This window comes from Mesorhizobium sp. WSM4820, from assembly GCF_055811075.1.
In genome coordinates this window covers 1-57,342 of sequence record NZ_JBVVQN010000002.1, presented here as the reverse complement: position 1 = coordinate 57,342, position 57,342 = coordinate 1, and the positions used below count along the sequence as shown (strand labels likewise).

General features: G+C 62.2%; 51 protein-coding genes and 1 pseudogene (1 of these 52 only partly in view). 24 read left to right on the top strand and 28 right to left on the bottom strand.

Annotated features, from left to right (window positions below; translation table 11 throughout):
- Positions 1–1,375, top strand: a pseudogene (locus AC0L2R_RS03645) (nitrate reductase); it begins 1,216 nt to the left of the window's first position.
- Positions 1,376–1,466: 91 nt separating this feature from the next.
- A complete protein-coding gene (locus tag AC0L2R_RS03640) occupies positions 1,467–1,952 on the top strand; it encodes a hypothetical protein (RefSeq protein WP_023796760.1) in 486 nt (161 codons plus the stop codon).
- 29 nt (positions 1,953–1,981) lie between these two features.
- Here AC0L2R_RS03640 and AC0L2R_RS03635 read toward each other — a convergent pair whose 3' ends face one another.
- The gene (locus tag AC0L2R_RS03635; protein WP_473507765.1) at positions 1,982–3,013 is read right to left on the bottom strand and encodes a hydroxyacid dehydrogenase; all 1,032 of its coding nucleotides are present in this window, start codon (positions 3,011–3,013) and stop codon (positions 1,982–1,984) included.
- 261 nt (positions 3,014–3,274) lie between these two features.
- Here AC0L2R_RS03635 and AC0L2R_RS03630 point away from each other — a divergent pair, with 261 nt between their 5' ends.
- On the top strand, positions 3,275–4,711 hold the full coding sequence (locus tag AC0L2R_RS03630; protein WP_473508058.1) for an aldehyde dehydrogenase family protein: 1,437 nt from the start codon (positions 3,275–3,277) through the stop codon (positions 4,709–4,711).
- Positions 4,712–4,896: 185 nt separating this feature from the next.
- Here AC0L2R_RS03630 and AC0L2R_RS03625 read toward each other — a convergent pair whose 3' ends face one another.
- The 3 genes from AC0L2R_RS03625 to AC0L2R_RS03615 form a co-directional block, all read right to left on the bottom strand.
- Positions 4,897–6,237 (bottom strand): glucoamylase family protein, encoded by a 1,341-nt coding sequence (locus AC0L2R_RS03625; RefSeq protein WP_473507764.1) that lies wholly within the window; start codon positions 6,235–6,237, stop codon positions 4,897–4,899.
- Positions 6,238–6,288: 51 nt separating this feature from the next.
- Complete coding sequence (locus AC0L2R_RS03620) at positions 6,289–7,041, bottom strand: SDR family NAD(P)-dependent oxidoreductase (RefSeq protein ID WP_091592787.1); 753 nt, start codon at positions 7,039–7,041, stop codon at positions 6,289–6,291.
- A 213-nt stretch (positions 7,042–7,254) separates the two neighbouring features.
- Complete coding sequence (locus AC0L2R_RS03615; RefSeq protein WP_473476336.1) at positions 7,255–8,184, bottom strand: TIR domain-containing protein; 930 nt, start codon at positions 8,182–8,184, stop codon at positions 7,255–7,257.
- 457 nt (positions 8,185–8,641) lie between these two features.
- Here AC0L2R_RS03615 and AC0L2R_RS03610 point away from each other — a divergent pair, with 457 nt between their 5' ends.
- A complete protein-coding gene (locus AC0L2R_RS03610; protein WP_091593000.1) occupies positions 8,642–9,904 on the top strand; it encodes an O-antigen ligase family protein in 1,263 nt (420 codons plus the stop codon).
- Between the two features lie 133 nt (positions 9,905–10,037).
- Here AC0L2R_RS03610 and AC0L2R_RS03605 read toward each other — a convergent pair whose 3' ends face one another.
- The 3 genes from AC0L2R_RS03605 to AC0L2R_RS03595 form a co-directional block, all read right to left on the bottom strand.
- Positions 10,038–10,826: a class I SAM-dependent methyltransferase gene (locus AC0L2R_RS03605; RefSeq protein ID WP_473507763.1), complete on the bottom strand. Its 789-nt coding sequence runs from the start codon at positions 10,824–10,826 to the stop codon at positions 10,038–10,040.
- A 174-nt stretch (positions 10,827–11,000) separates the two neighbouring features.
- Complete coding sequence (locus tag AC0L2R_RS03600; RefSeq protein ID WP_091593002.1) at positions 11,001–12,209, bottom strand: polysaccharide biosynthesis/export family protein; 1,209 nt, start codon at positions 12,207–12,209, stop codon at positions 11,001–11,003.
- Positions 12,210–12,378: 169 nt separating this feature from the next.
- On the bottom strand, positions 12,379–13,053 hold the full coding sequence (locus tag AC0L2R_RS03595) for a sugar transferase (protein ID WP_091592795.1): 675 nt from the start codon (positions 13,051–13,053) through the stop codon (positions 12,379–12,381).
- Between the two features lie 555 nt (positions 13,054–13,608).
- On the opposite strand from AC0L2R_RS03595, the gene AC0L2R_RS03590 reads away from it, so the two are divergent.
- The 8 genes from AC0L2R_RS03590 to AC0L2R_RS03555 all read left to right on the top strand — a co-directional run bounded on the left by AC0L2R_RS03590 (position 13,609) and on the right by AC0L2R_RS03555 (position 21,585).
- Positions 13,609–13,929, top strand: a complete 321-nt coding sequence (locus tag AC0L2R_RS03590; protein WP_473507762.1) for an exopolysaccharide production repressor exox — start codon at positions 13,609–13,611, stop codon at positions 13,927–13,929.
- Between the two features lie 412 nt (positions 13,930–14,341).
- A complete protein-coding gene (locus AC0L2R_RS03585) occupies positions 14,342–15,355 on the top strand; it encodes a glycosyltransferase family 2 protein (protein WP_473507761.1) in 1,014 nt (337 codons plus the stop codon).
- 266 nt (positions 15,356–15,621) lie between these two features.
- Entirely contained in the window at positions 15,622–16,020 is a 399-nt protein-coding gene (locus AC0L2R_RS03580) for a hypothetical protein (protein WP_091592800.1), read from the top strand.
- A 145-nt stretch (positions 16,021–16,165) separates the two neighbouring features.
- Positions 16,166–17,035 (top strand): endo-1,3-1,4-beta-glycanase ExoK, encoded by an 870-nt coding sequence (gene exoK, locus AC0L2R_RS03575; RefSeq protein ID WP_473508057.1) that lies wholly within the window; start codon positions 16,166–16,168, stop codon positions 17,033–17,035.
- Positions 17,036–17,096: 61 nt separating this feature from the next.
- Positions 17,097–18,428 (top strand): UDP-glucose dehydrogenase family protein, encoded by a 1,332-nt coding sequence (locus AC0L2R_RS03570; RefSeq protein WP_473507760.1) that lies wholly within the window; start codon positions 17,097–17,099, stop codon positions 18,426–18,428.
- A gap of 90 nt (positions 18,429–18,518) precedes the next feature.
- Entirely contained in the window at positions 18,519–19,979 is a 1,461-nt protein-coding gene (locus tag AC0L2R_RS03565; protein WP_473507759.1) for a GMC oxidoreductase, read from the top strand.
- Positions 19,976–20,425: a hypothetical protein gene (locus tag AC0L2R_RS03560; protein WP_091592804.1), complete on the top strand. Its 450-nt coding sequence runs from the start codon at positions 19,976–19,978 to the stop codon at positions 20,423–20,425. The genes AC0L2R_RS03565 and AC0L2R_RS03560 overlap by 4 nt, the downstream gene beginning before the upstream one ends.
- A gap of 80 nt (positions 20,426–20,505) precedes the next feature.
- Entirely contained in the window at positions 20,506–21,585 is a 1,080-nt protein-coding gene (locus AC0L2R_RS03555; protein WP_473507758.1) for a glycosyltransferase, read from the top strand.
- Between the two features lie 140 nt (positions 21,586–21,725).
- Here the strand turns inward: AC0L2R_RS03555 and AC0L2R_RS03550 are convergent, their stop codons facing one another.
- The gene (locus AC0L2R_RS03550) at positions 21,726–22,748 is read right to left on the bottom strand and encodes a phosphoribosyltransferase family protein (RefSeq protein ID WP_128172940.1); all 1,023 of its coding nucleotides are present in this window, start codon (positions 22,746–22,748) and stop codon (positions 21,726–21,728) included.
- A gap of 38 nt (positions 22,749–22,786) precedes the next feature.
- Entirely contained in the window at positions 22,787–24,283 is a 1,497-nt protein-coding gene (locus tag AC0L2R_RS03545; protein WP_473507757.1) for a lipopolysaccharide biosynthesis protein, read from the bottom strand.
- 191 nt (positions 24,284–24,474) lie between these two features.
- On the opposite strand from AC0L2R_RS03545, the gene AC0L2R_RS03540 reads away from it, so the two are divergent.
- The 6 genes from AC0L2R_RS03540 (at position 24,475) to AC0L2R_RS03515 (ending at position 32,166) form a co-directional block, all read left to right on the top strand.
- Positions 24,475–25,644 carry a glycosyltransferase family protein gene (locus AC0L2R_RS03540; protein ID WP_473507756.1) on the top strand — a complete coding sequence of 390 codons (1,170 nt, stop codon included), beginning with the start codon at positions 24,475–24,477 and terminating at the stop codon, positions 25,642–25,644.
- Between the two features lie 28 nt (positions 25,645–25,672).
- The gene (locus tag AC0L2R_RS03535; RefSeq protein ID WP_473508056.1) at positions 25,673–26,665 is read left to right on the top strand and encodes a glycosyltransferase family 2 protein; all 993 of its coding nucleotides are present in this window, start codon (positions 25,673–25,675) and stop codon (positions 26,663–26,665) included.
- Complete coding sequence (locus AC0L2R_RS03530) at positions 26,665–27,615, top strand: glycosyltransferase family 2 protein (protein ID WP_023796736.1); 951 nt, start codon at positions 26,665–26,667, stop codon at positions 27,613–27,615. The genes AC0L2R_RS03535 and AC0L2R_RS03530 overlap by 1 nt, the downstream gene beginning before the upstream one ends.
- Positions 27,605–28,573: a glycosyltransferase family 2 protein gene (locus AC0L2R_RS03525; protein WP_473507755.1), complete on the top strand. Its 969-nt coding sequence runs from the start codon at positions 27,605–27,607 to the stop codon at positions 28,571–28,573. The genes AC0L2R_RS03530 and AC0L2R_RS03525 overlap by 11 nt, the downstream gene beginning before the upstream one ends.
- A gap of 58 nt (positions 28,574–28,631) precedes the next feature.
- The gene (locus AC0L2R_RS03520) at positions 28,632–29,528 is read left to right on the top strand and encodes a UTP--glucose-1-phosphate uridylyltransferase (RefSeq protein WP_023796734.1); all 897 of its coding nucleotides are present in this window, start codon (positions 28,632–28,634) and stop codon (positions 29,526–29,528) included.
- A 256-nt stretch (positions 29,529–29,784) separates the two neighbouring features.
- Complete coding sequence (locus AC0L2R_RS03515) at positions 29,785–32,166, top strand: polysaccharide biosynthesis tyrosine autokinase (RefSeq protein ID WP_473507754.1); 2,382 nt, start codon at positions 29,785–29,787, stop codon at positions 32,164–32,166.
- Positions 32,167–32,457: 291 nt separating this feature from the next.
- Here the strand turns inward: AC0L2R_RS03515 and AC0L2R_RS03510 are convergent, their stop codons facing one another.
- The 14 genes from AC0L2R_RS03510 to AC0L2R_RS03445 all read right to left on the bottom strand — a co-directional run bounded on the left by AC0L2R_RS03510 (position 32,458) and on the right by AC0L2R_RS03445 (position 45,852).
- Positions 32,458–33,540, bottom strand: a complete 1,083-nt coding sequence (locus AC0L2R_RS03510; protein WP_473507753.1) for an acyltransferase family protein — start codon at positions 33,538–33,540, stop codon at positions 32,458–32,460.
- Between the two features lie 131 nt (positions 33,541–33,671).
- Positions 33,672–35,579, bottom strand: coding sequence for a propionyl-CoA synthetase (locus AC0L2R_RS03505; RefSeq protein WP_473507752.1), 1,908 nt, complete (start codon positions 35,577–35,579; stop codon positions 33,672–33,674).
- A gap of 197 nt (positions 35,580–35,776) precedes the next feature.
- Positions 35,777–36,763 (bottom strand): dihydroxyacetone kinase subunit DhaK, encoded by a 987-nt coding sequence (dhaK, locus tag AC0L2R_RS03500; RefSeq protein ID WP_473507751.1) that lies wholly within the window; start codon positions 36,761–36,763, stop codon positions 35,777–35,779.
- A 35-nt stretch (positions 36,764–36,798) separates the two neighbouring features.
- Complete coding sequence (locus tag AC0L2R_RS03495) at positions 36,799–37,230, bottom strand: hypothetical protein (RefSeq protein ID WP_023796729.1); 432 nt, start codon at positions 37,228–37,230, stop codon at positions 36,799–36,801.
- Between the two features lie 8 nt (positions 37,231–37,238).
- A complete protein-coding gene (gene ptsP, locus AC0L2R_RS03490; RefSeq protein ID WP_473507750.1) occupies positions 37,239–38,825 on the bottom strand; it encodes a phosphoenolpyruvate--protein phosphotransferase in 1,587 nt (528 codons plus the stop codon).
- Positions 38,809–39,111 (bottom strand): HPr family phosphocarrier protein, encoded by a 303-nt coding sequence (locus AC0L2R_RS03485; RefSeq protein WP_023796727.1) that lies wholly within the window; start codon positions 39,109–39,111, stop codon positions 38,809–38,811. Before AC0L2R_RS03485 ends, ptsP begins: the two co-directional genes overlap by 17 nt.
- Positions 39,112–39,132: 21 nt before the next feature.
- Positions 39,133–39,522, bottom strand: coding sequence for a dihydroxyacetone kinase phosphoryl donor subunit DhaM (gene dhaM / locus AC0L2R_RS03480; protein WP_027151568.1), 390 nt, complete (start codon positions 39,520–39,522; stop codon positions 39,133–39,135).
- The gene (dhaL, locus tag AC0L2R_RS03475; protein WP_473508055.1) at positions 39,519–40,121 is read right to left on the bottom strand and encodes a dihydroxyacetone kinase subunit DhaL; all 603 of its coding nucleotides are present in this window, start codon (positions 40,119–40,121) and stop codon (positions 39,519–39,521) included. The genes dhaM and dhaL overlap by 4 nt, the downstream gene beginning before the upstream one ends.
- Positions 40,122–40,168: 47 nt before the next feature.
- Complete coding sequence (locus tag AC0L2R_RS03470) at positions 40,169–41,188, bottom strand: ABC transporter ATP-binding protein (RefSeq protein ID WP_473507749.1); 1,020 nt, start codon at positions 41,186–41,188, stop codon at positions 40,169–40,171.
- A complete protein-coding gene (locus AC0L2R_RS03465) occupies positions 41,181–42,293 on the bottom strand; it encodes an ABC transporter ATP-binding protein (protein WP_473507748.1) in 1,113 nt (370 codons plus the stop codon). The genes AC0L2R_RS03470 and AC0L2R_RS03465 overlap by 8 nt, the downstream gene beginning before the upstream one ends.
- A 3-nt stretch (positions 42,294–42,296) precedes the next feature.
- The gene (locus tag AC0L2R_RS03460) at positions 42,297–42,503 is read right to left on the bottom strand and encodes a hypothetical protein (protein WP_091592832.1); all 207 of its coding nucleotides are present in this window, start codon (positions 42,501–42,503) and stop codon (positions 42,297–42,299) included.
- A complete protein-coding gene (locus tag AC0L2R_RS03455) occupies positions 42,500–43,450 on the bottom strand; it encodes a carbohydrate ABC transporter permease (RefSeq protein WP_128183364.1) in 951 nt (316 codons plus the stop codon). The genes AC0L2R_RS03460 and AC0L2R_RS03455 overlap by 4 nt, the downstream gene beginning before the upstream one ends.
- A complete protein-coding gene (locus AC0L2R_RS03450; RefSeq protein WP_128183436.1) occupies positions 43,447–44,394 on the bottom strand; it encodes a carbohydrate ABC transporter permease in 948 nt (315 codons plus the stop codon). The genes AC0L2R_RS03455 and AC0L2R_RS03450 overlap by 4 nt, the downstream gene beginning before the upstream one ends.
- 126 nt (positions 44,395–44,520) lie before the next feature.
- Complete coding sequence (locus AC0L2R_RS03445) at positions 44,521–45,852, bottom strand: ABC transporter substrate-binding protein (RefSeq protein WP_473507747.1); 1,332 nt, start codon at positions 45,850–45,852, stop codon at positions 44,521–44,523.
- 404 nt (positions 45,853–46,256) lie between these two features.
- On the opposite strand from AC0L2R_RS03445, the gene hrpB reads away from it, so the two are divergent.
- The 4 genes from hrpB to nhaA all read left to right on the top strand — a co-directional run bounded on the left by hrpB (position 46,257) and on the right by nhaA (position 52,149).
- The gene (hrpB, locus tag AC0L2R_RS03440; protein WP_473507746.1) at positions 46,257–48,872 is read left to right on the top strand and encodes an ATP-dependent helicase HrpB; all 2,616 of its coding nucleotides are present in this window, start codon (positions 46,257–46,259) and stop codon (positions 48,870–48,872) included.
- Between the two features lie 32 nt (positions 48,873–48,904).
- Positions 48,905–50,230 (top strand): ActS/PrrB/RegB family redox-sensitive histidine kinase, encoded by a 1,326-nt coding sequence (locus AC0L2R_RS03435; RefSeq protein WP_473508054.1) that lies wholly within the window; start codon positions 48,905–48,907, stop codon positions 50,228–50,230.
- Positions 50,231–50,293: 63 nt separating this feature from the next.
- The gene (locus AC0L2R_RS03430) at positions 50,294–50,857 is read left to right on the top strand and encodes an ActR/PrrA/RegA family redox response regulator transcription factor (RefSeq protein WP_023796717.1); all 564 of its coding nucleotides are present in this window, start codon (positions 50,294–50,296) and stop codon (positions 50,855–50,857) included.
- 98 nt (positions 50,858–50,955) lie between these two features.
- Positions 50,956–52,149, top strand: a complete 1,194-nt coding sequence (gene nhaA, locus AC0L2R_RS03425) for a Na+/H+ antiporter NhaA (RefSeq protein WP_473507745.1) — start codon at positions 50,956–50,958, stop codon at positions 52,147–52,149.
- Positions 52,150–52,366: 217 nt separating this feature from the next.
- Here the strand turns inward: nhaA and AC0L2R_RS03420 are convergent, their stop codons facing one another.
- Positions 52,367–52,867: an MmcB family DNA repair protein gene (locus AC0L2R_RS03420; RefSeq protein ID WP_473507744.1), complete on the bottom strand. Its 501-nt coding sequence runs from the start codon at positions 52,865–52,867 to the stop codon at positions 52,367–52,369.
- Positions 52,868–53,041: 174 nt separating this feature from the next.
- On the opposite strand from AC0L2R_RS03420, the gene AC0L2R_RS03415 reads away from it, so the two are divergent.
- Positions 53,042–53,275, top strand: a complete 234-nt coding sequence (locus AC0L2R_RS03415; RefSeq protein WP_077377488.1) for a hypothetical protein — start codon at positions 53,042–53,044, stop codon at positions 53,273–53,275.
- Between the two features lie 48 nt (positions 53,276–53,323).
- Here the strand turns inward: AC0L2R_RS03415 and cueR are convergent, their stop codons facing one another.
- A complete protein-coding gene (gene cueR / locus AC0L2R_RS03410; protein WP_036261399.1) occupies positions 53,324–53,746 on the bottom strand; it encodes a Cu(I)-responsive transcriptional regulator in 423 nt (140 codons plus the stop codon).
- 226 nt (positions 53,747–53,972) lie between these two features.
- Here cueR and AC0L2R_RS03405 point away from each other — a divergent pair, with 226 nt between their 5' ends.
- The gene (locus tag AC0L2R_RS03405) at positions 53,973–54,590 is read left to right on the top strand and encodes a L,D-transpeptidase (RefSeq protein WP_287239227.1); all 618 of its coding nucleotides are present in this window, start codon (positions 53,973–53,975) and stop codon (positions 54,588–54,590) included.
- A 110-nt stretch (positions 54,591–54,700) separates the two neighbouring features.
- On the opposite strand, the gene AC0L2R_RS03400 is transcribed toward AC0L2R_RS03405, so the two are convergent.
- From AC0L2R_RS03400 to trpS, 3 genes are all read right to left on the bottom strand, one after another.
- Entirely contained in the window at positions 54,701–55,270 is a 570-nt protein-coding gene (locus AC0L2R_RS03400; RefSeq protein ID WP_473507743.1) for a NifU family protein, read from the bottom strand.
- Between the two features lie 134 nt (positions 55,271–55,404).
- Positions 55,405–55,896 carry a universal stress protein gene (locus AC0L2R_RS03395; RefSeq protein ID WP_023796709.1) on the bottom strand — a complete coding sequence of 164 codons (492 nt, stop codon included), beginning with the start codon at positions 55,894–55,896 and terminating at the stop codon, positions 55,405–55,407.
- An 88-nt stretch (positions 55,897–55,984) separates the two neighbouring features.
- The gene (gene trpS / locus AC0L2R_RS03390) at positions 55,985–57,052 is read right to left on the bottom strand and encodes a tryptophan--tRNA ligase (RefSeq protein ID WP_027151584.1); all 1,068 of its coding nucleotides are present in this window, start codon (positions 57,050–57,052) and stop codon (positions 55,985–55,987) included.
- Between the last annotated feature and the right edge of the window lie 290 nt (positions 57,053–57,342).

Genomic DNA, 57,342 nt, shown 5'->3' with positions numbered 1-57,342 from the left:
CTCGGTCACCAATTCGGAGCGCCGCATCTCGCGCCAGCGCGCCTTTTTGGCCACGCCCGGAGAGGCAAGGGCCGACTGGTGGATCGTCGCCGAAGTCGCCAAGCGGATGGGTTTTGACGAAGCGTTTTCGCATCCGTCGCCAGCCGATATCTTCGCCGAGCATGCCGCGCTGTCGGCGTTCGAGAATGACGGCGCCCGCGATTTCGACATCGGTGCGTATGCCGGGGTCGATGCAGAGACCTATGAGGAGTTGGCGCCATTCCAATGGCCGGCGCCGAGCCAAGGCACCCCCCTCTGGCCTGCCGGCCATCCCGGCAGGCCAGAGGGCGGTGTTCAAGCTGGACATAGCTCAGCCAGCACCCGCTTCTTCGCCAACGGCAACTTCTACACACCCGACGGCAAGGCGCGCTTCATCCCAATCCGTCCAGTTCCGCAAACCCGCACGAACGAAAAATTCCCGCTGGTGCTCAACACCGGGCGGGTTCGCGACCACTGGCACACCATGACGCGGACGGGAAAAAGCCAGCGGCTGTCGCAGCACCTGGCCGAGCCGTTCGCCGAAATCCACCCGGCGGACGCGCAGCACTTCGGCATCGGCGATGCCGACATCGTCCGCGTCTCAACCGAGCATGGCGAGGTGCTGCTTCGTGCGCTGGTGACGGCGCGGCAGCGGCCAGGCTCGGTCTTCGTGCCGATGCATTGGACGGACCAGTTTTCCGCGCGGGCTCGCGTCGATGCGCTGGTGGCGCCCATCACCGATCCGATTTCAGGACAGCCGGCCTCGAAGAATGTTGCCGCCCGGGTGGGACGCTTCGCTGCCTTCGCGTTCGGCTTCGCGGTGCTTGCCGAACGGCCAGCCTCGATCGACGCCGACTATTGGAGCCTCGCCCGCTGCGCCGCCGGCTGGCGTCTCGAGCTTGCGCTGGAAGCCGACCGGGACTGGCCGGGTTTCGCGGCCTCGCTTTTCGGGGCGGACGCGCCAGGCGAGACGCTCGCCTATCATGATGTCGCCGGCGGGCACTATCGCTTCGCCCGCTTTGCCGGCAGCCGGCTGACTGGCGCGCTCTATCTTGCGCCCAGGCCGGTCGCGGTGTCGCGCGGCTGGGCGGTCGAGCAGTTGAGCGCGGACCATGCCGATCGGCGCGGACGACTGGCGATCGTGGCGGGGCGGCCGGGCGGCAACAGCGTCGATCGCGGCGCCATCGTCTGCTCCTGTTTCGGGGTCGGCGCCAATCAGATCGCCGAAGCGGTGCGCGGAGGCTGCGTAAGCGTCGAAGCGATCGGCGCCAGCTTGCATGCCGGCACCAATTGCGGCTCCTGCCGCGCCGAGATCAGGACCATCATCGAGGCGCGGCGCCTTCACGCGGCGGAGTGAGGGCGTCCAAAGCGCGTCGCGACGCTTACCAGCAATTTACAAACCGTGGGCTACCAACGTCCTTATCCGATTCGTTCCGAGCGGGACCATTATGAGCAAAGCCCTCACTTCATTCGCATTGGTGGCCATATTGACGGCTTTGCTGATGGCTCTCAGCCTGGCGGTGGCCAGGCATGGCTATCCCTTTGGTGCGATTGGCGCAGAACGCCTGGACGACGTCGCCGATGCCGGGACGTTTATCCCGCTCGCGGGCGTGTACTTCTTCAGCGCGCTGCTGATGATGATCCTGCCGATCAGGGTCGCCGGCATCGTCCTGACACATGCTGCGGATGCGATCTTCTGGACAGTCATCGTGTTGTTCGCGGCCATCATTGGCGGCCTTGCCGCCAGATGGGCTTTCGATCGAAGCAATGTCCTGCCGGCACTGCTGAATTGGCGGTTCCTGTTTGTCGTGGCCGTCGTCGGCTGCCATCTCTTCATGAACGAGCTGCGCCGCAATATCCTGCTGAGAAGCCTGTTCTTTGTCGTCTTCGCCGCAGCGACGCTCGCCTGCCTGTTCTGGTCGTTCACCATCTGAGAAACCTCGCAGCCGCTGGGCCTGACGGCTCAGTTCTTGTCGACCGGCTTCGAGCGCATGCGCGAAACGGTCTCGCGTTCGGCCCGCTTCGAACGCATTGGCGGCAGGCCGCGGTCGATCAGGTCCATGTCTTCCAGCACCATGTCGCCCATGCGCTTGAAAGCGATGTCGAGCGCGCCGGCCCGGTGGGCGGAGCGCAGGAAGCCGGGCAGCGTGCGGACAGGATGGTCCTGCGCCAGCGGCTCTTGCGGAAACACATCGCTGGCGGCGACGATGTGGCCGCTGCGAACTGCATCCATCAGCGCCGGAAAATCGACCACGCCGGCACGGCTGAGCAGGATGAAGGCGGCTCCTTTGCGCATCCTGGCAAAGGCCTCAGTGCCGAGAAAACCCTGGTTTTCGCTGGTCACTGAAGCGACGACGAAGACGAAATCGCTACTCGACAAAACCGTGTCGAGGGAAGCCGGCTCGACGCCGTTCTCGATCAGGATCGAGGGCGGCAGCCACGGATCGAAGACCTTGGTCCGCGTGCGAAAGCCCGACAGCAGCCGGTTGAGCGCACGGCCGAGATCGCCGAAGCCGATGATACCGACATCCGCGCCGGAGAGAAGCCGCGCCGCCCGGTTGCCCTCGCCGCCCCACACCTCCTTGCCCTGACGAAACGCAAGATCGGCGTCGACGATGTCGCGGGCGAGGTTGAGCGCCATGGCAAGACCGAGCTCGGCCACCGGCTCGGCAAACACCATGCCGGTGGTGACGACATGGATGCCGCGCGAAAACAGCGTTTCATACGGCATGTTGTTGATGAGGTTGCTCTCGACATTGAAGACACAGCGCAGCGCCGTCATCCTTTCCAGCGTCTCCGGCGCGATCGGCGGCTGGCCGACGATGTAGCGCGCTTCGGCGAGCACATCGTGTGGCAGGGCCGCGACGCCTTCTGGCGACGTTTCGACGATACGGTATCTGGCGCGGAATCTCGCCAGTGCCTCGGGCGTGAAAATCAGGTCGAGCGTGCGTGGCTCGGGCGCACTGATCACCAGCGGCAACGCGCTGTCGGACATGGCAGCCTCCTCCTGGCGCGATCCGCGTCGCGCCGCACTAGAATCATGGTTTACCACCTTGACACCCAAGCAGGCTTGCCGGGCTTCGCCTGCCGGGTTTGTGTTTGTCGCAGGTTTTTATCGGAAAACATCGAACACTTTTCCGAAACCTGCTTAGCACATGCCTGTCGAGGAGCAGAACTTTGCCGCTGGCGGCCTTGCGGTGTGGCGGCTGGTGGTCCAGATAGACGGCAATCGAAGGACAAGGAAGACAGCGACATGATCCCGTTTCGAAAGAACCTCATCGATGGCGAGTGGGTGGGCGATGCCGGCTCCCGCAACATCAACCCTTCCAATCTCGACGACGTGGTCGGCGAATATGCGTCGGGCGACGCCGAGCAGGCGCGGCAGGCCATTGCGGCGGCGAAAGCGGCATTTCCTGCGTGGTCCCGATCGGGCTTGCTGGCACGCCATGCGGTGCTGAGGAAGGCGTCGGACGAGATCACCGCGCGCAAAGATGAAATCGGCCGGGCGTTGGCGCGCGAGGAGGGCAAGACGCTGGTCGAGGGAATTGGCGAAACCGTGCGGGCCGCCCAGATCTTCGATTTCTTTGCTGGTGAGACGCTGCGCCTGTCAGGCGAGCTGGTTCCAAGCGTGCGGCCCGGCGTCGGTGTCGAGATCACACGCGAAGCGGTCGGCGTCGTCGGCATCATCACACCGTGGAATTTCCCGATCGCCATCCCGGCGTGGAAGATCGCTCCTGCCCTGGCCTACGGCAACACCATCGTCTTCAAGCCGGCCGAGCTGGTTCCGGAGAGCGCCTGGACCATTGTCGACATATTGCACCGCGCCGGCCTGCCTAAGGGTGTGCTCAATCTCGTCATGGGCAAGGGTTCGGTAGTCGGCCAGGCCATGCTCGACAGCCCTGACCTCAATGCCATCACCTTCACCGGCTCGGTCGGCACCGGCAAGCGCGTGGCTGCCGCCAGCATCGAGCACATGCGCAAGTACCAGCTCGAAATGGGCGGCAAGAACCCGCTCGTCGTGCTCGACGATGCAGACCTTGCCGTCGCCGTCGACTGCGCGATCAATGGCGCATATTTCTCGACCGGCCAGCGCTGTACGGCGTCGTCCCGCCTGGTCGTGACGGACGGCATCCATGACCGCTTCGTCGATGCGATGAAAGATCGCCTCGCCAAGCTGGTCGTCGGCGACGCCCTCGATGCGAAAACCCAGATCGGACCCGTCGTCGACCAGAGCCAGTTGAAACAGGACGAAGACTATATCGCCATCGGCCGCCAGGAAGGCGCCGATCTCGCCTTCGGCGGCGAGCGGCTCGATCGCGAAACCCGCGGCTTCTACCTGCAACCGGCGCTGTTCACGCAAGCCACCAACGCCATGCGCATTTCACGCGAGGAGATTTTTGGTCCGGTCGCCAACGTCATCCGCGTCAAGGACTATGACGAGGCCTTGGCGGTAGCCAACGACACGCCGTTCGGGCTGACGTCGGGCATCTGCACCTCGAGCCTCAAGCACGCCACGCATTTCAAGCGCAACTCGGAGGCCGGTATGGTGATGGTCAATCTGCCGACGGCGGGCGTTGACTTCCACGTGCCTTTCGGCGGACGCAAGGGATCGAGCTACGGCCCGCGCGAGCAAGGCCGCTACGCAGCGGAATTCTACACTACGGTAAAGACCGCCTACACGTTCGCCGGCTAAGTAAATCAAGCCAGACGAAATCGAACGGCCTTCCCAGCGAGCGCGAGTTGCCGGGAAGGCGAGCGTCTTCGTGGCCGAAACGACAGCGACCACTGGGCGCTAATGCATGTCGCGCACATGCATGGAACAGCAACCTAAAGCGCGTCGCAGGAGGCCGGTAAAACGCGGCGCGTTTTAGCCGTCATTCAGCAGGGGTCCTTGCGAGGAGGGCTCGCCGGCTGCGACAGCCAGCCGCCGGAGAACCCGGCCTTGCACAGGCCGCGACGGATATGCGGGCTCGACCGCATCAGCTCCCAGATCAGCCGCGAGCGGTGGTTTTCAATCATCAGCACGACGATGCCTTGGTCCAGTCCATAGTGCGCATCCGATATCCAGCCGCTCGGCCCGAACTTCCGCCGGTTCGCCAGCGTCGGGTTGAAGCCGCTCGGCATCCTGAAACCGTCGACCACCTCAGGGTGGCGTTCTCTGAGGTGGCGCAGCGCAGGCAGGCAGATTTCCGGCGCGAAGGGCAGCGATGCGAGATACGACCACGGCGCAATCGTTCCGTCATCGGGGCCGAACGGTGCGCCACGCGCTGCATAGCCGGAAAATTTGCGCGGCCGCCGCTCGATCCGCGCGCGGAATTTGCCGGGTCCGTCACCCGCCGAAAGGCCCCAAAGTGCTTCGCCGTAGCCGTCATAGCCAGAGGGGTTGTGCCGCGCATAGTCCCGGTGAAGGTAGGTCGCGCGGCGGCTGTTTTCGAAATAGTCCGAGTTCTTGTCCCGCATGAACGCATCCCGGATGCCATCGAAGTCAATCCAGGCATGCGAGAACTGGTGCATGAACAGCGGGCCGCCATAGAGCACGTCGTAGCCGTAGATGTTTTCCCACTGATATGTCGCCGTCCAGCCGGCATAGCTGTCGTCCGAGGCGGGTTTGTCGGGGGCGGCCATTGCCAGGACGTAAAGGATCGTCGCTTCGTTGTAGCCTTCCCAGCCATAACGCAGAAAGCCGCTCTTCGGCTTCCAGCCCTGTCGCAAGATCGGTCTGCTGCCTTGAATCCATCGCCAATCGACGCGTCGGTAGAGCATTTCCGCCAGCTCGCGGATTTCGGTTTCGTCGTCAGTGTCGCCTGTGAAATAGGCGCCAGCCGTGAGCACGCCGGCCATCAGCAGCGCCGTGTCAACCACCGACAACTCGCATCGCCAGGCGCGCAGGCCGGTCCGCATGTCGAGGAAATGGTAGTAAAAGCCTTTGTGGCCGGTGACGTCGTCGCCATCGCCTTGCCGGCTGTTCCAGAAGAAACGCAGTGCGGCAAGCGTCAGCCTCACGGCTGCGTCTCGTGCTATCCAGCCGCGCTCGACCCCGACCGGATAGCAGGACAGGGCGAAGCCGACGACCGCGATGCTTGCCGGCCAATTTGGCCGCGACGTATCGGCAACCAGTCCGTTTTCCGCATTCACGGTTTCCAGAAAATAGCCGAAGGCGGCGCGCTGGAAGCGGTCGAGCAGTTCTTCGTCGGACTGTGGAGGTTCGATCCTAAGCAAACGACGGGAACTCCAGTCTGGCGTCCGGGGTTGCAAATCGTTCCAGTTGCTTCAATAGGTCGCCCGGCCGCCGGAAACGTCGAAAACGGCAGCCGTCGTAAAGGAACATTCCTCGGAAGCGATCCACGAGATCAGCGCCGCCACCTCCTCGACCTCGCCAAACCGCGCCATTGGTATTTTCGACAGCATGAAATCGATGTGCTGCTGGCTCATCTGCTGGAAGATCGCGGTGCGCACCGCTGCCGGCGTGACGCAGTTCACCGTCACCTTGGTCTTCGCCAGTTCCTTGCCCAGCGACTTGGTCAGGCCGATCACCGCCGCCTTGGAGGTGCTGTAGGCAGAGGCATTCGGGTTTCCCTCCTTGCCGGCGATCGAAGCGATGTTGACGATCCTGCCGTAATTGCGCTCGAGCATGTGCGGAACCAGCGCCTTGTTGCAGTAGAAGACGCCGTTGATGTTGATGTCGATGACCCGGTGCCAATCCTCCACCGAATAGTCCCAGGTCGTCATGTTCGGTCCGGTGATGGCCGCGCTGGTGACCAGGATATCAACCGCGCCAAGGGCTTCGATCGTCTGCCGGGCGGCCTGTGCGACCGCTACAGGATCGGCGACGTCGACGGTCACGCCGTGCAAGTCGGCGATGACAGCCTTGGCCTGCTCGATCTGGGTGGAGTTGCGATCCCAGACGCAAACGCGCCCGCCCTCTTCAACGATTCGTTGCGCGACGGCCAGGCCGATGCCTGAGGCGCCACCGGTGACCACGGCCGATCGTCCGGCAAACCGTCCCGCAAAACTCATTGGCATATGGTCTCCCTCATTTGCCCGCCCCGACGGGCGCTGGCGACACCGCCGGCGGCGAATGTGAAGTCAACAGCGGAGAAGTTCAAGCCGGGGACTGGAGCCTCGAACAGGTTCATGGCGGGCCAGGAGCAGGCGGTTGAGAGCCGCTCTTGGCTACGACCTGACCATTCGATGCTGGGGCTGCCGTCTCTGCAAGCCGACTTCCACGCGCACAGTTCAAACGTTCTTGATCGACTTCCAATGGCTCAGCCGCTCCGCAATCAACTCCACTCGTCGCTGGTTGTCGCGCCCGTCCAGGATGCTCAAGTCCTCCGGTTCGGCGCGCAAGTAGACGCCTGAGGTGCGCGCGTTCAGTTTTGGCTGCGTGTCGGCGCGTGTGGTAAAGTACCCGGACGCGCGATCGGCGGACTCCAGCCGGATCTCCCCCGTCCCGTACAACTGCGACGCGTTAGCATCCAAGGGCCGTTCTCCATTCCAAAAGTAGAAGATGCCGGCAGGCTCCTTTCTCTCCTTTACCGCCTCGCTCCAGTATCTGGCTGACAGACTGCCATTCTCTTGCCATGAGCGGCCGGCCAACTCCAACGCGCCATCGCGGTCTCGCGAGATACGCAGGAGGCTCACGGCGGACGGTTCCTTTACGGTCCGCTCCGACAGGGAAAACTGCCACCAAAGGCCCTCTATTCGGGCGACGCGGCCTTCATTTTCAACAGCTTTTCGCAGCTTTTGGTTGACCGCTCTCATCTCCGCGGCGGTCGTGGCTTCGCCATACCTCACGGACGTCAGGCCCAGGAGATCGCTTGGAAGCTTGGAACCGTTGGCATGAAGGATAAACGTTCGGCGCATTCCAAGGACTCCGCCGAAAAGGCCGGCTTCGAAGACGACATTGTCTCGCGGAGAAGCCTGAGCGGATACAGGAGCAGATGATGCTGGCAGGCTTACACTGGTCCAGTCGTCCTGGGCGAAGACGAAAGCGGCGAAGTCGACTTCACGCGTAAGCTCGAGCAGGCGCCCCAGGGTGGTTGTCCCCGGATTGAAGGACGTCGTCCAGGGTTCCACATGCGCGATGTCTTCAAGCCCGCGTGTCAGCGCCTGCAGCAGTTTTTTCTGCTTCCCCGACGAGCCCAGGAAGATTCGAGGTTTGTCCATCCGTTTGCTCCAACCCAGCAGATCGGGGACGACCAGCGTCTGCCAATTGTTGGTGTGGCCATCGTCTGGTTGTCCCCGAGATAGCGTACGCGGAGGGCCTCATTCATTGCAACGGATGCAACGAATGCCGGCTGCTATTTTTCGGTCCGGTGCTGAAAGCAACTGCAAAAACAGTTCGGCGCGGCGGTCATGCCGACCCTCTCGTTAGATGCGGCGGCGATGGCTTTTGACGGCGCCGAGAGCGATGCCCCAGCCCTGCGCCGGGATGCTCGGGTTCTTGCCGCACGGCCTGTCGTGGCCTTTTACCGCCGTCTCGGGGCGCCTTATGGCTGTTTTTGCCTCATTTGGGTGACAGGCTGTGGGGGATGGGTTATATTGGACTGCACAATGAGAGCGTTCGCGCATGGCGCGGCGACGAATCGGCATTGAACTGCATGGACGGGAATTCGCTACCGAGATGAAGATTCCAAAATCTCTGTTGGTCGACCCGGAGAAGAGCACCGTCTACGGCGCATTTGCTGTTGCCATCTCCATTTGGGCGTTCTCCTACTCCTCGGTTTTCGGCCCGATCCTGATCCTGGCCTATTATGCGGTCTGGCTTCCCCTGATTCTGGTAGACTACCGGCGGCTGTTGCGGCATGCCTCCAGCGCGTGGCTGCCGCTGGCGTTTGCATTCTATGTCTGCCTCTCGGTGTTCTGGTCGGATGCCCCCGGCATCACGTTGAGGACGTCAATCCAGTATTGCTCCCATATCGCCTGCGCCTACATCGCCGCGCGCACCGTCAGCGTCCGGACGTTGACGATAGGCTCACTGATCGGGATTTTTGTCGTCCTGCTCTATTCGCTCAAGGTCGGGGGTTATTCCTATGATATGCTCGACGGGACGTACAATTTCGTCGGCGCATTCAGCTCCAAGAACCAGATCGGCTTTGTCGCCTCCCTTGGCATCTATTTTTGCATTGTCTTCCTGGTTTTTCTCAGGCGCGGCCGGATAAGCTTCATCCTGACGGCGCCCATCCTCGTCCTATCGGCCTATCTTCTGATCATGGCGCATTCCGCCACCTCGACGGCTTCGATACCGGCAGTTCTCGCTCTGGTGGCTCTGCTTGCCATGGCCAAAAAGCTTCCACTCCGCTACCGACGGGTGATTTTCGTGGTCGGCGCATGCGGGCTGGTCGTGGTCACCGCAGTTGCCTTTGCAGGACTTCTGGATTTCGTCCTTGGCGCCTTCGGAAAGGATTCCACGCTCACCGGACGGACCTATCTTTGGGAGCAGGGCTGGGAAGCGGCGCAGCAGGCGCCAGTCCTCGGCGTCGGCTACGCGGCCTATTGGGTGCAGGGGTTCGCCGAGGCCGAGCGGCTCTGGAACGAATTCTACATCACAACCCGAAGCGGCTTCCACTTCCACAACACCTATATCGAAGCCCTCGTCGAGCTCGGTTATGTCGGGGCGACGCTGATTTCGCTGATCATCCTGCGCACGCTATGGGGCCATATATCGGCCCTGATATTCAGGGCATGGCAAGCCGAGTCGGTGATTCTTGCCGGCGTGATGGTGCTTTTGTTCATTCGGTCCTTCGTTGAGATCGACACCTTCAACCCCTACATCACGGGCTCCTTCCTCCTGTATTACAGCTACTTCAAGCTGGTCAGGGTGCATGTCGCCCGTCCCCGATGGACCGCAGCGGACCTCGCGGAACCAGAAACCGCAGGGCGCTAAGCAAGGGCTAAAATATTACCTTGATTTTGGTGGCGCGCACAAAAACGCCGCCTGACAGCGCCAAGGCCAAGCAATCATCTCATCTCACAGGCAGCAGGCGAGCCTCGCCCGAGTTGGGTTTGCTGCCTGTTGATCAGGCCCTGAGGGTCAGGAGCGCGTACCATGCGAACCGCTTCACAAAGGGAAGCGTCAAAACCACTGAATCGACAGCTTTGCCAACCGTGTAGACGGTCTCCGAGATGGTTCGCGGCATCAGCGCGCTTCCTACGGAGCACAGGCCGAAATAGTCCACCTGGACATCGCTGAAATAGCGGCGGGCCAAAGCGAAGTCCGAAATCAGCAAGGGATGTTCATCAGCGGTGCGGATGAGGGGCGTCCGCTTTCTGTAGGCATTCAGCAGCGGATTGTGTCCCATCGGCTCGTAGAAGGACGCCACGCCGTTCGGCTTCAGGACACGGACCACATCGGAAAAACACCGGTCCAGGTCCAGGTGATGGATGATCCCGCGTCCATACACCAGGTCGAACTTGTTGTCCTCGAACGACATGGCTTCCGCATTCATCGCCAGGAATGTAGCGTTCGTGCTTCCAAGCGCGCTCGCCCGTTCGTTCGCCTTGTTTACTGCTACATCCGAAATATCGATCCCCGTCAGAGATCGGCAAAGATCGGGCAGGTGCAGGGAATGCAGGGACCACCCGCCATCGGAGCAACCGTACTCGAGCACGTCTGCGTTTTTCGAAAGCCGTTTTATCTGCTCGTCTTGACGTTCAGCGCCATGTCGAATCGTTCGATACCACTTGTCCAGGCTTCCTCTTGGATCCTCCTCCTGACTAAACCTGAGATTGTGAAATTCTCTTTCTCGACTGACGATTTCGTCCCTTGCACTGTGCATGACGAAGTCCTCCTCGGATTTGAGTTGCAACTAAAGCACAACATCTCCTTGCGCTGTAATTACTCACGTCCCGAGTTGGCGGCAGGCTGGCTTGTCGGGCAGCGAGCATAGTGTCGACGAGTTCATGGTCGAACTCGTCCGGGTCGAACTCTTTGCCGATCGAATCTTGTTCGGCTTGATCGGATCGGCCGATCGCTCGAAGGCTTACTGGCTTGCCATTGGCACCAGCTTCACCTTGATCACGTCCCCAGGCAGCACGGGTGTATCTTCGCTGGCGGCGATTTCGCTGGTCTTGCCGTCGACCATCCGGACCAGGCCAAACGACATCGTTGGCTCTTCGCCGTCGCGATAGCCTTGTAGCGCCGGATTCCCCGACATGGCTTCGGCCATCAGGCCGGTGTGCATGTTCATCTTGAGCATTGTTTCGGCGAGATCGGCTTCTGCCTGTTGCCGGCCAGTGGCGAGGTCGGCATTCTGGGTGTTCTCCAGGTCGATGGCGTCCTGGTTGGCCTTGCTGATCGACTGCCTGGCGGTGAGGATAGCCGTTTCGTAATCCAGGATCTGTCCTTCCAGGTCGGCGATCGTTTGCTGCGAACCCAGAACCCGAGTGTTGACCACAAGGCCCTTTTGCGCCAGCGAACCGATGCCGCTGAGCTGTTCCTTTGCCAGGTCGACCTGCCGCTGCTGGTTGACGATCTTTTTCTGCAGCGAATCGATCTCGCTCTGCAGCAGCTTCTTCAAATCGTCGAGCGCCTGAAGGCGCAGTTTGAGATTCTTTTGATCGGCCGTCAGGATCGCCATCTCGTCGGCAACGATGCTTGCCAGCTTCGGATCCTCGGCCAGCTCTTTCGGCACGTCGAATGTCGGCTTGTCGGCGATCTGTGCTTCGATGCGCGCGCGCCGAACGATCAGTCGGACCCGTTGGTCCTGGAGAACGTCAAACTCGCCCTTGGCGTTGATCATGTCGCGGTCGTACCGCTGTCCTTCGGGGGCCCGCCGGACACCGCCGGCGATGCTCATCGCCCTCAGGACGGTCAGGTCGGGCACGTAGGGATACTGGCCCGGCGTCTGCACCTCCCCGGAAATGTAGAACGGCCTGTACTGCGCCATTTCGACGGAGGCTTCCGGCCGGTCCGCCAGAGCGAGCTTGCGCTGGAGCGCCTGGCTGATCGCCGCCGCGATCTCGGATGTGGTCTTGCCGGATGCCGGCATTTCGCCGACGAACGGCACCGACAATGTTCCAGACGGGCCGACCGTGTATTCTCCGTTGACGGCTGTCCAGTCGCGGAACGTGCCTTCAACGGTCTGCCATTCGGCCACGCGGATGGTCAGCTTGTCCTGGGATCCAAGCCGGTACTCGTCGGCCGCGGCGAGTTGCGGAACGGCGAGCGCCAGCGCGAGGCAGGTGGTCATAAGCCGCATCGGTCGCATGCGATTGCTAACCGTGCCGGCCCAGGAGATTTCGAAGATGTCTGTTTTCAACTGTATGTTTTCCGATTCGCTTTGGGCCGGTCCGATGAAGCTTGCTGCAGAATGCCTGGCGTCTGGACAGTCACTCCGCGCACAACCGGCTGCCGGCCGGTCAATAGCAGCCCCGCGACATCCAGACGGCAGGCACGGTCTTGATGATGATGCGAATGTCCTCGAACAGCGACCAGTTTTCGACATAGTGGCGATCGAACGCGACACGGCTGTCATAGGAAACGTCATTGCGGCCGCTGACCTGCCAGAGCCCGGTCAGGCCAGGGCGCGATTTCAGGTAATAGACGGCCGAACTGCCGTAGATTTCGAGCTCGTCGCGCACCACCGGGCGAGGACCGACAAGGCTCATGTCACCCTGAAGGATGTTGATGATCTGCGGCAGTTCATCGAGGCTGAGCTTCCTCAGCACGGCCCCGACACGCGTGACGCGCGGATCGTTCTTTAGCTTGCGGGTAGCTATCCATTCGGCCTTGGCGTCCGGGTTCGCGGCAAGGTATGCCGCCAGCACCTGTTCGCCATTCTGCACCATAGTGCGAAACTTGAGGCACGGGAAAATCCGTCCGCCCCGCCCGATCCGCCTGTGACCGTAGAAAATCGGCCCGCCGTCGGAAAACTTGACAAGCAGCGCGACCATCACAAACAGCGGACTGAGAGCAACCAGCCCAATCAGTGAACCGGCGATATCGAAGCTGCGTTTGAGCAGGCCGCCGATTGGTGGAAAGTCGATACCGGCCTGTGGAAAATCCGCGTCGGCCGGCTTGGCTACGTCCCTCATGCATAAACTCCATACGTTGAACGGATGGTTTGCCGCACGATATCAAAAAAATGCTGCATCGCAACACACAATTCCTTGAGCGCCTGAAATAATCGCGTCATGCATTGATTAAATAATAAACCGATCCTGCGCAAATTTTGGTCTTTTATGGCGCGTTCGTGACAAATTATGGGCAACCTTGAAAAAGTTAGTGCCTTTTTGAGGCTGATTTTGGGCGTATCGCACTTTGTGCCGCGTGGTTGAGAATTATCGTGCTGTAGCTTTTTAAAATATAAAGCGCTCCTAAAGTAAAATACTGATTAATATTGCGGCTCTTACTGACGTGAGTCCATACCGGGTGATTGGTTGTGATGCCGGGGTGTGCGTCGCAACATGGCAGAGTCGATCCCCCGAACTTATGCAAAATAATTTGCGGCTGGCCTTGCCCGCTATTGCACACCTTAATAGAGTTGCAAATTGTTTCTGTCAGAGTATGGACAGCGTGGGAAGGCCGGAAGCAACCGGCCAAAAAAGCGGGTGGCCTCAACAAGCTCGCATGGCGAAGGGAGGCTCGGGGTGGTCAATCATCGATTTTTGCCCGAGCAGGTTGACGGGCTGTCGGGTATGTCGCTACCAAAATTCATTATTGGCATGATTTTCGCGCTGGCGATCGTGGTCGCCTGGTCTTATCTCGACGGCGCTTCGCTAGGCACAACGCTTTTTCGCGCTATAGCCTGCGCAGTTGTCATTCAACTGGGCTACTTTCTGCTTGTTTTCGCCATGGTTGCCAGAAATACCCCGACGTCGGCCGACAAGATTCGCGACGTCGAACGAAAGCTGAGTTCGACCGAAGCGGCCGATGGCGAGAAGTTCAGTGCCAGGAGAAGCCTCCACTGACCTGACGGCAGGTAGCGTCGGCCGGGTCCCTGGCGGACTGCTCGCCCGACAGCATCCTGGGCAACCGACTTGCGGACTTCCCCTTCAGCCTAAGATCCTCTGACTCAGCCACCATGCCTAACCTCTGTCGATCGACTTGGTGATCAGCCACTCGAGTGCGCCGACGCCCCATCCAGAATGGGCAGGGACGGTGTGCGAAGCGGCCCGCCTATCCGCTGGCATTTCACCGCCCGTCGATTTGCGCCATGACGACCCCGAAAGGAAAGACTGGACGGAGCGAGTGATTTTAACGATGCTTCGCACTCGCAGCATAAGTGCCGGCCGATGTTTCGTACAGCCGGGCAGTCAGTGAGAACGAGAGCTGCATTGGGGGAGAAATTCGGAGCTACCTGTGCAGTCGAGAGGCGAATTGATGACAGAACCGGAAGTCTGCGTGATCATTGCCGCCCGCAACGCGGCGCGGACAATTGCGGTTGCCATCGCATCGGCCTTGCGCGAGCCGGAGGTGGCCGAAGTCGTCGTCGTCGATGACGCCTCCACTGACGATACCGCGAAAGTCGCTCGGACGGCCGACGATGGCAGCGGCAGGGTTTCCGTCATCCGGCTCGACGTCAACGGCGGTCCCTCCTTCGCCCGCAACGCAGCGATCGCCAGTTCCAAATCGCCGTTCATCAGCATTTTAGACGCCGACGATTTTTTTCTCGAGGGCAGATTTCGCGAGTTGTTCGCCAGCGCCGATTGGGATTTCGCTGCCGACAACATCATGATGATCAGGGACGATGCGGCGACCGACGTTTCGAAAATCACCGCTCCGCGGTTTTCGGCCGATCCGGAATTTCTCGATTTCGAGCGCTTCATCGAAGGCAACATCTCCAGTCGTCGTGTGCAGAGAGGTGAGTTGGGTTTTCTCAAACCGGTGATCAGCCGCGCTTTTCTGGACCGGCATGGGCTGCGCTATGACGAAAACCTGCGGCTGGGCGAAGACTATGAACTCTACGCGCGCGCAGTTGCTTGCGGGGCGCGCTTCAAGGTCATCAGGTCTTGCGGCTACGGCGCGATCGTTCGCGCGGATTCGCTGAGCGGCCAGCACAAGACGCAGGATCTCAAGCGTCTGGCCGACGCGGATCTGGCGCTGCTGGCGATCGACAGTTTGCCGGAAGGCTCGAAGGCCGTGCTCAGAAAGCACGAACGGCAGGTGCGCGACAAATATCGGTTGCGAAACTTCCTCGACGTGAAGAACGAGAGAGGGCTGACAGCGGCTGCGGTCTACGCCCTGGCCAGCCAATCCAATCTCATTCCCATCGTTCGCGGCGTGGCCGCCGACAAGCTGGATGCGCTGTTTCGCCGCGCCGGCTTTGGCTCGAAACAGCCTGTGCCGTCGCGGCGCTTTCTCATGGCCGCAACCAGCCCGGTCGGCGAGGCTTGAGCTGGTCCGCCGGCGCCCCACACCGATCATGTCAACAGGTCCTTACCCTGCCTCAAAGCGATGCGAATTTCCGATTCGCCGCACTAGGTGGTTGCCTACTCGCTTTGGGAATGGCATGTATGTTGCGGTGCAGCAATTCTGATTGGCTGTTTGAATCGGCCGAAAATGTCCGCCTGTCAGAGGAGCTGGACGATGCGACAAGAACTTTTTTGGCCCGGCCGGGCACAAGGGACAGCTTAGGCCGGCTATGACAGGAAACTGAGCGCATGGCCTCGATATTTGGCTTCAGATCAAGGGATCCGGCTCGAGACAGGCAGACCGATATCTCGCGCCTTGACCGCCTGGCAAAGCTGCTTGACCAGATCGCAGCCGAGATCGAGGCGGAGAAAAACGGGCTTGAGAATCGCTACCGGACAAAGGCCACCAACGCCGCCTTCCTGGTCGAGGCGATGGAAAATGGCGCGGCCTCCTCCAGCAGATCCTCCGAGGTCAGCGAACTGACGAAGTCGATCCTGAATTACGAGCGGCGCATCGCGGCGCTCGCCCGCCAGAACGAATTGATGAAGGGTCTCCGGCATTCGCTGGATGCTATCTTCGATGAAAGCGCCCAACCTGGCTCGGCCACCAAGGCCGATTTCGCCAACCCTGCCGCCGGCGCGGGGTGAAATTTCAAAGAGCCTGGCTGGCGCCACTGGGCAAGAAGCAGTCAACCGGGGACGCTACCGGCAGAAGGTCAAGATCAACTCGTTTCGTCATGGTTTTGAACATCGACTTGGGTTGGGGGGGCGCACAGCACAAGGTGAGTTTGGTATGAACGCGGATTCGAAAAGCACGTCCACCCCAGCAACCGGCGACCGGCCGTTCACGCACATGATGAGGCAAGGGAAACTGAGGCAGCTATATTCGGGCGGAGCGTTTCTGCTGGTCGCACTCGGCAGCCTGGTTGCGGGCCCGACCCCTTCCCGTTCGCAGGACATCCCGACTGCGCCATCGTTCGTCGATGATTTCACCAGCTTCGACCGGGCGCGTTGGTACATTGCCGACGGCTGGGCGAACGGCAAGTATCAGAACTGCATCTGGTCCAAAAGACAGGTCAAGCTTTCCAACGGCATGCTGACGCTCGGTTTCGAAAAGCAGAAGGTGAAGGATCGCGACTTTGCCTGCGGCGAGGTCCAATCCAAGCAGCGCTTCGGCTATGGCACCTATGAGGCGCGGATGAAAACCGATTCGGGCTCTGGCATTAACGCCTCCTTCTTCACCTACATCGGCCCAACCGACAAGCAGCCGTGGGATGAAATCGACTTCGAGGTGCTGACCAAGGACACCTCCAAAGTGCAGGTCAACGCCTACATCGCCGGCAAGGGCAATAACGAGAAAGTGGTCGATGTAGCTGGCGGCACCGACAAGGCTTTTAACGATTACGCCTTCGTCTGGGAGAAGGACCGGCTGCGCTGGTACGTCAATGGCGAGTTGGTGAACACGATCACCGATCCGGCAAAGCTGCCCAGCCATGCGCAAAAGATATTTTTTAGCCTGTGGGGCAGCGACACGATGAAGGAATGGCTGGGGCCGTTTTCGGATCCGGGTCGCAAGCTTACCTTGCAAGTGGATCGCATCGCATTCACGGCGCTCGGCCAGCCATGCCAGTTTCCGGAATCGCTGGCATGCAGCATTAAGTAAAGACCAATCTGAACCGGCCGGGCCGAAAGCGCTCCGAAGTCTTGAACAGGAATGAAATCAAATGAATTTAACGGTCTTTGGAATCGGCTATGTCGGTCTGGTGCAGGCGGCGGTGCTTGCCGAAGTCGGCCATCAGGTACTATGCGTCGACATCGACGTGAAAAAGGTGGAGCGGCTCAATCAGGGCCTCATTCCGATTTTCGAGCCCGGGCTCGAAAACCTCGTCAAGGAGAACCATGCGGCCGGCCGCATCAAGTTCACCACCGACGCCGCGGCCGCCGTCAAGCATGGCCAGATCCAGATGATCGCTGTCGGCACGCCTCCGGGCGAGGATGGTTCGGCCGACCTCAAATATGTGCTGGCCGTTGCCGAGGCCATCGGCCGGGAGATGGATGCGCCCAAGATCGTCGTCGGCAAGTCGACCGTGCCGGTCGGCACCTGCGAAAAGATTAAGGCCAGGATCGCCGTGACGCTGAAGGCGCGGGGCCGCGAGGATCTTGCTTTCGACGTCGCCTCCAATCCGGAATTCCTCAAGGAAGGCTCCGCGGTGGCCGACTGCATGAAGCCCGACCGCATTATCGTCGGCACCGGCAGCGAGGACACCGAGGCGGTGATGCGTGAGCTTTACGCTCCATTCAACCGCAACCATGAGAAGATGATCGTGATGGATGTGCGCAGCGCCGAGTTCACCAAATACGCGGCCAATTGCATGCTGGCGACCAAGATCAGCTTCATGAACGAAATGGCCAATCTGGCCGAGGAACTCGGCGCCGACATCGAGGAGGTCCGCAAGGGCATCGGCAGCGATCCGCGCATTGGCTACCACTTCATCTATCCGGGCCTCGGTTATGGCGGCTCGTGCTTCCCCAAGGATGTGCGCGCCCTGATCAAGACCGCCGAAGGCGTCAAATTCGATGCCAAGCTGCTGCGCGCCGTCGAGGAACGCAACAACGAACAGAAATCGGTCCTGTTCGACAAGGTGAACCGCTGTTTCAACGGCAATCTGAAGGGCAAGACTTTTGCGCTGTGGGGCCTGGCGTTCAAGCCCAATACCGACGACATGCGTGAGGCGCCGGCTCGGGTCTTGATGGAAGCGCTCTGGAAGGCCGGCGCCAAAGTGCAGGCTTACGATCCCGAGGCGATGCAGGAATGCCAGGCCGTCTACGGACTGCGCGAGGATCTGCTCTTGTGCGGGACCAAGGAGGCAGCGCTGCGTGGCGCCGATGCGCTCATGATCGCCACCGAGTGGAAGAATTTTAAGGCACCGTCGTTCGACGCGATCAAGGATGCGCTGTCCACGCCGATCATCTTCGACGGTCGAAACCTCTACGACCCCAAGGTCATCGCTCGCTACGGCATCGAATATCACTCGATCGGCAGGATGGCGGCGTGAGATCAGGCGGGACAGGCCGGTGGCTAGGACATCAAGGAAGATCGCGAAGGCTTCGATGAACGCGCTCGTGTCAACAAGGGGTCTTCTCTGATGGTCCTGGGCATCAGGCCGGAACAGATCGCCAACGAGCATTTCGATCTTGTCGCAGTCGGTTCCGGTTTCGGTTCGGCCTTCTTCCTGCATGCGTTCGCCAAGCAGCGAAAGGCACGCATTCTGGTTCTGGAATGGGGCGGGCGCAACACGCATGAATGGCAGCTCGAGCAGAACGTCAACACCGACATCGAGGACAAGACCACCTACAAGACCAACTCTGACAAGCCGTGGAATTACACCATCGGATTGGGTGGCGGAACGAATTGCTGGTTCGCCCAGACGCCGCGCTTTCACCCGAACGACTTCAGGCTGAAAAGCCTCTACGGCGTCGGTAACGACTGGCCGATCAGCTATGACGAGCTCGAGCCGTTTTACTGCGATGCAGAGGACGTCATGTCGATTTCAGGCGACCCCGACATGGCGGCGATGATGCCGCGTTCCAGGCCATTTCCCCAGCCACCGCATCACATGTCGACGCCGGACCGGATGATGAAAGCGGCGCAGCCGGACCAGCATTTTGTCATGCCGACAGCCCGCGCGCGCGTGCCGACCGCGCAACGGTCTTCTTGCTGCGCCAACTTGCGGTGCGGATTATGCCCGGTCGATGCCAAATTCACCGCCAACAATGGCCTGATGCACGTCTTCGAGCATCCCGACGTTTCGGTCTGCCTTGGCGCTGAAGTGCGCCGGCTCGACCATATCGGCGGTTCAGTCCGTTCGGTCGCATTCGTGCATGAGGGCAAGGAATATTCGGTCAGCGGCGATCTTTTCATACTGGGCGCCAATGCCATCCAGAGCCCGGCGATCATGTTGCGGTCCGGCCTGTCGGGCGAATTCGTCGGGCGCGGCCTGCACGAATCCTACGGATGGAATTTCGAAGCCTATCTCGACGGTGTCGACAATTTCGACGGAAGCACCATCACCACCGGCTTGAATTTCGGCCTTTATGACGGCGCTCACAGATCGGACCATGCGGCGGCGCTGGTCTATTTCGAAAACCGCTGGCAGCACGGGATGCGCCCTGAAAAGGGACGTGTCCGTCAGACGCTTCCCATCATCATTGTTACCGAAGACCTGCTCGACCCGGAAAATCTCGTGGTTCTCGACGAGGATGAAAACGCCTTCGTCAGTTTCGCGGGAGCATCCGACTATGCGGTCAAGGGCATGGCGCGGGCAAAGGAGAAATTGGCGGCGCTTCTGGCGCCGCTGCCGGTCGAAGAGATCTTCGATCGCGGCATCCGGCGCACCGAGTCGCATGTCCAGGGCACGTTGCGGATGGGCTCGAGCCCGGCGGATTCGGTGGTCGATCGGGACATGATCCACCATCAGCTCAGGAACCTGGTTGTCGTCGGCTCAAGCACATATCCAAGCTGTTCCTGCGCCAACCCGAGCCTGACGGCGGCAGCCCTCTCCCTGCGGGCGGCGAGCCGGATAGCAGGAAAGGAAATGGCCGGATGACCAAGGTTTCGCGACGCGCGGCACTGGCCATCATGGCTGGCGGAGTTGCTTCGACCGGCATCGCCTACGCCACCGTTTCCTCGCTTTCGGACGAAGACCTGGTGCGCGTCACGCTCGAAAGATATTTCGGCAGGCTGAACATGCGCATCGAACATTTGCAGCAGTTCGTCCTGGAATTCCAGAAGCGGAACCCCTGGATATTTCCAAACACAAAGCTGGGCGATGCTGTCACTGTGCTTGAGGCGCTGAAATTGGGCGCCGCACGCCGGTTTCTGCCCGAACAGAAAAAAGAGGACCTGAGGCATTTCGACCGCTGGGTCATTGCCGAGTTCCATATGCTGACCGACTACGCCCGGCGCAGTTCGCCAGCCGACCCGGTCCGGTTCACCGGATGGCAGCCGTGTACCAATCCGTTCGCCAATTTGGAGACGCAGCAGGATGCTTGAAGCGGGTCGCAAGCCAGCATCCGAAAATAAGCCGTGCGTCATTGCCCGTAAACTTGAGAATGCGACAAGGAGCCGAAACCATGAAAGTGCTTTTTGCAGGCGGTAACGGTTACACGCCCCAGTTCAGCGGCGGTGTCCAGTCCAGCACCCATCACCTTGCCGAACAGTTGCGCGAGCACGGGCATGAGGCTTCGGTGCTCGCCGCCCTGTTCGGCCAGGGCGTCTTCGGCTACAAGGCGCGCGCCAAGATGAAACTTTTGAGGCAGCGCGCTGTCATCGACAGCTTTCCGGGCTATCCGGTCGTGCGCGCCTGGTTTCCCTGGGAGGCGGCGGGTTTCGCCGTCGAAAAGCTGAGGCCGGATGTCGCCGTGGTCCAGTGCCACAAGTCGGTTCCGATCGGCAAGGCGCTGCAGGCCGAAGGCGTGCCGCTGGTCGTCTATCTCAGGAATGTCGAGTTCCACGAATTGGGCGGCGATCTGCGCGAGCTGCATTCGGCGCTCTACATAGCTAATTCCGAGTTCACGGCGCGCACCTACAAGGCAAAATTCGATATCGATTCGACGGTTATACCGCCGACCATCAATCCCGCGCTCTACCGCACGCCGACGACAGGCGAGTTTGTCACGCTGATCAACCCCTATGAGGAAAAAGGTTTCGAGCTTGCGGTGCGCATCGCCGCCGCCTGCTCTGAAATCCCGTTCCTGTTCGTCGAAAGCTGGAAGCTTGACGATGATCATCGGGCCCGGATCGAGCAGACGATCGCGCCGCTCGGCAACGTCACCCTGGAGAGCCGGACCAACGACATGAAGACGGTCTACGGCCGCACGAAAATCCTGCTGGCTCCCAGCAAATGGGAAGAGGCCTGGGGTCGGGTGGCGTCGGAAGCCCATTGCAGCGGCATTCCAGTCGTCGGCTCGCGTCGTGGCGGCCTGCCCGAAGCGATCGGCTCCGGTGGCGTGGTGCTGGATTACGATGCCCCACTCGCCGACTGGGTGGCAGTGGTCAGGCGTCTGTGGACCGACAGCCTGGAATATGGGCGGCTTTCAGCGGCGGCGCGTGCATTCTCCGAGCGCCCGGAACTCGATCCGGCGAGTCAATTCGCGACCTTCTTCTCGATGCTGGAGAGGGCGACACAACAGCCTTCGCGGCAAGCCGCCTAACCCATGTCGCGCAAAAGCATTCCCTCGGGCCTGACCCTGGGCGGCCTGACCCGAGGGTGCGTAGCGGTTTTGCGATAACGACTGCATAAAACAAAACAAAGCGCGCGTCGCGTGACGCGCTTTAAGTCCCGAAACCAGGTTCAAGCCGGTCGTTTGACCCGGCTTTTGAGCGTCTCGTAACCGCGTTCGCCAAGCAGCGTGCGCGCGACGGTCTTGATTGCCGTCTTGCGCCCGTCAGGCGAACTGATCTGCCTTAACCTGCCCGGAAGGTTGCGCGCCGCCTGTCCAAGTGCCGGAAGTGACAGCGTGTCAGGATAAATTACCAGATGCGTTTCAACGCACAGCACCGGCTTGCCGGAAAGCTCGGCGATCTTGAGGGCCTGCTGGTGCTCGCTTTCGATGAACAGGATGGCATCGGATTTGCGGTAGAAATCGGCTTTGAAACTGCCATGCACGCCAAGCCGTTGCCGTTCAGCCTTGCTCGGCAGGTCAAGCATGATCAGCTTGTCGTATTCTATGCCGTGCTTTGCCAGCCATGCTTCGGTAAGCGTGCGGTATTTCTCGAGCCGGCTGGTGACGAGCCAGCCGATCTTGCGGGTCGGGCCAAACAGAGGCAGCGCTTCGCCCAGGAATTTCTCATAGGCGGGGCCGTCGTCATTCTCTGCTTCGGTCGGGTCCAGGCAAAGCACGCCGTCAATGTCGACGCAGCTTTGCGCGAGGAATTTGTGGTGCATGAAGTTCCATTGGAACATCCTTGGATGCGGCACGACCTCGAGGACGATGTCGGTTTCCTCGTGTTGTGGCAGCAGGCCGAACACCGCGGCAAAGGTGAAGTCCGCCTTGATGCCGGCGGCCTCTACCCGGCTGCGCGCCTCTCTCATGGCAGCGCCGCCGCTGACGCTGTCGTCGATCACCAGGACCTTGCGCATATCGGTCGCCTGGCGGTCGAGCGCGGCGCGGCGTTTGGTGACGCCCGAAGAATAGATCTTTCCGGCCAGGAAACTGTCCAGGTCGGTCATCGGAATGTTCGCCGTCAGGCTGAGCAGGGTGGCGGCGAGAATGCCGCTTCGCGGGACCCCGACCACCAGGTCGATGTCGCGCGGCAACCGGTGAAGGTTCCTGACAATTGCGTCATTCATGTCGGAGATCGATCGGTAGTGCATGGGATCAGACCTGGTCCTCGTATGGATGTCCGTGCAAGTTACTTCGCCTCGCTTGGTGCTGCCTTAGGCGCCCGTGCCGGCAGCAGTTTTAGAGCCTCCCGCAACGCCTCGCGGCCGGAAGCAAACGCCAGCGCGGTCATGACCGTGACCATGTAGGACAGCGCCACGGCGCTTGCCATCGCGACGATGTGCTGTTGTGGCAGCAACGGCTTGGCGAACCAGATCGCGGCAAGCGCCAGATGCGCGCCAAGCACGAAGGGCGTTGCCGCGCGAAGCATATGGCTTGCCCGCAGCGGCCCGGTCTTTCCGATATACAGCCACAGAAAAGGCGTTCTGAGATACTCGCTGACCGCATAGGCGATCGCCACGCCCAGCGCGCCATAGGGCAGGCCGATTAGGAAGGCCAGCACCGACGTCAAGGCTGTTATGATGCCCCAGCGCATGAAATCGCCCGAGCGGCCCTGGCTGATGAAAAGCCATCCCGCCGGGTTGTTGAGCGGCTGCAGCAGACCGGCAAAACCGAGCGCCAGGAAGATGCTGGAACTCTGCCGCCACTGCTCGCCGAGCACGAACGGTATCAGCACGTCGGCCATGGCGATGGCGAAGGCGACACCCGGAAGTGCGACCAGCAATATCAGCGGCATGACGCGAAGATAAGCGCTGCGGTAGCGATCCGGCTCGTCCTTCAGCCTGGAAAGAGCCGGCACCATGACCTTCGACAGCGGATTGGTGATCTGGCTCAACGGAAACAGAAGCAGCTTGTAGGCGCGGTCATAGAGTCCAAGCTGCGCTTCGCCCCAGTATTTTCCGATCAGCACATTGTCGAGATTTCGGGCAAAGAAGTTGGCGAAGTTGAACCCGGTGATGCCGGCGCCGAAATTGATCAGCTCGCTAATGCCGTTGACCTTGCGCGGCAGGCTGGGGCGCCATCGCGAGTTTGCCCAGTAGCAAAGCGTGGGCAGTACGGCTGCTGTCAGGGTGCCGGCAAAAAGCGCCCAGTAGGAACGGTCGATGAAAGTCCAGGCGATCGATACGGCAAGGCCGGCAATGGCACTTGCGACGTCGATGATGGCCAAGCGGGCGAACTGCATTCGGCGTGTCAACAGCGCCAGATGCTGGGCGCCCAGCCCATAGGCTATGATCTGCAGCCCGAGTGCTGCCACCAGACCAGACACCCGCGGTTCGCCATAGAAGGCGGCGACCAGAGGCGCCGCGCCGGCAAGCACGCAGGCGAGCAATGCGCTAACCGCGACATTGACCCAGAAGAGGTAATTGACCTCTTCATGCTTGATTCCGCTTTTCTGAACCGTCGCCTGGGTCAGGCCGAAATCCTGGAACAGCGCGATGAACGCCAGCACAGGCGCGCACATCGCCACGACGCCGAAGTCCTGGGGCGAGAGCAGGCGCGACAGCACGATGACGGAGACGATCTGCGTCGCAACCCGCACCGATTGCGCCAAAGCAGTAATGATAGCGCCGCGTCCGACCGATCTGCGGAGAGAGCCCTCTGGCGGGTCGAATGCATTGGCTTGCAAATTCAGGGTCCCTGATTCTCGTGCCGGTCCCGGAGTCCCGGTCCATGCCCGATGCCACCATCAAACTACGGCAATAATATTGCAGCGCAACAAAAAACATTGATTTTTGCTACGCTGCACCAAAAATGTTGCGATGCAGCACGAGCTGTACTAGGATTCTTTCGGGCGGGCCAACAGCGGTCGAGTTTTTCATGCTGCATGTCTTGTACTTGGTGCACGACGTCTCCGATCCGGCAGTGCGCCGGCGGATCATAATGCTCAAGGCAGGCGGCGCCCAGGTCACACTGGCAGGCTTTCGCCGGTCAGCAAGCCCGATCGCCGAGGTCGAGGGCTTGCATCCGATCGATCTTGGCGCAACGCGCGATGGGCGATTCGCCCAGCGGCTGGCAGCGGTCACCAAGGCGGCGGTTTCGATCGGGTCGAAACTCGGTTCGATGCCCAGACCCGACCTCATCATCGCGCGCAATCTGGAAATGCTGGCGCTTGCCCGGCGTGCCAAATCGGCATTCCAGGCAACCGTGCCGATCGTCTATGAGTGTCTCGACATCCATCGCCTGATGCTTCGCGACGATTTTCTGGGCAAGGCGATGCGCGGCGCGGAGCGCTATCTGGCCAGGGATGTAAAGCTGCTGGTCACCAGTTCGCCGGCCTTCATCGCAAACTATTTCAAGCCGTTCGGCCAGATTGCCGCGCCGGTCGAACTGCTCGAAAACAAATATTTCGAGCCTGCCGCGGTTTCGCTGAATGATCGCACGGTGGCGGAGCCCGTCGCTCCGCCTTGGCGGATCGGCTGGTTCGGCGCGCTCCGATGCCGCCGCTCCCTGGAACTGCTGGCCGAATTTTCCCGGCGACACGAGGGCCGCTTCGAAATCATCCTCAGGGGCCGTCCGGCGCTTTCCGAATTTCCGGATTTCCACGGTTTCGTCGAATCTGAGCCCTGGCTCTCGTTTGGCGGACCCTATCGGAATCCCGAAGATATGGCGACGATCTACCGTGAGGTTCATTTTTCCTGGGCCATCGATTTTTTCGAGCAGGGGCTGAATTCTGAATGGCTGCTGCCCAACCGCCTCTATGAGGGCTGCCGCTTCGGCGCCGTGCCGATCTCGATGGGCCACACCGAAACCGGCCGGTTCCTCGACCAGCAAGGAATCGGTGTTCTCTTGCCTCAAGCCACTCCCGAGGCACTCGAGGCCGCCTTGGGCGAGTTGGAGGACCATCGTTTCGGGGAATTGCGGACGCGTGTTCTTGCCCGCAATCCGCGAACCTGGAGCCACGATCGCAGCGATTGCCGGGCGCTCGTCGAGAAGCTTCGCGGGTTGACGGTCGCGCCCGGTTCATATGCTGCCGAGGCACTGGCTTAGGATGGCTAGGGAAGGACATGGGCCGATGATGCAGACCGAAATGCCGTCCAACCTGATCGTGATTCCGTGCCTGAACGAAGCGGCTCACATCGGTGCGCTTGTTCACGAGCTTCGACCGGCCGCCGAGAGGCTCGGCGCCCGGATCATCGTTGCCGATGGCGGTAGCACGGACGGCACCAGGGCGATCGTCGAGGAGATCGCCGGGCAGGATCCGAGGATCATCCTTCTTGACAATGAAAAGCGCCTCCAGAGCGCGGCGATCAATCTCGCCATCGCCAGGTACGGCGATGGGGCTGAATATTTCATTCGCATCGATGCGCATGGCGGCTACCCACCGGATTATTGCGACCGGCTAATCGAAGAGGCGCTGGCCACCGGCGCCGATTCGGTCGTCGTCTCGATGCTGACCAGCGGCAGCGGCACAGTGCAGAACGCGGTTGCGGCTGCACAGAATTCCAAGCTCGGCACGGGCGGCTCCAAGCACCGGCATCTCTCTGCGGGAGAGTGGGTCGACCACGGTCACCATGCGCTGATGCGGATTTCGGCGTTCAAGGCGGTGGGCGGCTATGACGAGACGTTCAGCCACAACGAGGATGCGGAACTCGACTACCGGCTGCGCAAGGCCGGCTACCGGATCTGGATGAGCGGCAAGACGCAAATGATCTATTACCCGCGCTCGTCGCTCGCCGGCCTCTATTTCCAGTATCTCGGCTATGGCCGCGGCCGGGCAAAGAACGTACTCAAGCACCGCATGATACCGAAGGTCCGGCAGATGGTGCCGCTCCTGGTGTTCCCTGTCGTCCTTCTCTCTGCCTTTTTCTTCGTGCATTGGCTGGCAGTCATGCCGATTCTGGTGTGGGCGTCGGTTTGTCTCGGCTATGGCGTGTGGATTGCGATCAGCCAGCGCAATCCGGACAGCGCCCTTGCCGGGATTTCGGCGATGGTCATGCATTTCGGCTGGTCCGTCGGTTTCTGGCTGCAACTGCTTGGACCGCGATTGCAACGTAGAAGGGTGGCGTGATGGGTGTGGCCGAAAAAAACCGCAGCGTCGACGTCTGCGTCTGCACGTTCAGGCGGCCGGAGCTTGCCGACACGCTTCGCTCGGTAGCCGCCCTGGACGTGCCTTCGGGATTCGACATCCGCGTCATCGTCGCCGACAATGATGACGGGCCGACGGCCGAACTGCTGGTGGCGACGCTGGCGGAGACGCTGAAGCTGCCGATCAGCTATCGTCATTGCCCGGCACGCAACATCTCAATCGCCCGCAATGCCTGCCTCGACGCCAGCACGGCGGATTTCGTCGCCTTCCTCGATGATGACGAAACGGCATCCTCGAGATGGCTTGTCGAACTGGTTGCGACGGCGGACTTGAGTGGCGCTGCCGCCGTGCTCGGGCCAGTGCGGGCGCGCTATCGGCCGGATGCGCCCAACTGGATGCGCCGCGGCGATTTTCACTCCACCTTGCCCGTCTGGGTGGGCGGCGAGATCCGCACCGGCTACACCTGCAACGTCCTGCTCAGGATGGGCGCCGACAGCCTCCGCGGCCGGCGATTCAGCCTGGCGCGTGGTCAGACCGGTGGCGAGGACACCGAATTCTTCGACCATATGGTCAAGGCCGGCGGTCGTATCGCCTTTTCGCCGCAGGCCTGGGTCGATGAAGTGGTGCCGCGCGCCAGGGCGGCTTTCGACTGGCTCCGTCGCCGCCGGTTCCGCGTCGGGCAGACGCATGGGCACCTGCTGGGGCGCGACGCGCATGGCCTCGCGTTGGTCAGGCAAGTCGGCCTCGCCTCGGCAAAGGCGGTTTTTTGTTTCGCATCGGCAATCCCGGTCGCCATCAGTCCCGTGCGCAGGAACCGCAGCGTGCTTCGCGGCATCATGCATGTCGGCGTAGTGAGCGGTCTTGTCGGCGTGCGTGAAATCCGCCAATACGGCCTGCCCTCGCCGCAGGAAGGGGGCAAGCGTGCAGCCTGACGTCACCTTTGTCATTGCCGCCTACAATTCGGAGCTGACCATCGAGCGGGCGATCGCCAGCGCCATCGCCCAGCGCGATGTGAGCGTGGAGGTGATCGTTGTCGACGACCAGTCGCGCGACCGGACGCTCGATCTGGCGCGATCCTACCCCGAAGGCATCGTCCGTGTCGTCGCACTTGAGCAAAACCGCGGTCCAGGCGGCGCCAGGAATGTCGGCCTTGAGCTTGCCCGCGGCAGGTGGGTGGCGGTCCTCGATTCCGACGACGCGGTCTATCCCGGGCGGATCTGCACCATGATTGACCGCGCCGAGAAAGCGGGCGCCGCGATCGCAGTCGACAATCTCCAGGTGGTTCGCGAGGACGGTGTTGCCGAAGAGACGATGTTCCCGGCCGACTATCTCGAGGGTTTGAGTGAAATCTCGCTGGCGGACTATATTGCTGGCAATGTGGTCTTCGAATCCAGGTTCAATCTCGGCTATCTCAAACCGATCTTCCAGCGCCGGTTTCTGAACGAAAACGGGCTTCGCTATGACGAAAGCCTGATCATCGGCGAGGACTACATCTTGCTGGCCAGTGCTCTGGCCAAGGGCGGCAAGTGCGTGGTCGAGCCGACGACCGGCTATGTCTACCATATCCGGACCGGCTCCATTTCCCGCGTGCTCGAACCTCATCACGTCGAGGCGATGCGTAAGGCCGACCTCGTTTTCGCCAGAGCCCATTCGATGGACGCAAAGGCCGCAGCCGCTTTCGCAAGGCGCACGCGCAGCCTGCGCAAGGCGGCGTCGTTCCTTTCTCTGGTCCAGCACATCAAGGCGCGATCCCCACTCAAGGCGGTGTGGACGGCGCTCAGCGATCCGGCGGCGGTTTGGCATATGGGCATGCCGATCGCCGTTCGGCTGCGAAGGTTGGCGGCGCAATTTGCCGTGGGTGCGGGGGAGGTGAAGGGTGCAGGCAGCTGAAAAATAGTTTTCGCGGCCTGCGACAGGTTGAAGTCGATCTCCTCAGAAGGAATATGCAATGAAGAAAGTCAGGAAGGCAGTCATACCGGTAGCGGGGCTTGGAACGCGATTCCTGCCGGCGACCAAGTCGATGCCGAAGGAAATGCTGCCGGTCGTCGACAGGCCTGTCGTGCAATATGCGGTGGACGAGGCGTTCGAAGCCGGCATCGAGCACATTGTCTTCGTGACAGGCCGAAACAAGGCGGTCATCGAGGATTATTTCGACCTGCATCCAGAATTGATCGGAACTTTGGAGCAGACCGGCAAGACGGCGCAGCTTCAGGCGCTGGAAAGCCTGCTTCCCGTGGCTGGTGCGACGAGCTTCATCCGGCAGCAGTCACCGCAAGGTCTCGGCCATGCGGTATGGTGCGCCCGGGAAGTCATCGGCGATGAACCCTTCGCATTGCTGTTACCGGACATGGTGTCCTTCGGCGGTCGCGGATGTCTCGCTGAAATTGCGGACCTCTATGCGCAGACCGGCGGAAACGTCATCGCCGTCGAGCGCTGCGACCCGACCGAGACCAGCAAATACGGCATCGTCGGCTGCGGCGCCGATGTCGGCTCGGGCTTCGAGGTCACCGCCATGGTCGAAAAGCCGGCTCCGGCGAATGCGCCGTCGAACTACTACATCAACGGCCGCTATATCCTGCAGCCTGAAATATTCGGGCTGCTCGGCAATCAGCAGCGCGGCGCCGGCAATGAGATCCAACTGACCGACGCCATGGTCCGCCTTGCGCAAAGCCAGGCTTTCTTCGCGCAGCCCTTCAACGGCCGGATGTTCGATTGTGGCTCGAAGGAAGGGTTCATCCAGGCCAATGTCGCCTTCGCGCTGGCGCGCGACGACATGAAGGGACCGATCTTCGAGATGCTTCAGGAGTTCGTCCGGTTGCATGAGCGCCGGGTGGAAGCCGCATAAAGCCCATTTTTTGGGAGCAAGCATATGAATGGTGACGCAAGACATGCCGATATGTTTGACTGCCCAGGTCTCGCGGTGGCTGGCATGAAGCTTGCGTAGGGCATATGCTGATGCTCCCGCTCTAGCGCCTGAAAACGAGAGCAGCGGATCCGAGTGGAGACAGGGTTTGGGATCCGAGGCTCAAACAAAAATAGAGCGGCGGCGCGTTCGACTTGAGAGACCGCCGCTCTAGATGCAAACTTGAATTGGACCGAAGATGAATTATGCCAATTTTCCTCTCGACAAGAGGAAACCATTGCCGAGTTCGGACCCAGTCAGCGCCGACGATTTCATCGATGTCGAGCGCCTGCTCGGCATGGCAGCAAGGCAGGCAAAGGTGGTTGCGGCATGCGCTGCCATCGGACTTTTTCTGGGCGTGCTCTATTTGCAGACCACGCCTCCCACCTACATGGCGACGAGCCGTGTGCTGATCGACGAAGGATTGAACAAGGTCGTTGACGAGGTCTCGGCGGCGTCGGTCAGCATGCAGACCGACTCCGCCATTCTGAGCCAGATCGAAATACTCCACTCGGCGAGACTGGCGGCGGTGGTCGTCGACAAGCAGAAGCTCGATCAGAACGACGCTTTCATGAACCCTCCGACGTCGGCCGTGTCGAAGGCTGCCGGTTTTGTGCGCGGCGTGGTCCGGTATTTCCGTCCCAATCCCGCCGTGGGTACGGCCGACGTTACTCAGCTTGACCCGGCGACGCGTGACGCGATGATTGCCTCGTCGCGGCGCGATTACGCAATCCTCAAACTGCAGGACGAGGTGCAAGCCGAGCGCATCGGTCGCAGCTATGTGATCTCCATCGCCTACCAGGCCACGGACCCCGCACTTGCGACCGCGGTTACCAAAGCCTATGCCGACGCCTATCTCGCCGATCAGCTCGATGCGAGCTTCGATGCGACCGAGCGGGCGGCGGTCTGGCTGCAAGGTCGGCTGACGGAGCTTCGCGAAAGCTCCCAGGCAGCGGCGCTCGCCGTCGAGAAGTTCAGGGCCGAACATGGGCTGGCCGTCGATGACGGCCAGTTGATCAGTGACAAGCAACTGTCGGACCTCAATGGCCAGCTCATTGAGGCGCAGGCCGACACCGCCCGCGCCAGCGCCCGCTACCAGCAATACAAGTCGATCGTCGAAAGCGGTTCGGACAACGCATTCAGGGACGCCGCGATATCCGCCGACCAGCCGAGCAACTCGATCATTTCAACGCTCAAGACCCGCTATCTCACTGTCGCCAAGCGGCAGCAGGATATCGAAGCCAATTTCGGGGCTGAGCATCCCCAGGCGGTCGCACTTGCCAAGGAAAGGGCCGACATATCGGCGCAGATATTCGGCGAGCTGAAGCAATTGACCGAAAGCTACCGCAACGAATACGAAGTCGCTCTCGCGCGCGAGACGGCGCTCCGTGCAAATGTCGCGTTAGCGGCTGGCAAGAGTTCCATCGACAACCAGTCGCAGGTCAAGCTGCGCGAACTGGAGCAGAAGGCAACGGCGCTCTCGACGCTCTATCAAACGTTCCTTGGCCGCTACGAGGAAGCCTCCCAGCAGCAATCCTTCCCGGTCGGCAAGATCCGCGTCATCTCGGACGCGACGCTGCCGAAGTCCGCGGCAACCCCGCGCACGTCCATAGTGCTGGGACTTTCGCTCGTGCTTGGCGTGATGTTGGGAGCCGGGGTTGGTGGCCTGAATGAGTTCAGGGAGCGGTTCTTCAGGACCGGCGAAGACGTTCGCGATCGCGTCGGCCTCAAATTCCTCGGCTACCTGCCGATCATTGGCAGCAAGGTCGCCAAGGACGATAAGCGCGATGACGGTCAGGCGGATATCAAAACCGCCCCATCACCATCGGCGGCTGAAAGACGAGCGCGCATGCGGGTGAGCATCGACGCCCCGGCATCGATGTTTTCCGAGACGCTGCGCAGCGCCAAGATAGCCTTCGACGTGGTGATGGAAGGGCAAGGCAGCCGGGTCATTGGCGTGATCTCGGTCCTTCCCGGCGAGGGCAAGTCGACCGTGGCGGCGAATCTGGCCGGATTGCTTGCCGCCAACGGGTCGAAAACGCTGCTGGTGGACGGCGACCTGCGTAACCCCGGCCTCAGCCGCAGTCTTGGCATGGAGGCCGAGCAAGGCCTGATGGAAGCGGTGGTGAGCGGGCAGACCTGGCAGTCCGTCGGCAAGATCGACCGGCAGACCAAGCTGGCGATCGTCCCCGCCGTGCCGCGCGGTCATTTCTCGCACACAAGCGAGCTTCTGTCGTCGGCCGGGATGCGGCGTTTCATCGACAATGCCAAGGAGACCTTCCAGTACATCGTCGTCGATCTGCCGCCGCTCGGCCCCGTGGTCGATGCCAAGGCCTTTGCGCCGCTTGCCGACGGCTTCGTGCTCGTGACCGAGTGGGGGCGCACGCCGCGTGCGATGGTGCAATCCATATTGAGTTCGGAATCCTATATCGCCAACAAGATCGTCGGCGTCGTCCTCAACAAGGTCGATTTGAAGAAGCTGGCGAAGTATGGATCGATCGGCGGCTCGGAAAAATTCTTCGACAGATATTCGTCATACTATCTGGAGAAGTCGGAAGCGCGGACGAAGGTGAACAGCTGAGGCCGGTCTGTAGGACCGGCAGATCGTCGTCTTCCGCCGTCGGGCCGATACCGGGCCGAGGCCGTCGTGAGCGAAGACGTATGCCTCTCGAACAGACCATGACCGGCAGCCTGTGCACGAGCCGGTAGGGTCGATGGCGAATGACGTTCCTTAAGGTGCCGGTCGATTTCGTCGCTTGATCAGGTCGCCGAGCCGCGACGGGTCGCGCAAAAGCGTCCGCACCCTGCTTTGTGCCGGACATTCCACCGTAGGACGTTTGCAGCCAGGAACCGGCGTGACAACGCTGGCGCGTTACGCCGCCTTGAGACGGTAGCGGAAGATGGTGTGGTCGAGCAGAAGCCGGATGCGCGGTTCGGCCTCGATCGCAATCAGCCAGCTCGCGGCGATCATGGTCGCCCCGACGATGACCACCGAAAGCAGGTATGGCACTCCCGCACGCATCAAGGCGCCGAGAATGGCTGCGCCGACGACATTATGGATCAGATAGAGAGGGTAGGTCATCAGGCCGATCCGGCGCCAGCCGCGCCAGGACAGGTCGAGCCGTAACGACCACGCCATCAGCGCCATGGCAGCGAGGAACAGGACGATCGGTGGCCCGTAGGGCATCGCGGCTTCGACCTTGATGCTGCGGACGTCGACAGCACTTATGATCTGCAGCACGCTGCCGGCCAGGAACAAGGCGCAGAAGACAAGGCGGACGGGCGTCACTGCCTTGAAACGCATCAGCCAGAACAGCACACCTGTCGCGAAAAAACATCCGTGATGCACCAGGAGCAGGTCGAGCCAGCGCGCCTCGGCAAGGTCCGTCCAGTCGAATGGATAGTACAGGCACCAGAAAAGCGTGCTGATCGCGCCGAGCGCAACTGCCACCGCTTCCATCAGGTCGAAGCGGCCGAGCCGCAGCAGGATCCAGACGATGGCATAAAAGGCGATCTCGATGCCGAGCGTCCAGTAGACGCTGTCGACCCAGGGGTTGAACGGAACGAACAGGGCGGTGCGTATGAGCGTGGTGACAGCGTCCGTCGGCCAACTGAGATCGACCAGAAGCAGCACCATCGCGGTGACTGGTGCGCAGATCCAGACGGCCGGCGCCAATCGTTTCACCCTTGCCTCGAAAAACCGCAGCGGTGTCGAATGCTCGGCGCTGAAGGCGATCACGAAGCCGCTGATGACGAAGAATATCTGGACGCCGACCCATCCGAATTGGACCAGTCCGCCTATTTCCGGATGCGGCGGGATGCCGCCCGTCGCACGCGCCGAAACGCCCTCGGGGAACGCCCACACCCAGAAGCCGTAGTGGTAGACCATCACGAGGACAGCGGCGACAAAACGCAGGATGTCGACGCCGCCGAATGTTGTTTTTTGCTGAGCCATGCCGTGCCTTCGGAATGGCCCCCCACGCAAAGGTTTAAGGGCTATTGCTGCATTGCACAACAGACGATTGCAGTGCAGGATGAATTCGTATTCGTCCGAAGCCGCGATCCGCCTGCGCGCTCCGAAAGCAGCTAAAGCCCGATTCCGCGTCGCTTCAGCGCCGCGGTGATTTCGTCGAGAATGACCGGATCGTCGATAGTCGCCGGCATTGTCCAGACTTCCTTGTCGGCAATCTTCTGCATGGTGCCGCGCAGGATTTTGCCGGAGCGCGTCTTGGGCAGGCGCTTGATCGTGACCACCGTCTTGAAGGCGGCGACCGGGCCGATCCGCTCGCGCACCAGCGTGACCACCTCGGTCTCAATAGTGGCGCTGTCACGCGTGACACCGGCATTCAGCACGACGAAGCCGAGCGGGACCTGGCCCTTCATTGCATCTGCCACGCCGACGACAGCGCACTCGGCAACGTCCGGATGCGCGGCCAGCACCTCCTCCATGGCGCCGGTCGACAGCCGGTGGCCGGCGACATTGATGATGTCGTCGGTGCGGGCCATCACGAACAAATAGCCGTCCTCGTCCATCATGCCGGCATCCGCCGTCTTGTAGAAGCCGGGGAATTCCTCGAGATAGGCTTGGCGAAACCGGTCATCGGCATTCCATAGCGTCGGCAGGCAGCCGGCCGGCAGCGGCAGCTTGACCACGACATTGCCCAACGTACCGCGCGGCACTTCGTGGCCGGCATCGTCGAGTACACGGATGTCGTAGCCGGGCATCGGCACCCCGGGCGAGCCGTATTTCACCGGCAGTAGCCCTAATCCGGCTGGGTTGATCGTCATCGGCGAGCCCGTCTCGGTCTGCCACCAATGGTCGATTACCGGCACGTTCAATTTCTGCTCCGCCCATTTGATGGTTTCCGGATCGGCGCGCTCGCCGGCGAGGAACAGCGTGCGGAATTTCGACAGGTCGTATTTCGGGACGAATTCGCCTTTGGGGTCCTGTCCCTTGATGGCGCGGAATGCGGTCGGCGCGGTGAACAGCGCGACCACGCCATGCTCTGATATCACCCGCCAGTAGGTTCCGGCGTCGGGCGTGCCGACCGGCTTGCCCTCGAACAGGACGGTCGTGCAGCCATGCAGCAGCGGGCCGTAGACGATGTAGGAATGGCCGACCACCCAGCCGACGTCGGAAGCCGCCCAGAACACCTCGCCCGGTTTGACGCCGAACTCGTTCTCCATCGACCATTTCAGCGCAACCATGTGGCCGCCATTGTCGCGCACGATGCCCTTGGGCTGGCCGGTCGTTCCGGACGTGTAGATGATGTAGAGCGGATCGGTGGCGAGCACCGGAACGCAGTCGACATTGGCGCCCGCGGCCCGCTCGCGGGCGACGGCGTCGGCATAGTCGATGTCGTGATTCTCCTTTAGCTCGCAGCGCAGCTGATCGCGCTGCAGGATGAGGCAGGCTTCGGGCTTGTGCCGCGACATCTCGATCGCCTTGTCGAGCAGCGGCTTGTAGGCGACGACGCGCCCGGGCTCCAGGCCGCAAGAGGCGGAAATGATCAGCTTCGGCCTGGCGTCGTCGATACGCGTGGCGAGCTCGTGCGAAGCAAAGCCGCCGAAGACGACCGAATGCACGGCGCCGATACGGGCGCAGGCAAGCATGGCAAACGCAGCTTCCGCCACCATCGGCATGTAGATGATGACCCGATCGCCTTTTTGGACGCCGCGGTTCTTCAGCACCGACGTCAGCGTGACCACCTCGCGTTTCAATTCGGCATAGGTGAATTTCCTGACCGTGCCGGAAATCGCGCTGTCATGGATCAGCGCGATCTGATCGGCACGGCCACCCGCCACATGGCGGTCGACGGCGTTGAAGCAGGTGTTGCAGGAGGCGCCGCCAAACCAGCGCCCATAGACGCCGGCATTCGGATCGAAGACCGTGTCGAACGGCGAGAACCAGTCGATGGCCTTGGCCGCATCCGCCCAGAATTTTTCCGGATCGCGTTTCCAGCCGTCATAGACCTCGTGGTAGCGTGACGCCATCCAGCTTTCTCCCAGGAATGTTTCTGTCCTTGGAAATAGCGTATGCTGTTTTTGCAAGCAGGTGCAAATTCGTCTTGGCGACCTCGCTTTGGTCGAAATGGACGTGACCGCCGCTTTATCGCCGCAACCGGCCAGGTCGTAGAAAGCGCCTGCTTGCTTAATACTGTTCCTATAGCCGTGGCGCGGTGTTGGCCGTGCTACATCCCCCGGCGCAGCGCAGCCGTATGCACCGGTGCGTCCCACAATGCGGTCGTCTCGTCGTCGAGCATGGTCAGCGTGATCGAGCAGCCGGCCATGTCGAGCGATGTCACATAGGACCCGACCAGCGAACGGGCGACCGTCATGCCGTTTTTCTCGAAGATTTTCCGGGCGCTGTTGTACATCAAGTAGAGCTCCATCAGCGGCGTGCCGCCGAAGCCGTTGACGAAAAGCAGCGCCGGGCCTTTTGCCCTGTCACCGAGATCGCCAGATATCGCCGCGCAGATCTCCTCGGCGATGGCGTCGGCGCCCTTCAACGCGTCGCGGCGGCGCCCGGGTTCGCCATGGATGCCGACGCCGAATTCCATCTCGCCGTCGCCGATATCGAAGGTCGGCCTGCCGGCGGCCGGTACGGTGCAACTGGTCAGCGCAACGCCCATCGAGCGCGTCGCGCCATTGATGCGTTCGCCAAGCGCCTTCAACGGCTTCAGCGCCATGCCATGCTCGGCCGCGGCGCCGAGGATCTTCTCGACCACCAGCGTGCCGGCAACGCCGCGTCGGCCAGTGGTGTAGGAGGAGTTCTCGACCGCGACGTCGTCATTGGTCACCACTTGCATCACACCCTCCGACATTTCAGCGGCCATGTCGAAATTCATCACGTCGCCCTCGTAGTTCTTGACGATGAACAGGCAGCCGGCACCGGTGTTGACCGCCTCCGCGGCCGCCATCATCTGGTCCGGCGTCGGCGAGGTGAACACCTGGCCGGGGCAGGCGGCATCCAGCATGCCATGCCCGACCAGCCCGCCATGCAGCGGCTCGTGGCCAGAGCCGCCCCCGGAAATCAGCGCTACCTTGCCGGGCTTGAGTGTCCTGCGGCGCACGAATTTATGCTCGTCGCCAAGCACAAGGATGTCGGCATGGGCGGCAACGAAGCCGTCGAGGCTTTCGGTCAGCACCGTGTCCACAGAATTCAGAAACTTCTTCATGGCCGTCTCTCCCGAAATAGCTGAACGTGGCGCGACTATGTCCCGCCCTTGCCGGCGATGCTGGTAATCTTCTGGATGAAATCGTTGACCGCCCTGTCGAGCGCCGCGTTCTGTTTGTCGTCGCCGAAATCGGGAACGATGAGCGAAACATGCCGCGTCTTGCGCATGCCGGATGCCAGCGACATTTTTCCCGGATGCGCCTGATGGTAGGCGGCAAGAAAATGGTCGCGTTCGGCCGGGCTGAAATGGCAGACAGCGAAAATAGCCGGCAAATGTTTTGACGGGATCGGGATCGAGTAGGCCGGACTGGAAATCTGGGTGACGAAGCTGCGATGCTTGCCCAACGCGTCGGCGAGGCGCTGGCGCATGCCGGACGGGCGCTGGTCGAGGACCTGCGACAGGATCGTCTTGTAGGCGCGGATCGCCTCTTCGGAGCCGGCTTCAGGCGTCTTCTTGGTTTCGGCCATGCCGGTGCCTAGATCGAGACGTCCGCAATGGCCGCCTTGGCCATTGCGAGCTGGGCGGGAACCACGGAAAGATCGCGCAGGCCGGCCTCGATTAGCGCCGGGATCGCCGCCGGATCGCCGCCGGCGTCGCCGCACAGGCTGACCGGAATCTTTTGCGCGCGGCCGAACGCTGCAACCGAGGCGATCAGCCGAAGCACGCCCGGATGCCTGATCGAATTGAGATGCGCGACCGACGCGTTGTCGCGCGCCGCCGCCATCACATACTGGGTCAGGTCGTTCGAGCCGATCGAGAAGAAGGCGACCTCGGCAAACGCCTCAGGAGCGATCGCCACCGACGGCACCTCGACCATGATGCCGAGCAGCGGCATTTTTTGCGCGACGCCGCGCGCGGCAAGCGCGGCCTGCTCTTCGGCGAAGAGCGCAGCTGCTCGCTGATACTCGTCCCACACTGCGATCATCGGGAACATCACCTTGAGATTGCCATGCAAGGCGGCACGCAGCAGCGCCCTGATCTGCACCCGAAAAACCTCCGGTCTCGCCAGCGATAGCCTGATGCCGCGCAGGCCGAGAAACGGATTGCCCTCTTCGACGGTGAAGCCCGGCACCGGCTTGTCGCCGCCGGCGTCGACGGTGCGAATGGTCACCGGTTTGTCTTCAGCCCATTCGAGCACCTTGCGGTAGGCGCGATACTGCGTTTCCTCGTCCGGCAGCGTCTTGCCGAACAGGAACTCGGTCCGCATCAGCCCGACGCCATCGCAGGTCGAGACATCGATACCGTCGACATCGGACGGATCGGCGATGTTGACCTGCACCCGCACCTTAGTGCCGGCTTTCGTCACCGCTGGCCGAGCCAAAAAAGTTTCCGCCCTGTCGCGACGTGCCGCGAAAGACGACGACGATTGCCGGAACGCCTCGACCTCTGCCCTTGTTGGCCTCAACACGATGCCGCCGTGCTCGGCATCGAGCAGGGCGACGCCGGCAAGATCAGCCGGCGAAGCACCGAGCCCCACGATCATAGGCACGCCGCGCGAGCGCGCCAGCATCGCGACGTGGCTGGCGGTACTGCCCGCCTTCAGCGCAATGCCGCCGCCGGCGCTCCAGTCGGTTTCGAGAAAGCGCGTCGGCGCGATGTCCTCGCCGTAGAAGATGGCGCCTGTCGGCGCGGCAGCCGCGCTGTCCGCGGTCAGCGCGCGAAGCACTTGGTCTCTGATGTCGCGCATGTCGGCGGCGCGTGCCCGGAAATAATCCTGATCCGACGTTTCGTAGCCGACAATTTCGGCGTCAAGCGCCTGCCGCCATGCCGCATCGGCCGGCTGGCCGGCGGCAATCGCGGCATAGGCCGGGCCGGTCAGCGCATCGTCCTCCAGCATGGCGAGCTGGAATTCGAGAATGTCGGCGGCATCGCCCTCGGTTGCCTGGATCAGCTTGGCAAGCCGGCCTGTCGCTGTGCCGATTGCCGTTTCGAGCGCGAGCCTCTCGTCAGCGGCGGTCGCTTTACTTCTATAGCGCGCGACGACCGGGTCGAGGTTGAACAGCGGCCCTTCGGCATAGCCGGCCGAAGCCGGGATCCCCTTCAGCTTAAGCGGTTCGGGCATGGTCCACGCCCTCGTCGAAGTCGCGCCGCACCAGCTCGACGAGCGCGCCGACCGCCTCGCCGGCACCGTCGCCCTTGGCTCTGATATGCAGCACCGTGCCTTTCGGCGCCTTGGCCGCCATCACCTTGACGATGCTCTTGGCGTCGAACCAAGGACCGTTGGCGGCGAGCGCCACTTCGACTTCGGCCGAAAACGTCTTGGCGAGCTTGGTGAATTTCACCGAAGGGCGCGCATGCAGGCCGACCTCATGGGTGATCAGAACGGTGGCTTCAGCCGATGCGGACATTGAGTCAAAATTCCTGTTCATTCACGATGGCGACAATTCGTGTGCCGTCGCAACCACTTCCCTGAGCGAGGCGCCGCCGGACGCCTCCGTCGCCGCCATCACCGCTCCCTCGACGATCGGCGCGTTGCAGACGATGATCTTGTGCGCGCGCGGCTCGCCGATCATCTCGACCGCCATCTCGCTGTTGGTTTCGGCGCCGCCAAGATCGACAAGTATAGCGACACCTGCCTCCGACCAGGCCTTGTCGATCGCGCCCATGATCGCCTCGACATTGGTTCCCAGCCCGCCATGGCCGTTTCCGCCGCACCATGCAAGCGGCACTTCGTCGCCGACCATCTGGCGCACCATGTCGGCCGTGCCCTCGGCGACCAGCGGTGAATGCGATACGATGACGATGCCGACATTGCTCATGCTTGCCCCTCGATGGTCTCGGCGACAGCCCGCACCAGAAGCGCGGTCGAGCGTGCCCCGGCATCCATATGGCCGATAGAGCGGTCGCCGAGAAACGAGGCGCGCCCGCGCAAGGCCTTCATCGGCACGGTGGCATCGGCAGCACTGTCCGCGACATCGGCGATTTCCGGTCCGGTCTTTCCCTGCAGCAGGGCGTCATGCACCGGCTGCAGCACGTCGAGCATGGTCTTCTGCCCGACCTGCGACTTACCCCTGGCTGCCACCGCCTCGATTGCCTTGCCGAACGCTGCCATCAGATTGGCCCGATCCGGCTCTGCGGAAATTTCCTTGCCGAGTGCCATGAACAGGGTCCCGAACAAGGGGCCCGAGGCGCCGCCGACTGTCATCACCAGCTTGGTGCCGATCGCTTTCAGAGCGTCCGGCAGCGGCTTTGTCGCGAACGTGTCGGCCTCGGCGCGCACCGCCTCGAAGCCGCGCTTCATGTTGAGCCCATGGTCGCCGTCGCCAATCGCCTGGTCGAGCCTGGTCAGCTCTTCGGCGTGAGCGGCAATCGTGTCGGCGGTGACGGATATCAGCGTCTTCAGGTCAAGCTTGTCCATCGTCCCGCTCTTTTCCAGTGTCCCGTTCTTTTCCAATGTCTCGGGGCTCATCGGTTTGCAATCCTGTTTCCGGCCTGGTCGAAGAACAGCGGCGCCCGGTAGCGGATAATCACCCTGTCGCCTTTTTCCAATTGGATGTCGGGGTCGGTCAGCGTCACCAGCTTTCTGCTTCCCACCGTCACATGCAGGTGGTTCTGGTCGCCCAGATGCTCGACCCAGTTAACAACGCCGTCGGCGGGGCCATTCGATGCCTTGCCGATCGACAGATGTTCTGTACGCGCGCCGATCGTTTTGGTTCCCGCCGGCATGTCGCCATCCGGCAGCAGGCCGGTCGGCAACAGATTGATCGCCGGCTGGCCGAGCCTTGCGGCGACATGAACGTTTGCCGGCTCCGAGTAGATGGTGCGTGGCGTGCCGATCTGCGCCAGCACGCCGTCGGCAAGAATGCCGATGCGATCGGCCATCGTCATCGCTTCGATCTGGTCGTGCGTGACATAAAGCATGGTGGCGCCGACCTCGGCCTGGATGCGCTTCAGTTCGAGCCGGAGATCGGCGCGCAGCTTGGCATCGAGCGACGACAACGGCTCGTCCATCAGATAGATCGAGGGCTTGCGCACCAAAGCGCGCCCGATGGCGACGCGCTGCATCTCGCCGCCGGAAAGCTTGGTGGAGCGGCTGGAGAGCTTGTGATGGATGCGCACCATCTTGGCCACATCCTCGACGCGGCGGCGCACCGCGTCCTCGCTCAGCCGCCGCGCCGGCGAGCGCAGCGGAAAGGCCAGATTGTCGAAGACCGACAGATGCGGATAGAGCGAATATTGCTGGAAGACGAAGGCGGTGTCGCGCTCGGCCGGCGACAGCATTGTCGCATCGCGGCCGCCGATATGGATCGAGCCGGTATCCGGCCGTTCCAATCCGGCGATAAGTCTGAGCGTCGTCGTCTTGCCGGCGCCGGTCGGGCCGAGCAGCACGACGAATTCGCCGTCGGCGACGTGCAGATCGAGAGTGTCCACCGCGACATGTTCGCCGAAGCTCTTGGTCACGCCTTTGATCTGCACGTCAGCCACGATGCGCTCTTCCCTGGGAAGCCCCGTCATGGATTGCGGTTCGCACCGCGCGGCCGGAGACCTTCTCGAACAGCGACAGCCGTGCGCTGCTCAGCGCCAGGCCGACATGGTCGCCCGCATTGAGCCGGATTTCGGCCGGCACCCGCGCCTTGATGATGCCGCCGGATGTCTCCACCGCAACGATCTGCGTGGTGCCGAGATACTCGGTGCCATAGATGGCGCCGCGCAGCTTCGAAGCGTCGTCGAAGCGGATGTGTTCCGGTCGGATGCCGAGCGCCATGTCGGCCGGCGCGATGTCCTCGCGCACCTCCGGCACCGCCACCTTGGCGCCTTGCACCAAAATCTCCCTGGCGCCCTTTGAAAGCCCGCCGCCAAAGCCGAGAAAATTCATCGGCGGCGAGCCGATGAAATCGGCGACGAACATGGTCGCCGGCCGGTCATAGATTTCGCGCGGCGTGCCGAACTGTTCGATGACGCCGTGGTTCATAACCGCGATCTTGTCTGCCATCGACATCGCTTCCATCTGGTCATGCGTGACGTAGACCGTGGTGGCGTGGATGCGGTTGTGCAGTTCGCGCAGCTCATGCACCATGAGATCGCGGAATTCGGTGTCGAGCGTGCCGAGCGGCTCGTCCATCAGGAAGCATTTTGGCCGCCGCACGATGGCGCGGCCGAGCGCCACGCGCTGGCGATCGCCGCCGGCAAGACCGGAGACCGACTTGTTGAGCAGATGGTCGATGCGCAACAGCTTCGCCGTCTCTTCGACGCGCCGGCGGATTTCGATGCCTGGCGTGCCTTGCGCCAGCAGCGGGAAGCCGATGTTCTTGCGCACATTCATATGCGGATAGAGCGCGAACAGCTGGAAGACAAAGGCGATGTCGCGCTCGCGGGCACGCCGCATGGTAACGTCCTCGCCACCGAGCAGGATCTTGCCGCCGGTCGGCAACTCCAGGCCGGCGATCATGCGCAGCGTCGTCGTCTTGCCGCAACCCGACGGCCCCAGCATGACGAAGAACTCTCCATCTCTAACGACGAAGTTGGAATCCTGCACGGCGACGAAATCGCCGAATGCCTTCCTCAGATGCTCGACCCTGATCTCCGCCATCGTCTACTCCGGAAACTTCGAGACGATGATGAACATCGCCGTGCCGGCCAGCATGGTGATGAAGGAATAGGTGTAGAGCGGCAGCGCGAAGGGCTGGAACAACATCAGGAAGCCAATGGCAATGATCGCTGTGGCGACGTTCTCCATCAGGCCGCGCCGGAACGCACGCGGCCAGCGCGACTTGCGTTTTGCGGGTTGGGTCAGGCTCATTTGCGCACCGCGCCGAAGGTGATGCCACGCAGCAACTGCTTGCGGAGCAGGATGGTGAACACCAGGATCGGCACCAGGAAGATCGTCGTGCCTGCGGCGACCGCCGGCCAGTCCTGGCCGCCTTCGCCGATGATGGTCGGGATGAAGGGCGGTGCGGTCTGCGCCGTGCCCGAGGTCAGCAGTGCGGCGAAGGCATATTCGTTCCAGGCGAAGATCAGGCAGAAGATGGCGGTCGCGGCAATGCCGGTGGTCGCCTGCGGCAGCACGGTGCGCCAGAAGGCCTGCAGCCGCGTATATCCGTCGATCATAGCCGCTTCTTCGTACTCGCGCGGGATCTCGTCGATGAAGCCCTTCAGCAGCCACACGGCGAGCGACACATTGACCGCCGTATAGAGCAGGATCATGCCGAGCGCGGTGTCCGACAGGCCAATCTCGCGATACATCAGGTAGATGGGAATAGCGACCGCGATCGGCGGCATCATGCGCGTCGACAGGATGAAGAACAGCAGGTCGTCGGCCAGCGGCACCTTGAACCGCGAGAAGCCATAGGCCGACAATGTGCCGAGGAACACCGCGCAAAAGGTCGAGCCGAAGGCTATGATCAGCGAATTGACGAAGCGCGGCATGAAATTGGACGGGCCGGCGATCACCATGTTGCGCTTGCGCACTGTCTCATCGCAGATGCCCGTCGCCGGTCCCAGCGCGTTGATGTATTCCGGTGTCTGCCGGGTGCGGGTCGAGAAGAGATTGCAGTAGCCCTCGAGGCTCGGCTGGAACAGGATTTTTGGCGGATAGGCGATCGAGTCCGGCGGCGTCTTGAAGCTGGTGGCGAAGATCCACAACAACGGCACGATCGAGATCAGCGCGTAAAGCACGATAATTGTGCCGGCGACGCGCTTCGAAATCGCGGAGGGTGCGACAACAGAATGGGCTGACGTCAGGCTCATCTCTGCTTCACCTTGTTGAGCGCCTTGACATAGATGTTGGCCAGCCCGAACACCGCAACGAACAGGATTATGGCGAAGGCCGAGGAATAGCCGGTCCGCCAGCTTTCGAAGGCCTGCCGCTTCAGCGTGATCGAGGCGACCTCGGTGGTCGATCCCGGTCCGCCGCCGGTCAGGAGGTTGACCATGTCGAACATCTTGAAGTTCTCGATGCCGCGGAACAGTACCGCCAGCATGATGAAGGGCAGCGCCATCGGCAGCGTGATCGACCAGAACTGCCGCCAGTTGGAGGCGCGGTCGACCTCGGCAGCCTCATAGATGTATTCGGGGATCGAGCGCAGGCCGGCGAGACAGATCAGCATCACGTAGGGCGTCCACATCCAAGTGTCGACGATGACGATCGACCACGGCGCCAGCGACACGTTGGAGAGCATGCCGATCTGCGTTGCCGGAATGCCGGTGACGAACGAGATGGCATAGGCGAACAGGCCGATCTGCGGCTCGTAGAGGAAGCGCCAGAAATTGCCGACCACTGCCGGCGACAGCATCATCGGCACCAGAATGATGGTCGTCCAGAAGGCGTGGCCGCGAAACTTCCGATCGATCAGCCAGGCCAGGGTAAAACCGATCAGCGTTTGCAGCAGGATGGTCCAGAATACGAAATGCGCCGTCGTCTGCATGGCGATCCAGATGTCCTGGTCGCCGAGGATGCGCTTGTAGTTGGCAAGGCCGACGTTCCTGACCACCTCGTTGGGACGGTTGGCGCGGTAATTGGTGAAGGACAGATAGATCGCCCAGAACAGCGGGAAGATGTTGACGGCGAGCAGCAACAGGATCGTCGGCGAGATGAACAGCCAGGCGAGGCCCTTGTCGCTGATGCCTCGGACCTTGCGGGCCAACGGCTCAGGCGTAGCCCGGGCGACGCTGTCCGCAGTCCGATTGAGCATGGTCAGTCCCGCTTCGGTCACTTGGGTCGTCTCGACAGTGGAATTTATCTGAGCTGTGTCCCGTGCCAAGGGTGGCACGGGACACGCGGTCGTGGCTCGGGAGGAGCCGATTGGATACTGCCCCAACTACATCTTGCCGTCGTCCTGGAAGACCTCGGTCCAGTCCTTGACCAGGCCATCAAGTGCATCCTTGGCCGAACCCTGGCCGGCGACGACGTAATCATGGAAGCGCTTCTGCGACGCCTGCAGCAGCGGCGCATAGCTGGGCTCTGCCCAAAAATCCTTCACGATGGCCATGGAGTCGAGGAAGGTCTGCGCGTAAGGCTGGCTGGCCGGGAAGCCTGGATCCTTGACGACTGCGTTGAGGCAGGAAAAGCCGCCGAGCGACCACCATTTGGCCTGAACATCCTTGTTGGCGAACCACTTGATGTATTTGAGCGCAGCCTCCTGCTTGTCGGAGTAAGAGACCACCGAGATGCCCTGGCCGCCAAGCTGGGCGAATTGATCGCCGTCGGGCCCCTTGGGATTGGCGAAATAACCTATCTTGTCGCCGCCGACATTTTCGTCCTTCTGCAGGCCTGGCCAGGTAAAGGCGAAGTTCATGTGCATTGCCACCTGGCCGGATTTGAAGGCGTCGACGCCTTCGCCCATGTAGCTGTTGGAAGCCCCGGGAGGCGTGCAGCAGTCATAGAGCGCCTTGTAGAACTCAAGACCCTTCACCGATTTCTCGGAGTTGACGAAGCCGTCCATCTCGTATGGCTTGTCGGGATTCTCATATTTGAAACCGAAGCTGTAGAGCCCGTCCATGGCACCCATGGTGATGCCTTCGGAGCCGCGCTCGGTATAGATCGATGCGCCATAGACCGTCTTGCCGTCGATCTCGCGCTTCTGGAAAAACTCGGCGATCTGCTTCAGCTGGTCGAAGGTCGTCGGCGCTGCGAGATCCCAGCCGTACTTTTCCTTGAATTCCTTCTGCAGTTCCGGCTTGGAGAACCAGTCCTTGCGATAGGTCCAGCCGACGACGTCGCCCATGGCCGGCAACGCCCAGTAATTCGGCGAGTTCTTCGGCCATTCGGAGTAGCCGACGACGGTCGCTGGCACGAAGTCGTCCATGCTGATCTTCTCGTTGTCGAAGAAGTCGTTCAGCTTGACGTAGTGGCCGTTCTCGGCCGAGCCGCCGATCCACTGGCTGTCGCCGATGATCAGGTCGCACAGCTTGCCCTTGGAATTCAGTTCGTTGAGGAAGCGATCGGCATAGTTGGTCCACGGCACGAATTCGAATTTCATGCCGATGCCGGTTTCCTTGGTGAAATCCTTGGACAATTCGACAAGCGCGTTGGCCGGGTCCCAGGCTGCCCAGCAAAGCGTCAGATCTTCAGCCTGCGCGACATTCGAAACGGCGGTCGACGCAAACATCGCCGATGTCAGTCCCAACGTCAGTTTCAAGGTCGATTTCATGCCTTCCTCCCATTTGCGAAACGCGCCCGGATGACGGTTTCAAATAACCTCAAAACCCCCTCCTCAGGGGTCTAAACATGACGACGCGGTTAAGCGGCGGATGTTTAGTAATTTGTTTAGTGATGCAATTTTTACTAAACAACGCAAGCGAATTCGTCGCTGCGCTGCAGCATAATTCGCTTGTATCTGGGCGGTGATCCTGGCCGCGCCGTTCTATCACGAAATATCCCGACTTCCTGTCGCTCCTCGGCCGCGTCATCCTCGGTGGCTTCCGCCTTTGATTATGGCGAGTAGGTGGACCCGCTTTGAGTTGGTCCGTTGCCCGGTTGCGCGGCGACCGCCACCGCTGATATGCGGGGCGCGACCGACCTGCCGCGAGATTGGGTGGATGCATCCCTGAAACAATGACCAGAAAACCCTTGCCAGAGCTTCCGGTCTCCGCCGTCCTGCCGGCGCTCGGTGAAGCGCTCGGCCATGGCAACAGTGCCGTGCTGGTGGCGCCGCCCGGCGCCGGCAAGACGACGCTGGTGCCGCTGGCGCTGCTCGATGCAGCTTGGCTCGGCACGGGGAAGATCATTCTGCTCGAGCCGCGCCGGCTCGCTGCCCGCGCAGCCGCCCGCCGCATGGCCGAATTGCTCGGCGAGGAGCCCGGCGAAACGGTCGGCTATGCCATGCGGATGGAGAACCGCACTTCTGCGAGGACCAGAATTCTTGTCGTCACCGAAGGCGTGCTGTCGCGGATGATCCTCGACGATCCGGAGTTGCCCGGTGTCTCGGCGGTATTCTTCGACGAGTTCCACGAGCGCTCGCTCGACGGCGATTTTGGTCTGGCGCTGGCGCTCGATGTGCAAGGTGCGCTGCGGACCGATCTGCGATTGCTGGTCATGTCGGCGACGCTCGACGGCGCGCGCGTCGCTCGGCTGCTTTCCGGCGCCCCGGTGATCGAGAGCGAAGGCCGCGCCTTTCCCGTCGACATCCGCTACGACGAGCGGCCGGCCGGCATCGCCATCGAGGACGCGATGGCCAAGGCGATCCGCGCGGCCCTTGCCGAGGAGAGCGGCAGCGTGCTCGCCTTTCTGCCCGGCCAGCGCGAGATCGAGCGCACCGCCGAGCGGCTGCAAGGCCGCGTCAGTGCCGACACCGACATCGTGCCGCTCTATGGCATGCTCGACAACAAGGCGCAGGACGCCGCGATCAAGCCGGCGCCGTCCGGCCGCCGCAAGGTGGTGCTGGCGACCTCGATCGCCGAGACCTCGATTACCATCGACGGCGTGCGCGTCGTCATCGATTCCGGCTTGTCGCGCCTGCCGCGCTACGAGCCGGCCAGCGGCCTGACGCGGCTGGAGACGGTGCGGGTCAGCAAAGCCTCCGCCGACCAGCGCGCCGGCCGCGCCGGCCGCACGCAGCCGGGCGTCGCCGTCCGGTTGTGGCGGACCGAGCAGACCGCGGCACTTCCCGCCTTCACGCCGCCGGAAATCCTCGAGGCGGACCTTTCCGGACTTCTGCTCGATTGCGCCGCCTTCGGTGTCGCCGACCCGTCGAGCCTCTGCTTCCTCGATCCGCCGCCGGCCCCGGCACTCAACGAGGCAAGGGCGCTGCTTCGTGCGCTCGACGCCATTGACGAGGCAGGGCGACTGACGCAATCGGGTGCTGCGATGCGCAGGCTGGCACTGCCTGTGCGGCTGGCTCACATGGTCGCCGAGGTGGCAAACACCGGCCGGGCGTTCGAAGCGGCCATGCTCGCCGTGCTGCTCACCGAGCGTGGCCTGGGCGGCGACGGCGCCGACCTCGAACGGCGGCTGCTTCGGTTCCGATCCGAAAGATCGCCGCGCGCCACCGCCGCCCGGCAACTCGCCGAGCGGCTGGCGAAACAGGCTTCACCCTCCCCATCGAGGGGGACCGAAGGACGGGCCAGACCCGTGGTTCGCCCCAGTATATCGATCCGCGAAGCGGATCGGGGTGGGATTGGGTCGGGCACGCCATCGCCGACCCCACCCCGTCTCCCTCGCCTTGCTGGGCAAGGCTCACTCGCCGACCCTCCCATCGGGGGGGAGGGCAGCGCCGGCGCTCTCCTCATTCATGCCTGGCCGGACCGCGTCGCCAGGGCGCGCGGAGAGCGCGGCCGTTTCGTGCTGGCCAACGGTTCAGGCGCCATGCTCGACGCCGCCGACCCGCTTGCGGGCGAAACCTGGCTTGTCGTCGCCGATCTGCAGGGCAAGGCGCAGAACGCCCGCATTACGGCAGCGGCGGCGATAGACGAAGCCGACATTCGCGCTTCGCTCGCCGATAAGATCGAGACAAACCGCGAAACCAGTTTCGACCGCGACAGGCGTGCGGTGCGTGTGCGTGAAACCGTTCGCCTCGGCGCCATCACCCTGTCCGAACGGATGCTGCCGGCGCCGGCCGGCATCGCCGCCGATCGCGCCATCCTTGACGCCCTGCGCCAACACGGGCTGTCGCTTTTGCCGTGGGGCAAGGAGGCCGAAACGCTGCGCCAACGGCTCGGCTGGCTGCATCGCGGTCTTGGCGCGCCCTGGCCAGATGTTTCCGATGCGGCGCTCATCGACCGCCTCGACGACTGGCTGCTGCCCTTCCTTTCCGGCGCGGCGTCCTTTGCCGCGATCGATCCGGGCGTGCTTTCGGCCGGCCTCATGGCATTGGTGCCGCACGATCTGCAGCGCCGGATCGAGGCGCTGGCGCCGACCCATTTCGACCCTCCATCCGGCAGCCGCGTGCCGATCCGCTATGACGGTGAATGGCCGGTGCTGGCGATCCGCGTCCAGGAGCTGTTCGGTCTCGACCGGCATCCCGCGATCGCCAACGGCGCGGTGCCGCTGACGCTCGAGCTATTGTCGCCGGCGCATCGGCCGATCCAGACGACGCGTGACCTGCCCGGTTTCTGGCGCGGCTCGTGGGCCGATGTGCGGGCCGAGATGCGTGGCCGCTATCCCCGGCATGTCTGGCCTGAGAACCCGCTTCTCGCCACCGCCACCAGCCGTGCCAAACCGCGGGGGACCTAGCCTTTATTCTTTTCCGGCTATAATCCTTGGCCATGATAAACATCCTGCGGGCGCCCGACTTCCAGCAAAGCCAGCGGCTGCGCCTCAACACGCTGATCAGGCTGCGTTGGCTGGCCATTGTCGGCCAGAGCCTGGCGGTTCTTGTCGTGGCCTATGGGCTGAAATTCCCGCTGCCGGTCAGTCTCTGCTTCGCCCTGATCGCCTGTTCGGCCTGGATGAACCTGTTGCTGACCTTCCGCTATCCGGCGGCGCACCGGCTGACCCCGCTTCAGGCTTTCGCCATCCTGACCATCGACAGCCTGCAGCTTGCCGGTCTGCTCTACCTGACCGGCGGGCTCACCAATCCGTTTTCAGTGCTGGTCACAGTGCCCGTGGTCATCTCGGCGACGTCGCTGCCGCTGCGCCTGACCGCCATCCTCGGCGCGCTGGTGGTGGTGATGGCGAGCCTGCTGGTGTTCTTCCATCTGCCGCTGCCCTGGTACGAGGGCGCGCCGCTGGAGATGCCGTTCATTTACGTCGCTGGCATGTGGATGGCGGTGTTTTCCTCGATCGCCTTCACCGCGATCTACGCCTTCCGCGTGGCCGAGGAAGCCCGGCTGCTCGCCAACGCGCTTGCCGCCACCGAACTGGTACTGCAGCGCGAACAGCATTTGTCGGCGCTGGACGGCCTTGCCGCCGCCGCCGCGCATGAGCTCGGCACGCCGCTCGCCACCATCACGCTTGTTGCCAAGGAGATGGAGAAGGCGCTCCGCAATGACCCGAAATACGGCGAGGACGTGACGCTGCTGCGCTCGCAGAGCGAGCGTTGCCGCGAGATCCTCAAACGCCTGACCAGCCTGTCCTCCGAGGGCGAGGCGCATCTCTCCCGCTTGCCGCTGACCTCGCTGGTCGAGGAGATGACCGCCCCGCACCGCGATTTCGGCATTTCGATCAAGCTTCGCCCCGGCGAGCGCATCGGTCCCGAACCGGTCGGACGGCGCAATCCCGGCGTCATCTACGGCCTCGGCAATCTGGTCGAGAACGCCGTCGATTTTGCCCGCAAGAGCGTCACCGTGCGCTGGAGCTGGAACGAGGCAACGGTCGCCTTCTCGATCACCGACGACGGGCCGGGCTTTCCTCCCGAAATCATCGATCGCATCGGCGAGCCCTATATGTCGACACGCCAGGGCACCGAGGCTGGCGGCGGGCTCGGACTGGGGCTGTTCATCGCCAAGACCCTGCTTGAACGCTCGGGCGCCACGCTCGATTTCCGCAATTCAAACGAGCCGGGCGAGGGCGCCGTCGTGCGGATATCGTGGCCGCGCAGCGTCTTCCTCAATCCTGAATCGGCTTCGGCCACCATGTTTGACACGGCTTGAATTGGACAATAGCGCTCCAAAACTATATCTGCGTAAAATTCGGGCAGCAGGAATGTCAAGACGATGAATGGCGACGAAACGATTGGCGCAATGGTTGAGGGCGAGGACACCTCGCTGCTGATCGTCGACGACGACAGGCCATTCCTCACGCGCCTTGCCCGCGCCATGGAGACCAGGGGTTTCGTGGTCGAGACGGCCGAGAGCGTCGAGGAGGCCGTGGCCAAGGCGCGCGCCAATCCGCCAGCCTACGCGGTGGTCGACATGCGGCTCGCCGACGGCAACGGCCTCGACGTCGTTGCCGCCATCCGCGAGAAGCGCGACGACGCCCGCGCCGTCATTCTCACCGGCTATGGTAACATCGCCACCGCGGTTACGGCGGTGAAGCTCGGGGCCATCGACTATCTGTCGAAACCGGCAGATGCCGACGAGGTTTTCGCGGCTCTTACCCGCACTGCGGGCGAACGCGCCGCACCGCCTGAAAACCCGATGTCGGCCGACCGCGTGCGCTGGGAGCACATCCAGCGCGTCTACGAAATGTGCGACCGCAACGTCTCCGAGACGGCCCGCCGTCTCAACATGCATCGCCGCACGCTGCAGCGGATACTCGCCAAACGCGCGCCGCGCTAACGCCTGACCGTCCTTTGCGCGCGCCAAGGTCGCGTGGCACTGTAAGAACTGCCCTGCCATCGGCGGTTGCGCATGGTAGGCGACACGACGGAGACGAAATGCAGGACCAGAAGCCGCGGCCGACCTCCATCTTTCGCGAATTCCTGGCCAGCGAGGCGGCAGGCGGCATCGTCCTGATGGCAGCCGCGGCCTTGGCGCTGGTCGTCGCCAATTCGCCGCTGGCCAAAACCTATTTCGACGCCCTTCACGCCTATCTGGGACCGCTCAGCGTATCGCATTGGATCAATGACGGCCTGATGGCGGTGTTTTTCCTGCTGGTCGGCCTGGAGATCAAGCGCGAGATGCTGGACGGCCAGCTCTCGACCTGGCCGCGCCGCGCTCTGCCCGGCATCGCCGCTGCCGGCGGCATGCTGGTGCCGGCGCTTGTCTATGTCGCCATCAACCGCGACAATCCAGCCGCCCTGTCCGGCTGGGCGATCCCGACCGCCACCGACATCGCCTTTGCGCTTGGCGTGCTGTCGCTGCTCGGCAGCCGCGTGCCGGGGTCGCTGAAGGTATTCCTCACCGCGCTCGCCATCATCGACGACCTTGGCGCCGTCATCATCATCGCGGTGTTCTATACGAGCGGCCTGTCGCTCGCCTATCTCGGCGCCGCCTTCGCGGTCATCACTCTGCTCATCGTGCTCAACCGCATGAAGGTGCTGACACTGCTGCCCTATCTCCTGCTTGGTGTCGTGCTGTGGGTGCTTGTGCTGAAATCGGGCGTCCATGCCACGCTCGCCGGCGTGGCGCTGGCCCTGACCATACCTTTGAAAATCACCCCCGGCATCAGCCAGGATTCAGACCATTCCCCGCTGCACCGGCTCGAACACGGACTGCACAGGATAGTGCCCTTCGTCGTCGTCCCGATCTTCGGCTTCGCTAATGCCGGCGTCTCGCTCGCCGGCCTCAGTGCTGCCACCCTGGTCGAGCCGCTGACGCTGGGCGTCGCCGCCGGCCTCGTTGCCGGCAAGCTGGTCGGCGTGTTCGGTTCTTCTGCGCTTGCCATCCGGCTCGGCCTCGCCGATCTGCCGGTCAATGCCGGCTGGCTGCACATGGTCGGCATTTCGCTGCTCTGCGGCATCGGCTTCACCATGAGCCTGTTCATCGGCCTGCTCGCATTCGCCAGCAATGTCGAGCTCCAGGACGCGGTGAAAGTCGGCATCCTCGCCGGCTCCTTCATCGCCGCGATCCTCGGCGCCGCCGTGCTGCTGTTGGCGTCGGCGGCGAATGGGGACGAGGAGGAAGAGTAGCCGACGAACGTCGCGCCGCCCCTCATTGCCCTGCCGGGCATTTCTCCCCGTATAGAGACGGGGAGAAAGACGCCTTCGCAAAAGATTTCGCCAATCTCCAGCGTTGCAGAATGGGTGCCAAGATTGCGGCCAGCGTCCCTTCTCCCCGTTCATGGGGAGAAGGTGCCGGCAGGCAGATGAGGGGCAGCGCAAACGTACAGGGGAATCCGAAAACCCTCTACTCGCTCTCGCCATCCAGCGCCGGCACCGCCACACCGGCAAGTTCCGCCGCCAGCAGCCGCGAGGCTCCGGCCCGTGCGATCCTCAGCATCAGCGCCTTGCGCGTCGCCGCCGCCATGCGGTGCTCGGGCGCATCGCGCAGGATTTCGGCGCCGTAGCCGTCGGAAAGGATAAAGCCGCATTCCTGCGGAAAGATATCCGAGGGCACGCCGGGATGGGTGGCGAAGAAGAAGCGGTCGGAGTGCAGCCGGTAATCCGGCCATTTGCGGTCGACCCTGAAATCCTCGATCGAGGATTTGACCTCGATGATCCAGATGTCGCCTTGGCGGGTCAGCGCGACAAGGTCGGCGCGGCGCCCGGTCGCCAGCGACAGTTCCGGCAGCACATGCGCGCCCATCTCCCTGAGCAGCCGCTGCACGCCGCGCCGAACCAGCATCGCGCGCTCCGACTGGCGGCCATCGATCAGGGGATTGAGAGGAATCGGTGAGATAATTGGCATGGCGGCATCATGCCAGACTTTGTTCACGGTTTGAACCCGTTTTTTGGGAGGCACTCAAGCGCGCTTGAAATGTGGTTTTGCATGAAATCTTGGTGCTCGAACAACACCGCAAGTTCCACACATTAGCAATATGAGATACTGTGCGAATGCGGGTGGCTCTAGGGAGTGTGGATGATGAACGCGGACGAGATGCAGGCGGTAGCCGACACCCTGATGCGGGTCGTGACGCCTGACATGGCACCCAAGCAATTGATCAAAGCGGCCAGGAAGGAACACCCGAACGCGTCAAAGAAGGACATCGCCCGCGCGGCGTTCTTCTCGATTATCGCCAACGCCGAAGAAGACCACGGCAAGGCAAGGAACCTGCAGGCATTCGCCATAGCCGAGCGTGTCGACGGTACCTCTTGATCCCTGGAAATCCCAACCTGCAAAACGGCTGACGTCGCCGCGCAACCTTCACACCTGGGCGGGAACGACTTTGTCAGATGGCAAAACCGCCCCCGCAATATCGTCCAGGATCGGGCAGTCCGGCCGGTCATCGCCGTGGCAGGCATGGATCAGCTTCTGCAGGGTCGAGCGCATCGACTGCAATTCGCGCACCTTCTCCTCGATTGCCGTCACATGCGCGGCGGCGATCTCGCGCACGTCATGGCTGGCGCGGCTGCGGTCCTGGTAGAGCGCCATCAGCTGGCGGCAGTCGTCGATGGAAAAGCCGAGATTGCGCGCGCGGCGCAGAAACGTCAGCCGGTGGATGTCGTCGCCCGAATAGTCGCGGTAGCCGTTGCCGGCGCGCTGCGGGCGGATCAGGCCGATCTCCTCATAGTAGCGAATGGTCTTGGCCGGCAGGCCGGAACGCTGGGCGGCATCTCCGACATTCATGATTGGTTCCCTAACTTCCGGCGGCCTGGCGGACCGCCCCATTGAATTTCCTACATAATCTTATGAGTGCCGTTGCCGAAAAGCCACAGCTGCGGACTTACCGGCATGTAAGCCCCTGCATATAGGCATCGCCCGCTTGGCAAGCAAAGCAAATGCCAGCATGAATGATGGCGACAAGGCGGCCGTCTCGTGCCGCTATCTTTCGGGCGGGGCATCGGACCTTTTCATGCGCATGAAGTCATTCGCAATCGTCGCCGCACTTGCGCTGTCGACGGCTATTGCTGGTTGCAGCACCATCGGCTCGCAGATCTTCACCAACAACTATGGCCCGATGACCGATGCGGGCTATCAACTGCCGCGCATTCCGATCGAAAAGGTGCCGTTCAAGTACCGCCGGCAGATCGTGAGCTACGACACCGGTGAAAAGCCTGGCACCATCGTCGTCGATACGCAGAACAAGTTCCTCTATTATGTCATGGGCGGCGGCGAGGCGATGCGTTACGGCATCGGCGTCGGCCGCGAGGGTTTTGAATGGCGCGGCACCGCCCGCATCGCGGCGAAGCGCCAATGGCCGACCTGGACGCCGCCTTCGGCGATGATCAAGCGCCAGCCGGAACTCGCCAAATTTGCCGGCGGCATGGATCCCGGATTGACCAACCCGCTCGGCGCGCGCGCCCTGTATCTGTTCAACAAGGGCGGCGATTCAGGCTACCGCCTGCATGGCAGCCCGGAGTGGAACTCGATCGGCAAAGCGATGTCGTCGGGCTGCATTCGGCTGATGAACCAGGACATCATCGACCTTTACGACCGCACCTCTGTCGGCGCCAAGGTCATCGTTCTCTAGAGCTCATACGCGGACCGTCTAGGCAACAACTGACGTCCCAAAACAAAAAACCGGGCAATTTGGCCCGGTTTTTTGTGTCGCGCGAAGGGGCGAATTGACGTCCTTTGATCTTAAGAGACCTGTTCGACCTGCTGCACCTCGGGCACAAAATGCCGGAGCAGGTTCTGGATGCCGTGCTTCAGCGTCGCCGTCGACGACGGGCAGCCGGCGCAGGCGCCCTTCATGTGCAGGAATACGGTGCCATTCTCGAAGCCCCGGAAGGTGATGTCGCCACCGTCCTGGGCGACCGCCGGACGCACCCGCGTGTCGAGCAGTTCCTTGATGGTGATGACCAGTTCCTCGTCGGCCTTGTCGTAGAATTCGCCGGTCTGGCTGGTCTCGGCGGCGGGGCCGGCCCTGGCCATGACCGGCGCGCCGGACATGAAGTGCTCCATGATGGCGCCGAGGATCGCCGGCTTCAGATGCTGCCAGTCGGGGCCGTCCTTGGTCACGGTGACGAAATCATAGCCGAAGAAGACGCCGGTGACGCCGGGGATCTCGAACAGCCGGCCGGCCAGCGGCGAAGCCGCGGCAGCGCTGTCGGCATCGCGGAAATCGGCGGTGCCTTCGAGAAGCACTTCCTTGCCGGGCAGGAACTTCAATGTCGCCGGATTTGGCGTCGATTCGGTCTGGATGAACATGGACGTCTCCGAGCCCGTTCGGGCATATAGTTTGGAATAATTCTAAATAGGCCCTATCGGCAGGACATTCAAGCGAAAGCCATCGCGGGAACGGCTGGCTGGGAGAATGTTTTTGCGGTCTTCTGCAACACACCTTAGGCCAGGCTGTCGATTTCTTCGTCTGACAGGTTCTGCGGCACCACTGTCACCGGGATCGGGAAGGCGGCGCCCTTGCCGGCAACCGCGCCGACCAGCGGGCCCGGCCCCTCCTTGCCGGCGCCGGCGGCCAGCACGAGGATGGCGATATCCTGGTCCTCCTCGATCAATTTGTGGATCTCTTCCGTCGGCTTGCCTTCGCGCACCACCAGTTCCGGCTCGATGCCGAGCTTCTGGCGCACCTTGTTGGCATAGCTGTCCAGTGCGGCGCGCGCGGTGGCGGTGGCCTCCTCGCGCATGATCTTCTCGACACCCAGCCAATGCTGGAAATCGTCCGGCTCGATCACATAGAGCAGCACCAGCACGCCGCTGGTGCTCTGCGCGCGCTTCGAGGCGTAGACGACGGCCCGTTCGCATTCGGGCGTGTCGTCGATAATCGCCAAAAACTTGCGGCGATGGCCGGCTTCGCGGCTGAGGCGTTTGGAGACCATATTCTACCTCAAATGGTTTCGGTCGCAATCTGCCACCGCCACGGCCCGGCCGCAAGCGACCGGCGGATGTAGCGATATTGGCTGCAGATTAACCCTGCAGCAGGCCGATGATGTCGCGCACGGTCTTCATCGTCGCCTCGGCCAGCAGGCCGGCCCGCTCGCCGCCATCCCTGAGCACCGCGTCGACATAGGCGCGGTCGTCGGAAATGCGGCGCATTTCGCCGGCGACCGGCGCCAGCTTTTCCACGGCAAGGTCGGCCAGCGCCGGCTTGAACACCGAAAACTGCTGGCCGCCGAACTCTTTCAGCACTGCCTCCTTCGATATCTCGGCGAGACCCGCATAGATGCCGACCAGGTTTTCGGCTTCCGGCCGGCCGGCCAGGCCGTCCAATTCGCCAGGCAACGCCTCCGGGTCGGTCTTGGCCTTGCGGATCTTCTTCGAGATGCTGTCGGCATCGTCGGTCAGATTGATGCGCGACAGGTCCGACGGATCCGACTTCGACATCTTCTTCGAGCCGTCGCGCAGCGACATGATACGCGCCGCCGGTCCGCCGATGATCGGTTCGGTCAGCGGGAAATAACCGTTCACGGTCTCCTCGCCGACCTTCATCTCGACGCCGACGCCAAGGCCGGCGATGCGGTCGGAAAAGTCGTTGTTGAATTTTTGCGCGATGTCGCGTGTCAGCTCCAGATGCTGCTTCTGGTCATCGCCGACCGGCACATGGGTGGCGCGGTAGACAAGGATGTCGGCCGCCATCAGGCTCGGATAAGCGAGCAGCCCGAGCGAGGCGTTCTCGCGATCCTTGCCGGCCTTGTCCTTGAACTGCGTCATCCGGTTCATCCAGCCGATGCGGGCGACGCAGTTGAAGATCCAGGCAAGCTCGGCGTGCTGCATGACCCGCGACTGATTGAAGACGATGTGCTTCGTCGGGTCGATGCCGGAGGCGAGAAACGCCGCGGTGATCGCGCGCGTCTGGTCCTTGAGATCCTCATGGACAAGCTGCGCGGTCAGCGAATGCAGGTCGACGACGCAATAGATGCAATCGGAGGTGTCCTGCAGGGCGACGAATTTCTTGATGGCGCCGAGATAGTTGCCGAGGTGCAGATTGCCGGTCGGCTGGACGCCGGAAAAAACGAGGGGCTTGAAGGCGGTCATATGTCCTCATGGCTTGTGGAGGGCCGTTTCGCGCGCGGCGAAAGTCTTTCGACGGCGCGCTTATGGACGAGAGCGAGGTGACGATCAAGGGGCTGTAGGCGATCGCAGCAGAGCGATTGCTTCAGGTCGGATGGCGTGTTCGATGTTGTTGGCGCTGCGCTTGTAGCGCCTGTCTCGGCTTGACAGGTCGGCGCCGCCCCTCATTGTCCTGCCGTGTCCAGTTGATAGATGGGTAACACTTTGAACCGGATACATGGGTTACAGTTTTCCCCCTGTAGTGTCCGCCGCAG

Coding starts and splice junctions, on each gene's coding strand:
- AC0L2R_RS03580 (WP_091592800.1), top strand. CDS start 15,622: ATGGCCTCGATATTTGGCTTCAGATCAAGGGATCCGGCTCGAGACAGG.
- AC0L2R_RS03405 (WP_287239227.1), top strand. CDS start 53,973: ATGCGCATGAAGTCATTCGCAATCGTCGCCGCACTTGCGCTGTCGACG.
- AC0L2R_RS03600 (WP_091593002.1), bottom strand. CDS start 12,209: ATGACCACCTGCCTCGCGCTGGCGCTCGCCGTTCCGCAACTCGCCGCG.
- AC0L2R_RS03430 (WP_023796717.1), top strand. CDS start 50,294: ATGAATGGCGACGAAACGATTGGCGCAATGGTTGAGGGCGAGGACACC.
- dhaM (WP_027151568.1), bottom strand. CDS start 39,522: ATGAGCAATGTCGGCATCGTCATCGTATCGCATTCACCGCTGGTCGCC.
- AC0L2R_RS03620 (WP_091592787.1), bottom strand. CDS start 7,041: ATGCCAATGAGTTTTGCGGGACGGTTTGCCGGACGATCGGCCGTGGTC.
- AC0L2R_RS03530 (WP_023796736.1), top strand. CDS start 26,665: ATGGGTGTGGCCGAAAAAAACCGCAGCGTCGACGTCTGCGTCTGCACG.
- AC0L2R_RS03595 (WP_091592795.1), bottom strand. CDS start 13,053: ATGAGGGACGTAGCCAAGCCGGCCGACGCGGATTTTCCACAGGCCGGT.
- AC0L2R_RS03465 (WP_473507748.1), bottom strand. CDS start 42,293: ATGGCGGAGATCAGGGTCGAGCATCTGAGGAAGGCATTCGGCGATTTC.
- ptsP (WP_473507750.1), bottom strand. CDS start 38,825: ATGCCCGAACCGCTTAAGCTGAAGGGGATCCCGGCTTCGGCCGGCTAT.
- AC0L2R_RS03515 (WP_473507754.1), top strand. CDS start 29,785: ATGAATTATGCCAATTTTCCTCTCGACAAGAGGAAACCATTGCCGAGT.
- AC0L2R_RS03450 (WP_128183436.1), bottom strand. CDS start 44,394: ATGCTCAATCGGACTGCGGACAGCGTCGCCCGGGCTACGCCTGAGCCG.
- AC0L2R_RS03400 (WP_473507743.1), bottom strand. CDS start 55,270: ATGTTCATCCAGACCGAATCGACGCCAAATCCGGCGACATTGAAGTTC.
- AC0L2R_RS03550 (WP_128172940.1), bottom strand. CDS start 22,748: ATGCACTACCGATCGATCTCCGACATGAATGACGCAATTGTCAGGAAC.
- AC0L2R_RS03610 (WP_091593000.1), top strand. CDS start 8,642: ATGAAGATTCCAAAATCTCTGTTGGTCGACCCGGAGAAGAGCACCGTC.
- AC0L2R_RS03420 (WP_473507744.1), bottom strand. CDS start 52,867: ATGCCAATTATCTCACCGATTCCTCTCAATCCCCTGATCGATGGCCGC.
- AC0L2R_RS03495 (WP_023796729.1), bottom strand. CDS start 37,230: ATGGCCGAAACCAAGAAGACGCCTGAAGCCGGCTCCGAAGAGGCGATC.
- AC0L2R_RS03460 (WP_091592832.1), bottom strand. CDS start 42,503: ATGAGCCTGACCCAACCCGCAAAACGCAAGTCGCGCTGGCCGCGTGCG.
- nhaA (WP_473507745.1), top strand. CDS start 50,956: ATGCAGGACCAGAAGCCGCGGCCGACCTCCATCTTTCGCGAATTCCTG.
- AC0L2R_RS03585 (WP_473507761.1), top strand. CDS start 14,342: ATGACAGAACCGGAAGTCTGCGTGATCATTGCCGCCCGCAACGCGGCG.
- AC0L2R_RS03455 (WP_128183364.1), bottom strand. CDS start 43,450: ATGAGCCTGACGTCAGCCCATTCTGTTGTCGCACCCTCCGCGATTTCG.
- AC0L2R_RS03535 (WP_473508056.1), top strand. CDS start 25,673: ATGCAGACCGAAATGCCGTCCAACCTGATCGTGATTCCGTGCCTGAAC.
- AC0L2R_RS03395 (WP_023796709.1), bottom strand. CDS start 55,896: ATGGTCTCCAAACGCCTCAGCCGCGAAGCCGGCCATCGCCGCAAGTTT.
- trpS (WP_027151584.1), bottom strand. CDS start 57,052: ATGACCGCCTTCAAGCCCCTCGTTTTTTCCGGCGTCCAGCCGACCGGC.
- dhaK (WP_473507751.1), bottom strand. CDS start 36,763: ATGAAGAAGTTTCTGAATTCTGTGGACACGGTGCTGACCGAAAGCCTC.
- AC0L2R_RS03615 (WP_473476336.1), bottom strand. CDS start 8,184: ATGGACAAACCTCGAATCTTCCTGGGCTCGTCGGGGAAGCAGAAAAAA.
- cueR (WP_036261399.1), bottom strand. CDS start 53,746: ATGAATGTCGGAGATGCCGCCCAGCGTTCCGGCCTGCCGGCCAAGACC.
- AC0L2R_RS03565 (WP_473507759.1), top strand. CDS start 18,519: ATGGTCCTGGGCATCAGGCCGGAACAGATCGCCAACGAGCATTTCGAT.
- AC0L2R_RS03570 (WP_473507760.1), top strand. CDS start 17,097: ATGAATTTAACGGTCTTTGGAATCGGCTATGTCGGTCTGGTGCAGGCG.
- AC0L2R_RS03555 (WP_473507758.1), top strand. CDS start 20,506: ATGAAAGTGCTTTTTGCAGGCGGTAACGGTTACACGCCCCAGTTCAGC.
- AC0L2R_RS03435 (WP_473508054.1), top strand. CDS start 48,905: ATGATAAACATCCTGCGGGCGCCCGACTTCCAGCAAAGCCAGCGGCTG.
- AC0L2R_RS03520 (WP_023796734.1), top strand. CDS start 28,632: ATGAAGAAAGTCAGGAAGGCAGTCATACCGGTAGCGGGGCTTGGAACG.
- AC0L2R_RS03540 (WP_473507756.1), top strand. CDS start 24,475: ATGCTGCATGTCTTGTACTTGGTGCACGACGTCTCCGATCCGGCAGTG.
- AC0L2R_RS03415 (WP_077377488.1), top strand. CDS start 53,042: ATGAACGCGGACGAGATGCAGGCGGTAGCCGACACCCTGATGCGGGTC.
- AC0L2R_RS03640 (WP_023796760.1), top strand. CDS start 1,467: ATGAGCAAAGCCCTCACTTCATTCGCATTGGTGGCCATATTGACGGCT.
- AC0L2R_RS03635 (WP_473507765.1), bottom strand. CDS start 3,013: ATGTCCGACAGCGCGTTGCCGCTGGTGATCAGTGCGCCCGAGCCACGC.
- AC0L2R_RS03560 (WP_091592804.1), top strand. CDS start 19,976: ATGACCAAGGTTTCGCGACGCGCGGCACTGGCCATCATGGCTGGCGGA.
- AC0L2R_RS03505 (WP_473507752.1), bottom strand. CDS start 35,579: ATGGCGTCACGCTACCACGAGGTCTATGACGGCTGGAAACGCGATCCG.
- hrpB (WP_473507746.1), top strand. CDS start 46,257: ATGACCAGAAAACCCTTGCCAGAGCTTCCGGTCTCCGCCGTCCTGCCG.
- exoK (WP_473508057.1), top strand. CDS start 16,166: ATGAACGCGGATTCGAAAAGCACGTCCACCCCAGCAACCGGCGACCGG.
- AC0L2R_RS03445 (WP_473507747.1), bottom strand. CDS start 45,852: ATGAAATCGACCTTGAAACTGACGTTGGGACTGACATCGGCGATGTTT.
- AC0L2R_RS03510 (WP_473507753.1), bottom strand. CDS start 33,540: ATGGCTCAGCAAAAAACAACATTCGGCGGCGTCGACATCCTGCGTTTT.
- dhaL (WP_473508055.1), bottom strand. CDS start 40,121: ATGGACAAGCTTGACCTGAAGACGCTGATATCCGTCACCGCCGACACG.
- AC0L2R_RS03485 (WP_023796727.1), bottom strand. CDS start 39,111: ATGTCCGCATCGGCTGAAGCCACCGTTCTGATCACCCATGAGGTCGGC.